Raw genomic sequence first — 57,671 nt, 5'->3', positions numbered from 1 at the left:
GGAGGCCTGGGCGCTGAAAACCGTGTGCCAAGCTGGATGGGCATGCCAATTTGCCGTTGCCGTGCCGGTCTGTGCCGGCTTGACGGCGCCGACCCGGGAAGGAGACTGGATGACTTCAAGCGGCAGCAACCGTACTTCGGCAGCAACGGGCCGTTTCGTGAGCGGGTTGGCGCTGATCAGCGCAGCCTCCGTCGTCCTGATCGGCTGCTCTCCTTCAATGCCTTCGGCTTCGATGCCCACGACGGCGACGACCTCCATGCCCGCGATCCACGACCAGCCCGCCAGCGCCTCGCCGATGGTGGTGAGCGCGCCGGTGGAGGGCGGCACCGGTCCGGACGTCACACCGGTCTACTACCTGGGCGCCAATCCGCGGAATGTCTATCTTTACCGGGAGTTCCGCCGGGACCTGCCGGACATGGGCGACCCGATTTCCACTGCGGTCAAGGCCATGACCAGCACCGGGCCGGACGACCCCGACTACTTTAGCCCCTGGACGCCGGCCTCGAAGATCGGCGCGTCGATTTCCGGCAAGAATGTCATCACGGTGGATATCTCCGCGGATGCCTTCAGAACATCCCTCGACGAAGGGATGGCGCACCGCGCCGTCCAGCAGCTGGTCTACACCGCCACGGCGGCGGCAGCCAGTTCGGGACTGATCACCAGCGGCCGGCCCAGCAGTGTGGTGATCCTGGTCGACGGGCACGCCGGCTACAAGGCCTTCGGCCATGTGGAACTGGGCGGTGAAATGACCCGTGACACGACCGTGGCAGCGCCCATCTGGGTTATCGATCCGCAGGAAGATGCCTCACTCACCGATTCCGTCAGCGTTTTCGGCAGCGGTGTCGCCGCTGACTCCACCCTGCAGTGGACGGTGTCGAGGCTGGAGGACACCGAATCGGAAACCGGCGCGCCGGCTGAGTCCGCCTCTGTTGTCGCTTCCGGCACCGTGCAGCTGGACAGCCATCCGGGTGAAACCGGGAAGTTCCGCTTCTCGCTTCCGCTGCCGCCGGGCAACTACGAGCTGCGTGTCTTCCACCGGGCGCCCGGCAATGCGGCGCCAGGCTCAGGTTCCGCGTCCGGCGGCACCGACGCCGGCACGAAGACGGGCGACGCGGCGGTCACGGAAGCGAACCCGGATTCCAAACGGTTCACCATCGACTGAGGTGCCCCGGGCGGCCTGCGCGGGAACTACCAGCGGTCCAGCAGGTGGCTGAGCAGAGCCAGGGCCGTCGGCCCGGCAGTCGACGAACGCAGGACATGGGGTCCCAGCCTCACAGTGCAGGCCCCGGCCGATTCGAAGGCCTCCAACTCGCGGGGACCGATGCCGCCTTCCGGCCCGACGATCATCAGGATCCGGACCCTGGCGCTGCCCGTGCCCAGCGAGGCGGCACGGGCGGCAACCACATCCGCCAGCCGGTCCGCTGCGTCTTCATGCAGCACCAGCGCCAGGTCGGCCCCGGCGATCAGCCGCCCCAGTTCCTTACCGTCCACCAGCGGTTCCACCCGGGGGACCCTGGACCGCCTGGCCTGTTTTGACGCGGCCGTGACAGTGTTGGTCCACTTCTGCAGGCCCTTGGCCGCCTTGTCGGCGCGCCACCGGACGATGCTGCGTTCGGCCTGCCAAGGCACAACGGCATCCACGCCCAGTTCCGTCGCCGATTCAATGGCCATCTCATCCCGGTCCCCCTTGGCCAGCGCCTGGACCAGGATGAGCTCATGGCGCGGGACGTCGTCGTCGGCTACGGCGCCGATCCGGATGGTCAGGGACGACGGCGCCGCCTCCGTAACCTCGCCGGTTACCCGGCGCCCGTTCCCGTCGACGATGTCCACCGCTTCCCCCGGCGCCAGCCGCTTCACGATAGCAGCATGCCTGGCCTCGGGTCCGGTGAGCGTGAATTCCGCGCCGGGCGACAGCGGGGCCAATGCCTGCGGCTCGGCGAAGAAAATCGGGTTCGTCACGCTTAGAGGTTACCGAGTTTGTCCCGCAGTTTGGCGAAGACCCCGCTGCCGCTGGAGGCCAGCTTTCCCTCAGTGAACTGCTCGCCGCGCAACCGGGCCAGCTGGCGCAGCAGGTCCTCCTGGGCCGCGTCCAGCTTGCTGGGGGTTTCGACCTGCAGATGGACCTTGAGGTCGCCGCGGCCGTAGCCGCGCAGGTGCGTTACGCCGAGGCCGCGCAGGGTGATGATCTCGCCCGACTGGGTGCCCGGCCTGACGTTGATGTCCTGCTCGCCGTCGAAGGTCTCCAGATCGATGTCTGTGCCCAGGGCCGCCGCGGTCATCGGCACGCTCAGCGTGGCATGGAGGTCGTCGCCCTCACGGACAAAGGTGGGATGCGGATTGACCCGGATTTCCACGTAGAGGTCACCCTGGGGACCGCCGGCCGGGCCGGCTTCGCCCTGGCCGCCCAGCTGGATGCGGGTTCCGGTGGCGACGCCGGCAGGCACCTTGATGGTCAGCGACCGGCGGCTGCGGATCCGGCCTTCGCCGGCACATTCATTGCAGGGATCCGCAATGACGGTGCCGAAGCCCTGGCAGGAGCCGCAGGGAGCGTTGGTCATGACCTGGCCCAGGATGGAACGAACCGCCCGCTGGACGGTGCCGGTGCCGTGGCAGATGTCGCAGGTCCGGGGGGAGGTACCCTCGCGGCAGCATGTACCGTCGCAGGTGGGGCAGACTACGGCGGTGTCCACCTCGATCTTCTTGTTGACACCGAACACGGCATCCTTCAGATCGATCCGGACATTGATCAGGGCGTCCTGGCCCCGGCGGGTCCGGGACGCCGGTCCGCCGCCCATGCCGCTGCCGCCGAAGAAGGTCTCGAAGATGTCCTGGAAGGCGAAGCCTGCACCGGAATAACCGCCGCCGAAACCACTGTCAGTGCCGTTCTCGTTGCCGGTGGTGTCATACACGCGGCGCTTCTGCGGGTCGGACAGCACCTCGTAGGCGTGGGTGATCCGCTTGAACTCCTCGGATGCCTCCGCACCGGGGTTCACATCCGGATGGTACTTGCGCGCCAGCTTGCGGTAAGCCTTCTTGAGCTCTTCGCTGCCCGCATCGCGGCCGACACCCAGTACTTCGTAGTGATTACTCACTATTGCACTTCACTTCCTGTGTAGCTTGAAACTTCAGTTCGTCAGAATACGTGACAGATAACGCGCCACTGCCCGTACGGCAGCCATAGTGGAGGGATAGTCCATCCGCGTAGGCCCCAGGATGCCGAGCTTCGCGGAGGAGTCGGGGCCGTAGCCGGTGGCTACCACTGACGCCTCGACCAGTCCGCCGTACCGGTTTTCGTGTCCGATCCGCACGGAGAAACCCCGTGCGTCCTGTTCCATCTCCGAGAGCAGGCGGAGCATGACCACCTGTTCCTCCAGAGCTTCCAGAATGGGACCGATGGACAGCGGGAAGTCCACGGTGGAACGGGCCAGGTTCGCTGTGCCGGCCATGACCATACGGTCTTCACGATTGAGGCCGGCCAACAGTTCCAGCGCATGTGCCAGCGTGGCGGCAGCCGTGCGGTCCTTGGCGGCAACGCCGGTGACGCAGGCGGCCAGGTGCTGCGGCAGGGAAGTCAGCAGTGAATCGGACGCAGCAGCCAGGAACTGCTGCCTCAGGTCCAGCAGCGTCTCCTCGCTGACATCCACCGGCATGGCGATCACCCGCTGCTCCACCTGGCCAGTGGTGGCGATCAGGACCACCAGTACCTGCCGGGGCGCCAGCAGGACGAGTTCAATGTGGCGCACCTTCGCCGTGTCCAGGTGTGGATACTGCACTACGGCCACCTGGTTGGTCAGCTGGGCCAGCAGGCGCACCGTCCGCTCCATCACGTCATCGAGGTCGTCTGCGCCGTCCAGCAGCGTCTGGATGGCGCGCTTTTCGGCGGCCGAGAGGGGCTTGACGTCGGAGATGCGGTCCACGAACAGCCGGTAGCCCTTGTCCGTGGGGATACGTCCCGCGCTGGTGTGCGGTGCCGTGATGAGGCCGTCCTCTTCCAGCGCGGCCATGTCATTGCGGATCGTGGCCGAGGAAACACCCAGATGGTGCCGCTCCACCAGTGCCTTGGAGCCGACGGGCTCGCGGGTATGGACATAGTCTTCGACGATGGCCCGGAGTACTTCCAGGCGGCGGGGTTCGCTCATCGTGGCACCTCCTCGGTTGATTTGCAGCCCGAGTCCTAGCAGATAATGCATTAGCACTCGAAAGGCTTAAGTGCTAAGTCTAATACGTTTCGGGGCGTTGTTAGCATTGAGCTGTTCTCCAGCCGACTACACCGGAAGCGATCCATGACCAACTATCAGTGGGGTCCGCAGAATATTACGGCACCCAAGCGCCAGGCGCTGCCCGAAGTGCCCGCCGACATCGGGCTGGTGCTCGAAGACGTCCAGAGCGGCTGGGTGGGCGCAATCGTCCGGGTGGAGAAGTCCGGCGGCATGCATGTCATGGGGCTGGAGGACCGCCGCGGCAAGGTCAAATCATTCAGGCTGGGGTTCGGCTTCCTGCTGGACGGGGCCCCGGTCAAGGTGGTTCCCGCCGCGGCCGCGCCCAAGCCAGCGGTCCAGCGGACGGCGTCCGGTTCGGTGAAAGTGGCAGGACTGCGCGCCCAGGTTGCCAAGGCCAGCCGGATCTGGGTGGAAGGCAAGCACGACGCCGAACTGGTGGAAAAGGTATGGGGCGATGACCTGCGCGTCGAGGGCATCGTGGTCGAACCGCTGCACGGCATCGACGACCTGAAAGGCGCAGTCCGGGACTTCAGCCCCGGCCCGCAGCGCGGGCTCGGCATCCTGGTCGATCATCTGGTGCCCAATTCCAAGGAATCCCGGATCGCTGCCGAAACCATGGCCATGGCCGGAGCGGCCGGCAATGTCCTGATCGTCGGCCATCCGTACGTGGATGTCTGGCAGGCGATCAAGCCGAAGACCATCGGGCTGGCTTCCTGGCCCGTCGTTGAACGCGGAACGGACTGGAAAACAGGAATTCTGCGGGGCCTCGGCTGGCCGCATGCCGGCCCCGCCGACGTGGCCATGGGCTGGAAACGCCTGCTGTCACAGGTGGGCACCTATGCGGATCTGGAGCCCTCCCTGCTGGGCAGGGTGGAAGAAGTCATCGACTTCCTGACGGTCCCCTGACCGTTGTGCCGGAACAGCGATGTTCCGGAACTGCGATTCCCAGCCAGTACCCTAGTAATACCGACGCTTTGACGGCCCGTGCCAGCTCAAAGGCAATTCAAGGGCAAAAGGAGAAGCCTTGTCCAACACTGCCAGCCACCACCAGCCTCCGCACGACGACCGTGCTGGCTACCAGACTCCGCTGTACGAAGGATCGCCGGCCAACGCCTTGCCGCTGACCGCTTCCGAGGACCGGCAGTGGGCTACTTTGGCCCACTTCGGCGGCATTCTGGGGTGCATCCCCTCACTGGTCATTTTCCTGGTCTTCCGGGAGCGGGGCCCGTTCACTGCCCAGGAGTCCAAGGAAGCGCTGAATTTCACCCTGCCTCCCACGGTGCTGGCGCTGCTGTTCAACCTGCTGGCGCTGCTCCCGCTGGTGGGCGGTGTCTTCGCGGTGCTGGCCGCGCTGACGTGGATCATCCTGACGGTCTGCTCCGTTGTCGCCGGCGTCCAGGTCAACAAAGGCCGGCCGTACCGCTACCCGCTCAACCTGCGCCTCATCCACTGACGCCGGTCAGTCCAGCAGTTTCCGGACCACCGCGTCAGCCAGCAGCCGGCCCTGCAAGGTAAGCCGGAGGGTGCCGTGCAGCGCGGCCGGAGCCTCCACCAGCCCGTCCGCGATCAGGCCCGCCACAGCCATGCGGCCGGCGTCGTTCAGTTCCGCCGTGGGCATTCCCTCGGCAAGGCGCGTGCGGAGCATGACTGCCTCGACATACTGCGTGTCCGCGTCCAGCAGTTCGCGGCCCGCCGCCGGCGACTGGCCTGCCGCCAGCCGGGAGGCATAGGCGGCCGGGTGCTTGACGTTCCACCAGCGGACCCCGCCGACGTGCGAGTGGGCTCCCGGACCGGCGCCCCACCAGTCGTCGCCGCGCCAATAAGCCAGATTGTGTCTGCACCGGTCGGCGGGAGTGCGCGCCCAGTTGCTGACCTCGTACCAGGACAGACCGGCCGCCTGCATCCGGGCGTCGGCCACCAGGTACTTCTCAGCGTGGTCGTCGTCATCCACCGGCGGAACCTCCCCGCGCCGGATCCGGGCAGCCAGTTTGGTACCGTCTTCGATGATCAGCGCGTACGCGGAGATATGGTCCGGTTCGTAGCTGAGCGCCTCCTCGAGCGAACGTTCCCAGTCCGCGGCGCTCTCCCCCGGCGTTCCGTAAATCAGGTCCACGCTCACCTTCAGGCCGGCGTCGCGCGCCCAGCGCACTGCCTGCGGGACCCGGGACGGCGTGTGCGTGCGGTCCAGCACCTTGAGCACATGCGGCACGGCAGACTGCATGCCAAAGGAGACCCGGGTGAAACCGGCATCGGCCAGTTCCTGCAGAGACTGCGGGGTCACCGAATCGGGGTTGGCCTCGGTGGTCACCTCAGCGCCCGGCTCCAGTCCCCAGAGCCCGACGGCGGCACGCAGCACGGCTGCCAGGTCGCCGGAGGGCAGCAGCGTCGGCGTTCCACCGCCGAAGAAAACGGTGCTGATGGGACGGGCCGGTACTCCCGACCGCTCCAGCGCCGCGGCGGCGAATTCCAGTTCCTGCCGCACGGTTCCGGCATATTCGGCCTGGGAGGCGCCGGAACCCAGTTCCTTGGCCGTATAGGTATTGAAATCGCAGTAACCGCAGCGCACGGCGCAGAAGGGAATGTGAACGTAGAGTCCGAATTTGCGGTCCCGGGCCCCGACCGCGGCTCCGCCGGGCAGGATCCCATCCGCGGGAGCCGGATCGCCCAGGGGCAGCACGCTGGGCATCAGCTCACCATCGGCTTCATGGTGCAGGTCACTTCTTGGATTTGTCCTTGCTTTCGTCCGAGGACAGCGCCGCGATGAAGGCCTCCTGGGGCACCTCGACGCGGCCCACCATCTTCATGCGCTTCTTGCCTTCCTTCTGCTTCTCCAGCAGCTTGCGCTTACGCGTGATGTCGCCGCCGTAGCATTTGGCCAGCACGTCCTTGCGGATGGCGCGGATGTTCTCGCGGGCGATGATGCGGGAGCCGATGGCGGCCTGGATGGGCACCTCGAACTGCTGCCTGGGGATCAGCTCGCGCAGCTTGCTGGTCATCATGACGCCGTACGAATATGCCTTCTCCCGGTGGGTAATGGCGCTGAACGCGTCCACCTGTTCGCCCTGGAGCAGGATGTCCACCTTGACCAGGTCCGCCACCTGCTCTCCGTCGGCCTTCCAGTCCAGCGAAGCGTAGCCACGGGTCTTGGACTTGAGCAGGTCGAAGAAGTCGAAGACGATCTCGGCCAGCGGCAGCCAGTAGCGCAGTTCGACGCGGTCCTCGGAAAGGTAATCCATCCCCTTCATCTGGCCGCGACGGGACTGGCACAGCTCCATGATCGCACCGACGAACTCGTTGGGCGCCAGGATGGTGGCCGAAACCATCGGCTCGCGGACCTCGGCGACCTTGCCGTCGGGGTACTCGCTCGGATTGGTCACGGTGATGACCTTCTTGTCCTCCAGCGTGACTTCGTAGACCACGTTGGGAGCCGTGGAAATGAGGTCCAGGTTGAACTCCCGCTCCAGGCGTTCGCGGACGATCTCCAGGTGCAGCAGGCCGAGGAAGCCGACGCGGAAACCGAAGCCCAGGGCGGCGGAGGTCTCCGGTTCGTAGACCAAGGCCGCGTCGTTGAGCTTGAGCTTGTCCAGCGCATCGCGCAGCACCGGGTAGTCAGAACCATCAATCGGATACAGCCCGGAGAAGACCATCGGCTTGGGATCCTGGTAGCCGCCCAGGGATTCCGCCGCCGGCTTGGCCAGGTTGGTCACGGTGTCACCGACCTTGGACTGGCGCACGTCCTTCACACCGGTAATCAGGTAACCCACCTCGCCCACGCCGAGGCCCTTGGTCGGCGTCGGCTCGGGAGCGCTGACGCCGATTTCCAGCAGTTCGTGGCTGGCCTTCGTGGACATCATCTGGATGCGTTCGCGCGGGCTGAGCTTCCCGTCGATCACGCGCACGTATGTGACCACGCCCCGGTAGCTGTCGTAGACCGAGTCGAAGATCATGGCGCGAGCAGGGGCCTGCGGATCGCCGACCGGGGCAGGCAGATCGCGCACGATCTTGTCCAGCAGGCCTTCCACGCCGACCCCGGTTTTGCCGGAGACCAGGAGCACGTCCTCCGGATCGCCGCCGATGAGGTTGGCCAGCTCCGCCGCATACTTCTCCGGCTGCGCGGCCGGCAGGTCGATCTTGTTCAGGACCGGAATGATGGTCAGGTCGTTTTCCATGGCCAGGTACAGGTTCGCCAGCGTCTGGGCCTCGATGCCCTGCGCGGCGTCCACCAGCAGGACGGCTCCTTCGCACGCGGCCAGGGACCGGGAGACCTCGTAGGTGAAGTCCACGTGCCCGGGGGTATCGATCATGTTCAGCGCGTAGCTGACTCCGTCCACTTCCCACGGCATGCGCACGGCCTGGGACTTGATGGTAATGCCGCGCTCACGCTCGATATCCATCCGGTCCAAATACTGGGCGCGCATGTCCCGCTGCTCCACCACACCGGTCAGCTGAAGCATGCGGTCCGCCAAGGTGGATTTCCCGTGGTCGATATGCGCGATGATGCAGAAGTTCCTGATGATCGCCGGATCGGTGGCGGCAGGCACCGGTGCGGTGCGGGCCATGGGTGACACTCGGGTTCCTAACTGTCAAAAATCTGTCTGGTGGTCTGCCAAGAGGTTAACCAAGAGGCTGGCTGCGAGGTTAGCCGTGGACATCCAGATGGAGCGCGGAAAACCGCTAAGTTAACAGTCTCCCACGTTCAGCGCCGGCATTGGACATTTGCCGGTACGGTTGGGGCATGCCTTTTGACGCACGCTCCCTGGGACGCGCCCTGGCAACTGCGGCGCGGGTGGTCAGGGGCGTCCGGCGCCGGCGAACGCCCCGGCCGGAAACGCGCCGCGGTTCATTCCCGGAGGCAGGGCTTTCCGCTCCGTACAGCGGCGACTACCGCGGCCGCCTGAACACCGCCTACTCCCCCGATCCCGATGGCCGGCCCGACCCCGGCGAAGTCGTCTGGACCTGGGTGCCCTATGAAGAGGACCACAGCCGGGGCAAGGACCGCCCCGTACTGCTGATCGGCCATGCCGGCGACCGGCTGCTGGGGCTGATGCTCACCAGCAAGGACCGCAACGCTACCGGTGCCGACGGTCCCCGGCGCGATGACGACTACGTGGACATCGGCTCCGGCTCCTGGGATCCCAGGGGCCGTGCCAGCGACGTCAAGCTCGACCGGATTATCCAGATCGACCCCCGGGACCTGCGCCGCGAAGGTGCGGTGCTGGACAAAAGCCGGTTCGACGCCGTCGCACGCGCCCTGCAGGAGCGCCGGAGCGGATAGTGCGGCTAAAGAAGCAGCGACGCGCGGAGGGCGCGGCATTCAGATCCGGGCAGTACCTCTGGTAACATAATTTGCTGTGTGTCCGCGCAGGTCGACGGGCACTGAAAGTCCGGTCGCCACGGTATCCCCACGCCGCTCAGTCGATGGCCGGCTTGAATGCCCTCACTGACCAGTCCGCAAAACAAGAAAGTTTATAAGTGGCCAATATTAAGTCCCAGAAGAAGCGCATTCTCACCAATGAGAAGGCCCGCCAGCGCAACAACTCGGTCAAGTCCGAACTGAAGACCGCCATCCGCGCGGTCAACACCGCTGTCGGCTCCGCTGACAAGGACGCCGCCGGTACCGCGCTTGCCCATGCCAGCCGCAAGCTGGACAAGGCCGTTAGCAAGGGTGTTATCCACAAGAACAACGCCGCTAACCGCAAGTCCGCGATTTCCAAGAAGGTCAACGCCCTCTAAGGCGTCTTCACGACTCACCAGAGTTTCGGCTGTGGCCGGCACCTCCCTGCGGAGGTGCCGGCCACAGCGGTTTAAGCCTGGGGTTTCAGCCCCCGCTGCGGGCGGAGAGGGCAACGGTCGTCACGGCCCGTTCCACTGCATAGACCGGGTCCTTGGCCTCGCCCTTGACCTGGGCATCGGCTTCCGCGAGTACCTTGATGGCCGTGACCAGGGCGTCCGAGGTCCAGCCGCGCGCATCCCGCCGGGCCTGGTCGATCTGCCAGGGCGCCATCCCCAGTTCCTTGGCCAGGTCAGCCCCGCGCTTGGAACTTCCGGCGACCCGGGCCACGGTCCTGACCTTCATGGCCAAAGCCGCCACCAGGGGGACCGGGTCCACTCCCGTGGAGAGTGCGTGCCGCAGGGTTGAAAGTGCCACAGCACCCTTTCCGGCCAGCGCTGCATCGGCGACCTTGAACGCCGTCGCTTCCACGCGTCCGCCGTAGTAGCGCTCCACCACGTCCGGCGTCACATCGCCGGTGGTGTCCTGGATCAGCTGCGTACAGGCCGCCGCGAGGTCGGCCAACTGTGAGCCCACTGCGGCCACGAGAGCCCTGGCCGCTGCCGCATCCAGCCGGCGCTGGGCAGACCTGAATTCCCGGTTGACGAAGTCAAGCTTGTCGCTGTCCTTCTTGAGCGGCTGGCATTCGATCACCGGGGCGCCGGAGGCCTTGACGGCGTCGAGCAGTTTCTTGCCGCGGTTTCCGCCGCCGTGGTGCATCACCAGGACAACATCCTCTGCTGCCTGGCCCAGGTAGGCGAGGGCATCGGCCAGGAAATCGTCGGTCATCTGCGCCAGGGCGGAGACCTCGATCAGCTTGGCTTCTCCGAACAGCGAGGGGCTGGCGAGCATGGTCAGCTCGCCGGCGGTGTACGTGGAGGCATCAAGGCGGGTCAGTTCGGCATCCGGCTGGCTTTCCCGGACCTGGCGGCGGATGCGGTCCATCGCCCGGGCAGCCAGGTATTCCTCCGGTCCGGTGACCAGTACGACGCCGGCCGGTGCCGCCTCCCGCCAATCCACCAGGTGCGCGGCGCTTTTCGCGCCGGAGGTTCGTTTGCCGGTTGCTGCTGGCGGGTTCACAGTGCTGGGTCTCCTGGAAGTACGGATGCCGGCCGATGGGCGGCCGGCTCACTGATCAACATTGCCACGATCGGTGGTGATCACCAAGCTGCCGTCCGCGGCGTCGACGGTGACCTGACCGTTGCTGTCCGTGCGGACCACAGCGGTGCCGGTGCCGGACAACACCTCAAGGGTTTCGGCGTGCGGATGCCCGTAGTCATTGCCGCGGCCCGCAGAGATCAGGGCGAGCCGCGGGCGCAGTTCGCGGATGATCTGCGCTCCGCCGTTCCGGGCGCCATGGTGGGCCACCTTCAGGATGGCAATGCGTCCCGGGGACAGTTCCGGATGGCGGCGCAGCAACTGCGCCGCTGCTTCCTGCTCCAGGTCCCCGGTGAACAGTGCCGTGAATGCGGTTCCGGCATCCTGGCCCAGCGTGGCTTCAAGCACTGCGCTTGAATCGTTCTCGCTGTGCGCGCCGGATCCACCCTCCGGCCACAGGAACCGCCATTGCACCGGTCCGGTCCTGCCAGCCAATCCGGCGGCGGCCCGTTCCGCGCTGATCCCGTTGGCCCGGGCTGTGCCGGCGATTTCCGCTGGCAGGGTCTCACGGGCACTGGAATAGAGGATTCGGCCGATGCTCCTGCCTTCCGCGATACCGGCCACGCCGCCGGTATGGTCCTGGTGCAGGTGCGTCAGGAGAAGGAGGTCGACGCGGGCGATCCCCAACCGGTCCAGGCAGGTATCGGCGGCTCCCGGATCCGGTCCGGTGTCGATCACGACCCCGGCCTGCTCCCCGCTGCGGATCACGAAAGCATCGCCCTGGCCCACATCGCAGGCAGCAATATCCCAATCAGCCGGTCCTGGCCCCGGGGCGGCGCCGGCCTGCCCGGCCAGCGCCGCAGTCATACCGGCCAGCAGGCCTCCTGCTGCCAGGAGAACCCAGCCTGGAATAGGGGCAAGAGGTCTCAACTCAACGCCGGCTCCCGTTGATTTTTTCGATCCCGCCGGTGCGTTCGATCCCGTTGGTGCTTTCGATGCCGTGGAAGGCTTCAGCCCGTTCGACGGTTCCGGCACGCTGGCCGGTCCGGATGCCGGCGGACGTTGCAGCGCAGTTCGCAGGAGTCCGGGAAAGCGTGGTCCCCACCGTGCCAGGACCCACAGGCCAACGATCGCAGCAGCACCGAAGGCCGCCATCATTGCCATGCCCGCGGCCTTCCGGCCAGGGCAGGACGGCCCCGGGCAGCCCATCGAAGAAACGGGCGACAGCGGCCACCCACTGGGCTCCTGCTCCTGCGACCATGATGGCAGCCGGTGCCGCTGCGGGTAGGACGACCAGTGCCGCAACGCCGGCCATCCCGACGATCGTCACGATCGGCACCACCGGAGCGGCTGCAACGTTCGCCGGAACGGAGTAGGTGACCATGGCGGGTTGGAGGAGGATCAGGACAGGGGCGCAGAAGGCCTGCGCCGCGATGGGCATGGCAAGTGCTGCGGCAGCAGCAGGATGAAGCCACAATCCGAGCCACCGTGCGCACGCGTTTCCCAGGACAACCAGCCCGGAGGTCGCCAGGACCGAGAGCACGAAGGCGAAACTGCCGCTGAGCCAGGGGTCGACGGCCAGCAGAATCACCACAGCCGCTCCCAGCAGGGCGAAGGACGTTCTCCCCCGGCCGGTCAGCACGGCAAGGACACCGATGGCTCCCATCACCGCGGCACGAAGCACGCTCGGATCGGGCCGGACGAGCAGGACGAATCCGGCCAGAGCGGCAACGGCCGCTGCAGCCGCCGGAAAACGTGGGCACCGCAATGAGCGCGCCAGCAGGAACACGAATCCCAGGACATAGGCGCAATTGGCTCCACTGACCGCGGTGAGGTGCGTCAGGCCTGTGTTCTGCATGGCCGTCTCAAGATCGGCCGGAAGCTGGCTCCTGTCGCCCAGCACCATCCCCGGCAACAGGCCCCGGACGTCGGCATTGGCTCCGGGGATCGATTCGCCGAAGCTCTGGCGCAGGTCTCCGGTCAGCCGGTACCAGCCGCCGGCAGGTTCGGTCTTCGGATCGGTTGCGGCGAAGAAGAGTGCTACGGCTTTGTCTCCTGCCTCGGTGGGTGTCAGGGACCCGGCCGCGCTGAGCGCGTCCCCCAGCCTCACCGCTTCCCAGCCGGAGCCGCCGATAACCAGCACAGTTCCCGTGGCCGTGAAGCGTTCGCCGCCGTAGGTTCCGGTCCTGATATTGGCTTCGACCAGATAGTTCTGCTCTCCGGAAAAGCGGTCCGGCTGCTCGCTTTTCCGAGCATCGGTCACCGCGATCAGTTCCGCGGTAATCGTGCCCTCGCGGGCGACGACGTCGGTGAATGGTCCGTTGCTCCGCGCGGCCAGGGACAATGCGGCCGAACAGGTGACCAAGGCAGCTGCTGCCACCGGGATCAGCAGGAATCCGGCGCAGCCCGGAATCCATGATCGGCTGCCTAGGCCGGACGGCCCTTTCCCCTGGCTACGCCGGCGCGAACGCAGGCTCCTGGCGCCCGACCAGCCGTCCTGGCCATTGACCGCTTGCCGTCCTGGATTCCGCGAGGCGATGGCGAGCAGGGCGGCGGCGGCGGCCGCCAGCACACCGGCGAAGAGAAACGCCTGGGCCGGAGCGAGCCTGACTGCGGCCGCGGCTCCAAGCCAGGCGGCCAGAGCCGCGGGCACGAGGCGGAGATCACGAAGGGCGCGGCTGGGGGCAGGCGGCAGTTCATCCCGCCCTGGAGTGCGTCGGGCTGCGCGCTGCTGCCGCCAGGGGAGCCTGGTCCGGGGATGGTCATGGCCTTCCGGCGGATACTGCTGCCCGGGACCGCTGCCTTCCTCGGCGTGAGCCTCAGCCCCTGCGCCAACCGCGGCGTCCACATAGCGCCGCCACCGGGTCCGGTCCATGTCAGACCGTCACGAGGTCCATCAGGGCCTCCATCATGGCCGGTCCAATGCCGGGGACGGCATCAAGATCCTGCACGGTGCCGAAATTCCCGTGGTCCTGGCGCCACTGCACGATGCGTTCGGCCAGTACCGGTCCGACGCGCGGAAGCTCATCCAGTTCCTCAACGGTGGCGGTGTTCAGGTTGATTTTCGTGCCGGAACTTCCGGAACCTGGCTGCGCCGGACCGTCCTGGCCAGCACCGGTTTGGCCGGCACCGGTTTGGCCAGCACCGGTTTGGCCGGCACCGGCACCCCCGGAGCCTGCAGCTGCGGCCGGGGGCATTTCTCCGACAGCGGGAATATGCAACTGCTGCCCGTCAAGCGCTGCAGCCGCAAGGTTGATCGCAGCAAGGTCGGCCGCCGGAATCTGCCCACCGGCGAGGGCAATCACTTCGTAGACCCGGCTCCCCGGCTCGGCCAGCACGATTCCCGGGCGGGCAACGGCCCCGGTGACATGCACAACCAGGTCGGCCTGGCCTTCCTGTGACTCCGAATCGTCCGGTTCCGCCGTGTCTGGCTCGGCAGCGCCGGCCTCGGACTCTGCTTCGGTTGCCTCCGCCTGGGACCGCTCCCCGCTTCCTGCACCGTCCAGGGGAACAGCATCCACACCCGCAACGTCCACGGTGGAAACCTGCGCAGGGCTCCAGTCATGGTTCAGCAGGATGACGGCGGCTCAGCCCAGCAGGACCGCGCCGCAGACCACCGCGGCTCCCCGCGCAACCCGCCAGCGCCGAGGCGGACCGGCCTGTTCCGGGACCGCCACCGAGGCGTCATCGTCCGGCCAGGAAGCATTCCCGACCGGACCGAGTTGGTCGGCCGTCTGGTCTCCGGCTCGAGCGGGAGGATCAGTTCCGTCATCGCTCTGGCTCCAGTTGTCCGCCGCGCTCCAGCCCGCACCATCAGGGTCGGCAGCCGGACCGCCGTCCGGATCCAGCAGGCTGCGAAGCCGGCGCCCGGACGGCGCCGGCCGCCTTGTCCCGGTTGCCCATCTGTGCCGTGCCATGCCTCAACGCTAGGCGGGGACGGACAGCCGGTCAGGCCGCCGGTACCGGATGTGCACAGGCGGCGGCCTGCCCTCCGCTGTGGAGGAGCAGTCGCCGGTAGGGCTGAACCGGTCGGGCAGCCCGGACCTGTCAGGCCGGACCGGCATCGACAATGGCGACGGCCAGGACGCCAAGGCCGGTGTGGGCCGCGAGGACCGCCGGCAGTGGGCTGATCACGATCTCGGCGTCAGGGTGCCGCGCGATCAGGCTCGCGGCCAGTGTGTCCGCCTGCCCCGGATTGCCGAAGCAGTGCACGGCCAGGCGGACGGTTCCCGTCCGCGCCGCGATGTCCAGATCCGTGAGTTCCTCCAGGCGTGCGATGGCCTTGGCGGACGAACGGACCTTTTCGAGCGGCACGATGGCGCCTGCCCGGACGGCCAGCAGGGGCTTGACGGCCAGCAGCGTGCCGACGATGCTGGCCGCGGTTCCGATCCGGCCGCCGCGGCGAAGCTGCTCCAGGGTGGGAACGAAGAAGTACAGGGAGGAGTCGCGCATGACCGCTTCCGCCTTGGCCGCGGTTACGGCCGCGTCCGCGCCGCCTAGGGACGCCAGTGCGGCGGCCACGACGCCGAAGCCCTGTGCCATCGCGCCGGTCCGGCTGTCCAGCACCGTCACGGGAATGTCCACCTTTGCGGCGGCGAGCCGGGCGGCGTCGACGGTACCGGACAGTTCCGCGGACAGGTGGATGGAAACGACGGCGGTGAATCCGGCGGCGGCCAGCTCGCGGTACGCCGCCTCGAACAGTCCCGGGGACGGCCGGGACGTCCGGACCGGCTTGCCCTCCGCCAGCGCGATAGCCAGCAACGACCCCAGATCATCCATGCCCTCGCCGAAGATCTGCTCGGCCACCATGACCGGCATCGGGACGATCCGGACCAGATCCGCGACACCGGCCTGCTCCGTCCATCCGGCGGGCAGTGCGGCCGCGGAGTCCGTGACCACGGCAACCTGCGGGCGCCGTACGGCCTCCTTGTCCGCGGCCCGGAGCCTGGCACGCGCGCTCAGGGCGCGCTGTGCCAGCTTGTCCAGCCAGTCCTTCACGGACGGCCCCGTTCCGGGCATCGGGTCAGGCGGGGACGACGTTGACCAGCTTGGGCGCCCGCACGATCACCGTGCGGATGCCGCGCCCATCCAGCGTCCGCGCCACCTGCACGGACCCCAGTGCCAGCTCGCGCAGCGCGTCCTCGGTGATATCCGCCGGAACCTGCAGGCGGTCACGCACCTTGCCCTGGACCTGGACGACGGCGGTGACGGTCTCCTCGACCAGCAGCGATTCATCGACGGCGGGCCAGCCGGCGTTGGCAACGGAGGCCGGCCGCCCCAGCGCGTTCCAGAGATCTTCAGCGGTGTAGGGAGCAAAGAGGCTTAGGATGATAGCCACTGTCTCCGCTGCTTCACGGACCGCCGGATCCGCCCCGCCCGCGCCGCTGTCGATAGCCTTGCGGGCGGCATTGACCAGTTCCATGAGCTTGGCGATGACGACGTTGAACTTATTACCGTCCAGCAGCTCGGCTGCGTCGGCGATCGTCCGGTGCGTCACCGAGCGCAGGGCCCTGTCACCGCCGGCAGGATCGGTCCCGGGCTCGCTGGTGACGTCCTGGCCCAGGCGCCAGGCGCGGGCCAGGAACTTCGCCGAACCCGCAGGGGAAACATCGGCCCAGTCCACATCGTCTTCGGGCGGGGAGGCAAAGATCATGGTCAGGCGCACCGCATCGACGCCGAACTTGTCCAGCTGCTCGCCCAGATCGACGCCGTTGCCCAGGGACTTGCTCATGGCCTTGCCGCCGTTGAGCACCTGGCCCTGGTTCAGCAGCGCCTTGAACGGCTCGTCGAAATCCACCAGCCCAAGGTCCTTCAGGACCTTGGTGAAGAAGCGGCTGTAAAGCAGGTGCAGGATGGCATGCTCCACGCCCCCGACGTACTGACCGACCGGCAGCCAGCGCTTGACCGCTTCCAGCTCGAACGGGCCGTCCGTGTACTGGGGGGAGGCGAACCGAATGTAGTACCAGGACGAATCGACGAAGGTGTCCATGGTGTCGGTGTCCCGCTTCGCGGCGCCGCCGCACCGGGGGCAGTCCACATTGACCCAGTCGGCTGCGGCCGCCAGCGGAGAGGTCCCCTTCGGCGCCAGGGCCTCGCCGCGCAGGCCGGAGGGCAGCGTCACCGGAAGCTGGTCGTCCGGCACCGGGACTTCCCCGCAGTCCGGGCAATGGATGATCGGGATCGGGCAGCCCCAGAAGCGCTGCCGGCTCAGCAGCCAGTCGCGCAGGCGGAAGTTGACGGTCTTCTCGCCGGTGCCGGCCGCCTCGATGATTTCAATCGCCTTGGCGATGCCTTCGGTCTTGGACAGGCCGTTGAGCTCACCCGAATTGATCAGGGTACCTTCACCGGCGGTGGCCACGCCCGTGGCCGCAGGGTCCTCTGCCCCGGTATCCAGCACAGTACGGACCGGCAGGCCGAAGGTCTTGGCAAAGTCCAGGTCACGCTGGTCGTGCGCGGGAACGGCCATGATGGCACCGGTGCCGTACTCGGCCAGGACATAATCCGCTGCCCAGACCGGCAATTTCTCCCCGTTCAGGGGGTTGATGGCATAGCGGCCCAGGAACACGCCTGTCTTCTCGCGTTCGGTGGACTGGCGCTCGATCTCCGAGAGCGCCTTGACCTGCTCGCGGTAGGCTTCCAGGGCTTCCCGGTGCTCTTCGGTCACCAGTTCGACGGCGAGATCCGCGTCGGCGGCGACGACGAAGAACGTGGCCCCGTACAGCGTGTCCGGGCGGGTGGTGAAGACAGTGACTTCGTGGGCGGCAGCAGCGCCGTCGGGCTCGATGACGAAGTTGACGTGGGCGCCCTCGGAACGGCCGATCCAGTTGCGCTGCATCGCCAGCACGCGCTCGGGCCAGTGCCCCTTCAGCGCCTCCATGTCGTCCAGCAGCCGGTCCGCGTAGTCGGTGATCCTGAAGTACCACTGGTTCAGGGACTTCTTCGTAACCGGGGTGCCGCAGCGTTCGCAGGCGCCGCTGATGACCTGCTCATTGGCCAGCACCGTCTGGTCCTTCGGACACCAGTTGACCGGGTGGTCCTTGCGGTACGCCAGGTTCTTCTCGTAGAACCGCAGGAACAGCCACTGGGTCCACTTGTAGTATTCGGGATCCGAGGTGTGCAGCCGGCGGGACCAGTCCGCACTGATCGCATACCGCCTGAACGAGGCCGCCTGCGTCGCGATATTGGCGTAGGTCCACTCGCTCGGGTGGGCGTTGCGCTTGATGGCTGCATTCTCTGCCGGCAGGCCGAACGAGTCCCAGCCGATCGGGTGCAGGACGTCAAAGCCCTGCTGCCGCCAGTAGCGGGCGACGACGTCGCCCATGGCGAAGGCCTCGGCATGGCCCATGTGGAGATCACCGGAGGGGTACGGGAACATGTCCAACACGTAGCGGCGTTCCCTGGAACCGTCGTCGAGGGGCTTGAAGACTTCGAGCTCATCCCACACGGCAGGCCACTTCGCCTCCATGGCCGCAAAGCTGTAGGCCGTTTCCTCCGACTGCTCCGGTGACTGTCCGGTCTCTGACTGCGTGCTCACTATTGCTTCGCCTTCGTCCTCAAAGTTCGACTTACGCCCGCTGGCTCCCCTAGACACACAAAAGCCCCTCATACCAAGGAGGGGCGGCCGCACTTCGTCCGAGTGCGGCTAGCTAAGGAGCAAAGAAGCGGCGTGCATGCACATACTTTAGCGCAGGTTGAAGACAATACTCTTCTTGGTAACCTGCGTCACTACTACCGTAGAAGGATGGGCACTTCCTTCGATTCCACCGCGCCTCTTCCCGCGGAGCTGGCCGACGACACGATCGACCTCGTGCGGCGCTGGCTGAACGCGGCACGCCGGAGGGAGAAGGCCCCGGGATCCGCAGCCCTGCTGGCCGGGGTGCTGAAGGATCCGGACGGGCTCGAATTCACCATCGGCTTTATCGACCGCGTGATCCGCCCGGAGGACGTGCGGACCGCTGCCCGCAGCCTGTCCGGAATCTCCCGCCGGATACCGGCGTTCCTGCCCTGGCACCTGCGGGCCGCCGTCCGGCTCGGCGGCGCCGCGGCGCCGGCCCTTCCCCGGGCCGTGGTGCCGGCGGCACGGCGGATGCTGCGGGCGATGGTTGCCCATTTGGTCGTCGATGCCAGGCCGGAACAGCTGGGCCGTGCCATTGAGCGGCTGCGCAGCGGGGGCGCCCGGCTGAACCTCAACCTGCTGGGCGAAGCCGTGCTGGGCGACGCCGAAGCCGACAACCGCCTGGCCGGCACCCGGGACCTGCTGGCGCGTGCCGACGTCGACTATGTCTCCATCAAGATCTCCTCGGTGGTCAACCGGCTCAATCTCTGGGCTTTCGACGCGACGGTGCGGAAGGTCGCAGACCGGCTGCTGCCCCTGTACCGCCTCGCTGCCGCCTCGTCGGCGCCGAAGTTCATCAACCTGGACATGGAGGAATACCACGACCTCGGCCTGACCGTCGCCGTCTTCAAGGAGCTGCTCGACCGGCCGGAACTGCTGGGGCTTGAGGCCGGCATTGTGCTGCAGGCGTACCTGCCCGATGCTCTGGCGGTCCTGCAGGACCTGACGGCCTGGGCCCAGGACCGGAAGGCGCGGGGCGGCGCCGGCATCAAGGTCCGGCTGGTCAAGGGCGCCAACCTGCCGATGGAACGGGTGGACGCGCGGAGGCACGGCTGGGCGGCTGCGACGTACGGCACGAAACGGGAAACCGACACCAACTACAAGCGGATGCTGGACTGGGCCCTCCGGCCAGAGCACACGGAGGTGGTGCGCCTGGGCGTGGCCGGGCACAATCTGTTCGACATCGCCTTCGCCCGCACGCTCTCGCTGCACCGCGGCGTGGCGGACCGGGTCGAGTACGAAATGCTGCTGGGCATGGCGCCGGAGCAGTCCCGCGCAGTGCTCCGGGAGACCGGCTCGCTGCTGCTCTACACTCCTGTGGTCCGGCCGGAGCAGTTCGACGTGGCCATCAGCTACCTGGTCCGGCGGCTCGAGGAAAACGCCAGCCGGGAGAACTTCATGTCCGCGGTCTTCGACCTGGACAATCCGGAGACTTTCGACCGCGAGAAGAACCGTTTCCTGGCCTCGCTGGCGGCAGTTGACCGGCAGGTTCCGGAGCCGAACCGCTCGCAGCGGCCGGACCGGGCCCCGGAGGCCGGTCCGGGACGGTTTGCCAATGCCGTGGATTCGGACCCGGCCCTGCCGGACATCCGCCGCTGGGGAGCCGAGGTGCTGGCCCGGGTGCCGGAATCTGAGCTGGGACTGGCTGCAGTGGCGGCAGCGAAACTGGACAGCGCCGCGCAGGTCGATGCCGCCGTCGAAGGTGCCCTGGCCGCCCAGCCGGCCTGGGCCGCCCTCGGCGGGGCCGGGCGTGCCGAGGTGCTGCGCCGGGCCGCCGTCGAATTGTCGCGGCGCCGCGGAGACCTCATTGAAGTGGCCGCCGCGGAGACCGGCAAGACCATCGCAGAAGGTGATCCCGAGGTCAGCGAAGCGGTCGACTTCGCCAACTGGTACGCGCTGCTGGCCGAAGAGCTCGACGCCGTCCGCGGCGCGCGCTTCATCCCGCCGCGGCTGACCGTGGTGACCCCGCCCTGGAACTTCCCGGTCGCGATCCCGGCCGGCTGCACCCTCGGCGCCCTGGCCGCGGGCAGCGCCGTCGTCATCAAGCCGGCCCACCAAGCCCGGCGGACGGCCGCGGTTCTGGTGGAGGCCCTGTGGGCCGCCGGTATACCGCGGGAGCTGCTGGTGCTGGCCACCATCGATGAAGGACCGGTGGGCCGGCACCTTGTCTCCCATCCGGCAGTGGAGCGGCTTATCCTGACCGGGTCCTACGACACGGCAGGGCTGTTCCGGTCCTGGCGTGCGGAGCTGCCGCTGCTGGCCGAGACCAGCGGCAAGAACGCCATCGTGGTCACGCCCAGCGCTGACCTGGACCTGGCTGCGGCCGACGTCGTTAAGTCCGCCTTCGGCCACGCCGGGCAGAAGTGTTCGGCGGCGAGCCTGGTCATCCTGGTGGGCTCGGCCGCACGCTCCCGGCGGTTCCGCAACCAGCTGGTCGATGCGGCGGCCTCACTGGCGGTGGGCTGGCCGGCGGACCCGGCCACGGAAATGGGGCCGCTGATCGAGCCGGCCGGCGGGAAGCTGGCGGGCGGGCTGACGGAACTGGACCCCGGCGAATGGTGGGTCCTGCAGCCCCGGTGCCTCGACGGGGACGGCAGGCTGTGGTCGCCGGGGATCAAGGCGGGCGTGCAGCCGGGCAGCCGAACACACCAGGTCGAGTTCTTCGGCCCGGTCCTCGGGGTCATGACCGCGGATACGCTTGAGGAGGCGGTGGCGCTGCAGAACGGCACACCGTTCGGCCTGACCGCGGGGCTGCACACGTTGGATCCAGCGGAGCTGGCTTGCTGGCTGGACCGGGTCCAGGCCGGGAACCTGTACGTGAACCGCGGGATCACCGGGGCGATCGTCCGGCGCCAGCCGTTCGGCGGCTGGAAGCGGTCCGCAGTGGGGCCGGGCGGCAAGGCCGGCGGGCCCAACTACCTCATGCAGCTGGGCTCGTGGGAGCCGGCGCCGCTGGTGCACGACGGCGGTCCGGTTGCCATCACCCCGCCGGTCCGGGAGCTGCTCGAAGCCGCGGAACTCCACGATATGGACCGCAGCCGGCTGTGCCGGGCCGCCGCGGACGACCAGCATCACTTCGATACGGTCTTCGGCGCCGTTCGCGACGAGTCCCGGCTGGAGATCGAACGGAACGTCTTCCGCTACGTCCCCACTCCTGTCACCATCCGGATCAATAGGGCCGGATCCCTGGCGGACGGTCTGCGCGTGATTGCCGCCGGGCTGAGAGCCGGTGCGCCGCTGGCGGTAACCGTAGCCCGGCCGCTCTCCCCTGCCGTGACCGCGGTGCTGTCCGCCAACGGCGCCAGCCACCGCATCGAGGACGACGGCGCATGGCTGGCCCGGGCTGCGAGCGCGGTGGATCCCGAGGGCTGCCTGGCGCGCGGCTCCGGGCTGGGTCGGGTCCGCCTGGTCGGCGGCGGCAATGGGGAACTGGCGCGGGTGACCAGGGGCTGTCTTGACATCGCGGTCTATGCCTGGCCGGTGACGGATTCGGGGCGGGTGGAAATGCTGCCGTTCTTCCTGGAGCAGTCGGTCAGCATTACCGCCCACCGCTTCGGCGCCCCGGACAGCATCGCCGGCACTGTGCTGCGGCAGGTGCGGAAACCATAGGCCCAAGCCATAAGTGCCGAAACCTCAGTTGTTGCTGGTTTCTGCCCCGAAAATCTGCAACAACTGAGGTTTCGGCGATCGATAGGTACAGGTCAGGGGTGCGGGGCAGGGGGTGCACGTCAGGGATGTGGGTCAGCGGACGTCTTCGTCCACCCAGTCGAAGGTGCGGGTCACGGCTTTCCTCCACAGGCGCAGCTGCCGGTCCCGTTCCGCCTCGTCCAGCGCCGGCTCCCAGCGCTTGTCTTCGGACCAGTGCCGGGACAGCTCGCCCAGGTCGTTCCAGAAGCCGACCGCCAGCCCGGCCGCGTAGGCCGCGCCGAGTGCCGTCGTCTCGATGACCTTCGGCCGGATCACCGGGACGCCCAGGATGTCCGCCTGGAACTGCATGAGCGCGTCATTGGCGACCATGCCGCCGTCGACCTTCAGCTCCGTCAGCGGTACCCCGCTGTCCGCGTTGACAGCATCGAGTACCTCCCGGGTCTGGAAAGCGGTGGCCTCCAGCGCGGCCCGGGCGATATGCGCCTTGGTCACGTAGCGGGTCAGCCCTACCAGGGCGCCGCGGGCATCGCCGCGCCAGTAGGGCGCGAACAGGCCGGAGAAGGCCGGCACGAAGTAGGCCCCGCCATTGTCCTTGACGGAGGCGGCCAGCTGCTCCACTTCGGGCGCGCTCCTGATGATGCCCAGGTTGTCCCGCAGCCACTGGATCAGGGAACCGGTGACTGCAATGGAGCCCTCCAGTGCGTAGTGCGGTTTGGCATCCCCCAGCTTGTAGCCCAGTGTGGTCAGCAGTCCGTTCTTCGAATGGATGATCTCCTCGCCGGTGTTGAAGATCAGGAAGTTTCCGGTCCCGTAGGTGTTCTTGGCCTCGCCCGTTTCGAACGCGGCCTGGCCGAAGGTCGCGGCCTGCTGGTCGCCCAGGATCCCGGCGACCGGAACCTGGCGCAGCAGTTGGGAGGTGTGCACCGTCCCGTAGACCTCGGACGAGGATCGGATCTGCGGCATCATGGAGCACGGGACCCCGAAGATGCCCAGGATCTCCTCGTCCCAGGCCAGGGACTGCAGGTCCATGAACAGCGTGCGCGAGGCGTTGGTGACGTCGGTGGCGTGGACGCCGCCGTCGGTGCCGCCGGTCAGGTTCCAGAGCACCCAGGAGTCGGTGTTGCCGAACAGCAGGTCCCCCGCCTCGGCCCGTTCCCGGGCGCCCTCGACATTGTCCAGGATCCATTTGATCTTGGTGCCGGAGAAGTAGGTGGCCAGCGGCAGTCCCACCTTCTCCTTAAACCGGTCCGGGCCGCCGTCGGCCGCGAGCGCGTCGACGATGCCCTGGGTGCGGGTGTCCTGCCACACGATGGCGTTGTAGACCGGCTCCCCGGTGGTCCGGTCCCAGACGACGGTGGTCTCCCGCTGGTTGGTGATGCCGACGGCGGCAATATCGTGCCGTGTCAGGTTCGCCTTGGAGAGCGCGCTGCCGATGACTTCGCGGACGTTGTCCCAGATTTCCTTCGGGTTGTGCTCGACCCAGCCGGCCTGGGGGAAGATCTGTTCGTGTTCCTTCTGCCCGGTGGACACGATGGTGCCGTCGTGGTCGAAGACGATGGCACGGCTGCTGGTGGTTCCCTGGTCGATGGCGATCACATATTGAGGCATTTCTGCTTCCTAAGGTGGTGTGAAGGAGACGGTGGACAGGTGGAGCGGCCCTGGTCAGGCGGACAGGCTGCGGAAGCTACACAATCCCCCATTGTGCCGGGCAGCACAATACGCCGGCGCCCGTCCGCCGGCATTGTTAGCCGCACGGCCCGTGCCGCATGCATCCGTCGGCGTGATGGTCGGTAAAGTCTAGGTATGACCATGGCAGCGAAGATGTCCCTGAACAACGGCGTCCTGATGGACCAGCTCGGCTTCGGAGTGTACAAAGTCCCGCCCGCCACCACCGCCGACCTGTGCACGCTGGCGCTCGAGACCGGTTACCGCCATCTGGACACCGCCGCGCTCTATGGCAACGAGGCCGGCGTCGGAGCCGCTGTGCGTGCCGCCGTCGGCTCGGGCTTCCTCAGCCGTGAGGACATCTTCGTAACCACGAAGGTCTGGAACGACAGTCAGGGCTTCGATGCCACCCTGGCAGCCTATGAAAAGTCCCTGGTCGAGCTGGGCCTGGACTACGCCGATCTTTACCTCATCCACTGGCCGTGCCCGGCGCAGGGACGGTTCATCGAGACCTACAAGGCGCTGGAACGGCTGTACCACGAGGGGCGCGTCCGGGCGATCGGTGTCTCCAATTTCCAGGTCGAGCACCTGCGGCAGCTCATGGATGCCACCGAGGTGGTTCCGGCGGTCAACCAGATCGAACTGCACCCCTGGCTGCAGCAGGAGGAACTGCGGGCCTTCCACTCCCAGTACGGCATCCGCACCGAGGCCTGGAGCCCGCTGGGCCGGGGCGCCGTGCTCACGGACCCGGAACTGCAGCGCCTGGCCTCCGCGCTGGGCAAGTCGCCTGCCCAGGTCGTCATCCGCTGGCACCTGCAGCTGGGCAACATCGTCATTCCGAAGGCCAGCTCCCGGCACCGGATCGAGGAGAATTTCGCGGTCCAGGACTTCAGCCTGGACTCCCGCCACATGCGGACCATCGCGTCGCTGGACCGCAACCACCGCACCGGTTCCCACCCCAACGAGGTGAACTGACGGCAGTGACCAGCACCGAAATGGGAGAAGGCACCGGTACAGAGGCAAGGGCCCGTGCCCGCTCGGCCGGCATTGCCGGCAGCCTGGTCCGTTACTGGGACTTTGCACCTGTGGCCGATGGCCGGCAGACCGCTGCCCGGCAGGCTGATGCCCGGGACGGCGGCGGCGCGACCGACAGCGGCAGCGTCCCGTCCGGTTCACCCGCGGCCCCTGTGACCATACTCATGCTGCATGGTTTCCGCGGCGACCATCACGGGCTGTTGCGGATCGTCGAGGAGCTGCCCGGCTGCCGGATCCTGGTGCCGGACCTGCCGGGCTTCGGGCAGTCGGAGCCGCTGCCGGACCGCGCACACGATGTCGCAGCCTACGTAGAGGTGACACGGGCGCTCATCGAGGAGCTGAGGCTGGGCCCGGAGACGGTGCTGCTGGGCCACTCGTTCGGCTCCATTATCGCCAGCCACTTCGCTGCCCGGCATCCGGAACTGATCGGTTCTTTGGTCCTGGTCAATCCGATCTGCGAACCGGCGCTGAAGGGCCCCAAGGGCATAGCGTCCAAACTGGCGGAGCTGTACTACGTGCTCGGCGCCCGCCTGCCAGAAAGCCTGGGCCTGGCCCTGCTGCGCAGCCGACTGGTCGTCCGGATCACCAGCATCATGATGGCCAAGACCAAGGACCCGGCACTGCGCCGCTGGATCCACGGCCAGCACGACGCCTACTTCAGCGCCTTCGCCAGCCGCGATGTCCTGCTGGAGACCTACCGTGCCTCCACCACCGGCACCGTCCGCGAGGTTGCCCCGTCGCTGACCATGCCAGTGCTGCTGGTCGCGGCCGAAAAGGACGATCTCGGCTCCGTCGCCGGGCAGCGGCGGCTGGCCACCCTGATCCCGGATGCGGAACTGCACTTCATTCCCGACGTCGGCCATCTGATCCACTACGAAACCCCGGGCCAGGCGGCCGGCCTGATCACCGGTTTCCTGCAGGGGCTGCGGGCATGAAGCTTGTCATCGACGCCCGCTTCACGCGCACCGACCAGCACGACGGGATCAGCAGGTACGGCGCCAGCCTCATCGCCGCCGCCGCACGGCACGCCGAGGTGACGATGCTGATCCACGACGAACGCCAGCTGGCCCTGCTGCCGGATGTGCCGTACGTGCGGATCAGCAGTCCGCTCTCCCCCCGGGAACTGTTCGTGGCGCGGAAGATCAACCGGCTCGGCGCCGACGTCGTCGTCTGCCCCATGCAGACCATGGGCAGCTGGGGGCGCCGCTACGGCCTGGTCCTGACGCTGCATGACCTGATCTACTACGAAAATCCCAAGCCGCCGTCGTTCCTGCCCCTGCCGGTCCGCGCCCTGTGGCGCCTGTACCACATGGCCTACTGGCCGCAGCGGCTGCTGCTGAACCGGGCCGACGCCGTAGCCACCATCAGCGCCACCACGCGGACCCTGATCGAGCGCCACCGGCTGACGCGCCGGCCGATCCGGATCGTGGGCAACGCACCGCAGCCGGGGATCGAGCGGCGCAGCAGCACAGCCCCGCCCGACAAGACGCTGCTCTACATGGGATCGTTCATGCCTTACAAGAACGTCGAGACCATCATCGCCGGCATGGCGGACCTGCCCGGCTACACCCTCCACCTGCTCAGCCGCATCACCCCGGAGCGCCGGGCGGAGCTGGAAGCCCTGGTCCCGGCCGGATCCGCGGTCGTCTTCCACAACGGCGTCTCCGACGCGGAATACCAGCAGCTGCTGCGCACGACCACGGCGCTGGTCACCATGTCCCGTGCCGAGGGCTACGGACTGCCGGTCATCGAGGCCATGGCCGCCGGTACACCCGTGGTGGCCAGCGATATCCCCATCTTCCGGGAGGTCGGCGCGGATGCCGCCCTGTACGCGGACCCGGACAGCCCCGCGGACTTTGCCGCAGCCGTACGGCGGCTCGATGATCCGGCGGCCTGGCAGCGCGCGTCCGCGGCCGGCGTCGAACGCGCCGCCACCTACGACTGGGACGATTCGGCACTCCAGCTGGTGGCGGTGGCCAAGGAGGTCATGGAGCAGCGGGCCCGCTGACCGGATGTACCGCGCCGCGGCGCCTTACAGCATGTCCACCGCGTCGAGCCGGATGTTGACCGGATCACCGGTCTTCCGGGCGGACAGGGCCGCCCGCCGGGAGCGCAGCTGGGCAGTCACCTCCGCGGCGGCCCGGTACGGGAAGAAGATCAAAGTGCGGTGATCCCCCCAGCGGCTGCCGCCCTGGCCCTGGTAGGTCTCTTCCACCGGTGTCGGCCCAATCAGCCGCACCTGCCCGGGCAGCTGGAGCCCGCTGACGAAGCCCTCAAGGGCCGCGGCAGAGCCACTGAGGCTGGCATACCGCACTGCGGGGGGCAAATGCAGTTCCTGGCGGAGTCCCAGCTCGCGTTCGGCCGCGCCGGCAGGATCCCAGCGGACCAGCGAACCCACGGTGGCGCCGTCGTCGGCGGTGACGACGACGGTGCCCCCGGAACCTGCCGGACGCACCAGGGCGGCGGCATTGAACCAGCGCCGGAGCGTATCTTCGGCGGTGCGCAGGGACTCACGTCCCAGCATCATCGTTCCGTCCAGCAGCAGGGCCGCGGCGTAGCCGGCCGCCGGCACCGGTTCCGCCCCGGGGGTGGCCACAACCAGTGCCGGCTCGGGACCGACGGTGTCGCGGACATGGTCCCCTGCGGAGGAGATGACAGGAACCGTGGGAAAGGCCCGGCCCAGTTCCTCGGCAGTCCGTGCAGCGCCTACGGCCGTCGCGCGCAGCCGCCGACCACCGCAGTTGATGCACTGCCACGCGCCGGCGAGCTGGCCGCACCAGCGGCAGGCCGGCTGGCCGGCGCGGCTGCCCTGGGCCAGCGGGCCCTGGCAATGGGCGCAGCGGGCCGGTTCGCGGCAGTCCTGGCAGGCAAGGGCCGGCGAGAATCCGGTCCGGGCGACCTGGACCAGCACCGGCCCCCGTTCCAGTGCCTCCCTGGCCGTCCGCCAGGCAACATGCGGCAGCCGGGCCCGGGCCGCCAGTGGATCCCGTTCCTGCTGGTAGCTGTCGGCCGAATTGACGATGCGCGGTGTGCGGTTCCGGACTGTGGGACGGTCCGCCTGGATGGGCAGCGCCCACCCCGCGGCGACCAGGCGCTGCGCCTCGGTGCTACGGGCGAAGCCGCCGATCAGCAGCGCACACTGGGCCTGTTCGGCACGCAGCAACAGGACTTCGCGGGCATGTTGGTAGGGTGCGCGCGGCTCCGCATGCAGTTCGTCGCCGTCGTCCCAGAGGACCACCAGTCCCAGGTTGGAAACCGGCGCGAAAGCGGCCGAACGGGTGCCGATCGCCACGTTCACCTGCCCGTGGACCAGCCTGAGGAAGTTCCGGTACCTGGGCGTGGGACCGTCGTCGGCATTCAGCCGCACGAAGCTGCCGGCGCCGATCCGGGCAGCGAGAGCGTCCTGGAGCCTGGCCAGATCCCGTTGGTCGGGGACCACGATCAGCACGCCCTTTCCCGCCCGGCGGGCGGCCGCCGCGGCTTCGGCCAGTTCATGCGGCCAGGCCTGCGCACCGTACCCGCCAAGGGACGTGAAGACCGCCCGCGGCGTTTCCCCGGCCGCCAGGTGGGCCAGGAACTGGCTCCCGTGGGCGTAGCGGGAGAGCAGGGAGGGTCCATCCGGCGCGGAAGACTCGACGGCGCTGTCCGCATTCGGGCCGAGGTCTCCGTCTGTGTCTCCGTCTGCCTCCCCACCGACGTCTCCGCCGGCGGCGAATTCCTTGTCCACGCGGGCGACCCGCGGAGGCACCGCCGCCCGCAGCACATCGCTGAAGGTTCCGGCATAGCGGTCCGCCACCGCGCGGGCCAGGGCCACCACCTCCGGCGTCAGTACGGGCTCGCCCGAGACCACCTTGGCCAGCGGCACCAGTCGGACTCCCGTTGCCGGCTCAGCGGCGCGCTCGATGATGAAGCCCGGCAGTTCCTGTGCGCCGAACCGGACCTTGACGCGGGCACCGGGCTGCGCCTCGGCGTCGTATTTTTCCGGCACGGTGTAGTCGAACAGCCGGTCCAGATGCGGGACCGGCGATTCCAGCGCCACCCGCGCAATGGGCAGCACGGAGGCGGTAGGGCTGGTGCCTGCGGGCCGCCGGGAGGCACCGAACCCCTGCAGGAGCGAAAGCTGCACCGCCTCCGGTGCGCCGGATGGGTCGGTCATGGAGTCAGGCGGTCAGGCGTTGAAGTAGCTCTTCAGGTCGTCAACGCGGTCGGTGCGCTCCCAGGTGAATGTCTCATCTTCCCGGCCGAAGTGTCCGTGGGCGGCGGTCTTCTGGTAGATCGGCCGCTTCAGGTCCAGGCTGTTAATGATGCCCAGCGGACGCAGGTCGAAGACGTCATGGATGGCGAGGCTGATCTTGTGCGGGTCCACGGTCTCGGTGCCGAACGTCTCCACATAGATTCCCACCGGGTGCGCCATGCCGATCGCATAGGCGACCTGGATCTCGGCCCGGCTGGCCAGGCCGGCGGCCACCACGTTCTTGGCCACCCAGCGCATGGCATAGGCTGCGGAGCGGTCCACCTTCGACGGGTCCTTGCCGCTGAAGGCGCCGCCGCCGTGGCGGGCCATGCCGCCGTAGGTGTCCACGATGATCTTCCGTCCGGTCAGGCCCGCGTCTCCGACGGGGCCGCCGATGACGAAGGGGCCGCCGGGGTTGAGGATATGCCTGACATTGCTGGTGTCCAGGTGCGAGGTGGCCAGCACCGGCGCGATCACGTGGGCCGCCAGGTCCGCGCGCAGCTGCTCCAGCGGCACCGCGGCCTCATGCTGGGAGGAGATCAGGACCGAGTCCACCGAAACCGGCCGGTCGCCGTCGTAACCGATCGTCACCTGGGTCTTGCCGTCGGGACGCAGGTACGGCAGCGTCCCGTCCTTGCGGACCTCGGTGAGGCGTTCGGACAGCCGGTGCGCGAGCCAGATCGGCGTGGGCATCAGCACAGCCGTTTCATCGCTGGCGTAGCCGAACATGATGCCCTGGTCCCCGGCGCCCTGCTTGTCATAGTCGTCTTTGGAGATGCCTTCGCGCTCCTCCAGCGAGTGGAACACGCCTTCGGCGATCTCGGCGGACTGCTGTCCGATCGACACCGAAACGCCGCAGCGCGCGCCGTCGAAACCGTTGGCCGACGAGTCGTAGCCGATGCCGAGGATGGTCTCCCGGACCAGCTGCGGAATCTCCACATAGCTGTTGGTCGTCACCTCACCCGCGACGTGCACCAAGCCCGTGGTCACGAGGGTCTCCACGGCCACCCTGGATTCGGGGTCCTCCCGGAGCAGTGCGTCGAGGATGGCGTCACTGATCTGGTCGCAGATCTTGTCCGGGTGGCCCTCGGTAACAGACTCGGAAGTAAACAGGCGCAGGAGGCTATCAGGTGAAGTCACGAAAATACTCTACTTGGTTGGTCTGACATTCCGGCATTCGGTCAGGGAGGGCATTCAGCCGCCAGAATACCTGCCGGCACAATTGTCCTGCCGGCTAGACTGTTTCGGCGGGGACACGGGCCAGGTCCTGGGCGATACGGGCCACGATCGCCGCGGCGACCTCGTCCTTGCTGCCGGCCTCCGCCTGCGGCGCCGCATTGGTACGGGACAGAATGGTGACGCTGGTGCTGTCCTGGCCGAACACCAGATCCGTGCCGACCTGGTTCAGGACCAGCAGGTCGCAGCCCTTGCGCTGCAGCTTCTGCTGCGCATACTCCAGCACGTTCCCCTGCTCATCGCCGGTTTCCGCCGCAAAGCCGACAATCAGGGCGGGTGCGGCGCTGTCCCCACGGCGCTGTACCAGTTCCTGCAGGATGTCCGGGTTGCGCACCAGCGTGATCACCGGGTCCGCGGCATCGTCCCGCTTCTTGATCTTGGAGCCTGCCGCCTGGGACGGGCGGAAATCGGCGACCGCGGCCGCCATAATAACGACGTCGGAGGCCGCCGCCGCTGCCAGGGTCGCCTCGCGCAGTTCCAGGGCGGTTTCCACCCTGGTCACTTCGGCTTCCGCGGGCGGCGCCACCTCCATATGGGCGGCGATGAAACGGACCGAAGCACCCGCGTCGAGCGCCGCGCGGGCCAGTGCGGCCCCCTGCTTGCCGGAGGACCGGTTGCCCAGGAAGCGCACCGGATCCAGCGGTTCACGGGTGCCGCCGGCGGTGACGGTAACGGTCCGGCCGGCCAGCAGGCCGGCCAATGACCCGGCCTGCCGGCCGGATGCGGTCGCAGCGGCGCCGGCCGGGTGAAGATACGGCGCGAGGGCCGCGTGGATTTCCTCCGGCTCGGGCAGGCGTCCGGGACCCGAATCTGCGCCGGTAAGCCGGCCCACTGCGGGATCCAGGACGACGGCGCCGCGGTCCCGGAGCGTGCGGACATTGCCCCGGGTCGCGGCGTGCTGCCACATCTCGGAGTGCATCGCCGGAACGAAGACGACCGGTCCGCGGGCCATCAGCAGTGTATTGGTCAGCAGGTCGTCGGCCAGGCCGGCGGCGGCGCGGGCCAGCAGGTCCGCGGTGGCCGGAGCCACCACGATCAGGTCCGCCTCATGACCCAGGCGGACATGGTTGACCTTGTCCACGTCGTCGAAAACGCTGTTGGACACGGGATTGCCGGACAGGGCTTCCCAAGTAGCGGTGCCGACGAACTTCGTCGCGGCACCGGTCGGGATGACGGTGACATTGTGGCCCGCTTCGGTCAGCAGCCGCAGCAGTGACGCAACCTTGTAGGCGGCGATTCCGCCGCCTACTCCCAGTACGATGCGCACAGTCCGTCCGTCTCCCTTCGGCCTTGCCGTTACTCGGCGGGCTGTGCGGGCCTGGAGACCAGCATGCCCTCGTTGATCTCGCGCAGCGCGATGGACAGCGGCTTTTCGTTCAGCTTGGTGTCCACCAGCGGTCCGACGTATTCGAAGAGGCCTTCGTGCAGCTGCGAGTAGTAGGCGTTGATCTGGCGGGCGCGCTTGGCACCGTAGATTACCAAGGCGTACTTGGAATCGCTTGCTTCCAGCAGATCGTCGATCGGGGGGTTGATGATGCCTTCGGGTTTGGTAGCCACAAATTCTCCAAAAAATCAGGTGGGAACCCGTACAGCCCCGGGCCGGCGGCCCAGAGCTGGTCCCCGGACCGGTCTTAGCGCCGGTGAGGCGGGATTCCCATGAGTGAAACAAGCTCGTCTGCCGCGCGCTGAACATCGTCATTGACGACCGTGTGATCGAATTCGGATTCGGCAGCAAGCTCCAGTTTAGCGGTTTCCAGCCGCCGCTGCTGTTCGGCCTCGGTTTCGGTGCCGCGGCCGACCAGGCGCCGCACCATTTCCTCCCACGAGGGCGGGGCCAGGAAAACGAAGTTCGCCTCCGGCATCGACTCGCGGACCTGCCGGGCGCCCTGCAGGTCGATTTCCAGCAGGACCGACTTTCCGTCCGCCATCGCCGCTTCGACGGTACGGCGCAGGGTGCCGTAACGGTTCTGTCCGTGGACCACGGCCCATTCGAGCATCTGCCCCTCGGCCACGAGCCGGTCGAAATCGTCGGCCGAGACGAAGAAATAATGCACCCCGTCCACCTCGCCCGGACGCGGGGAACGCGTGGTGGCGGAGACGGAGAGCCAGACTTCCGGATAATGGTCCCGGATGTAGGTGGACACAGTTCCCTTGCCGACGGCGGTAGGACCGGCCAGGACTGTCAGCCGCGGTTGCGACACATGAACCTCACTAACTACTGGCCGGCCCGGGCGGGATGGGCCGACAAATGTTCGATCAGCGCTTTGCGCTGGTGTACTCCCAGGCCACGGATCCGCCGGGTCGGGGCGATCCCGACTTCAGCCATGATTCCCGCAGCGCGCACGTCGCCGACGCCGGGCAGGGCCTTCAGCAGTTCCAGCACCTTCAGGCGCCCGATGGCCTCGTCCCGGTGGCCGTCATTGATGACGTCAGCGACGCTGGTTTCACCGCTCTTCAGCCGGGCCTTCACAGATGCGCGGGCAGCGCGGGCCGCCGTCGCCTTGTGCCGCGCCGCGCTTCGTTCATCATCTGAGAGGGGTTTAAGGGACACCGTGTTCTCCCGCATGAAAGGACCGGCTGCACCAGGGATGTGCGAAGCGGTACGAGTGGACGTAATGAGTGGGTGGAAGAGCTTGCTTCGAACCTATCGGCAAGTTCAGCCCAAAATCAATCTGCAGGTGTGCCCGGCCCAATGACCGGGCCGGGCACCCCTGGCTCCTGCCCAGGACCGGCCTAGGACAAATCGCCCAGGGTCCGCCGGGCCGCCTCGCGGAGCGCGGCCTGGTCCGGGCCGGCCTTGAGGATGTCCCGGCTGGACGTACCGAGAACCAGACCGTAGGCGCTCCCGAAGGTCTTTTTCAGGTCCCGGCCGGTGGCCCCCTGCGCGCCCAGTCCCGGTGCGAGGATCGGACCGTTCACGGCGGACAGGTCGATGCCCAGCTCTGCCAGGGCGCCGCCGACGGTGGCTCCGATGACCAGACCGACGGAGCCCATGTCCGGTCCCGTTCCCGCATTCTCCCGGACAACGGCATCAATGATCCGGCGGGCCACGGAATCCGCGCCGCCGACATGCTGGACGGAGGCACCTTCAGGATTCGAGGTCAGGCCGAGGACGAAGACGCCCCGGCCGTACTGCCGTGCCAGGTCCAGGGCCGGGCGCAGTGATTCATAGCCCAGGTAGGGGCTGAGCGTGACGGAGTCCGCCGCGAGGGCGGAACCGTCCCGCAGCCACGCATCAGCATAGGCGGCCATGGTGGAACCGATGTCGCCGCGCTTGGCATCGGCGATCGTGATCACATCCGCCGCCGCTGCCTCCGCGAGGACCCGCTCCAGCACGGCCAGGCCTGCGGAACCGTGCCGTTCGTACAGCGCAACCTGCGGCTTGACGGCGCAGGCCTGCTCCCCCACGGCCGCCAGGACCGTCAGCGAAAAGCGCTCCAGCCCGCCGGCGTCGTCATTCAGCCCCCAGGACTGCAGCAGCCCCGGATGCGGGTCGATGCCGACGCACAGCTGGCCTTTGGCCCGCATCGCCGCCGCGATTCGGGACCCAAAGGAGCTGCGCTCAGCCACCGGATCAGGCACCGGCTGCCGCCTTGAGGTTCGCGGCGTGCTCCTGCAGACTCGTGACATCCCATTCGTAGGACCGCATGGCCTCGATCGCCTGGATGGCGGCATTGAATTCGGCGACGGTGGTCATCACCGGCGTGCCCACCGAGGTGGCGGCGGCGCGGATCTCGTAGCCGTCGCCGCGGGCCTCGCCGCCCGACGGGGTGTTCACCACCATGTCAATCGTGCCGTCGGTGATCAGGTCGACGACGGTGCCCTCGCCGTCGGCCGCTCCCTCGCCCACCTTGCGCACGGTGGTCGCCTGGATGCCGTTGCGGCGCAGCACATCGGCGGTGCCACCCGTGGAGAGGATCTCGAAGCCGAGGTCCGTCAGCAGCTTCACAGGCATGACGATCGCCCGCTTGTCCCGGTTGGCGACGGAGACGAAAACCTTGCCGGCCGTCGGCAGCGCGTTGTTGGCGGCGGCCTGGCTCTTGGCAAAGGCAGTATCGAAGTACTTGTCGATTCCCATGACCTCGCCGGTGGAGCGCATCTCCGGGCCGAGGAGGGAATCGACGACCGTGCCTTCGGGTGTGCGGAACCGCGCGAACGGCAGCACTGCTTCCTTCACGGCCACCGGGGCATTGAGCGGCAGCGTGGAACCGTCGCCGGTTTCCGGCAGCATCCCGGAGGTGCGCAGCTGTCCGATGGTCATGCCGGTGCCGATGAGTGCGGCCGCCTTCGCCAGCTGCACACCTGTGGCCTTGGAGACGAACGGAACGGTGCGGGACGCGCGCGGATTGGCCTCGATGACATACAGCACATCCGATGCCAGCGCGAACTGGATATTGATCAGGCCGCGCACGCCCACACCTTCGGCAATGGCCAAAGTAGCCTCGCGCACCAGGTCGATGACATCCGCGCCGAGCGTAATCGGCGGGAGCACGCACGCGGAGTCGCCGGAGTGGATTCCGGCCTCCTCGATGTGCTCCATGATGCCGCCCAGGTACATCTGGCTGCCGTCGTACAGGGCGTCGACGTCGATTTCGATGGCGTCCTCGAGGAAGCGGTCGACCAGCACCGGGTGGTCCGGGGTGATTTCCGTGGCGTTGGCGATGTAGCGGGAGAGATTGGCCTCATCGTAGACAATCTCCATGCCTCGGCCACCCAGCACATAGGAGGGGCGCACCAGCACGGGGTAGCCGATCTCGTCGGCGATCTTCTTGGCCTCCTCGAAGGAAACGGCCGTGCCGTTCTTGGGTGAGACCAGCCCCGCATGGTCCAGCACCCGGCTGAAGGCGCCTCGGTGCTCGGCGAGATCGATCGCTTCGGGCGAGGTGCCCAGGATCGGGACGCCGGCATCGGCCAGCGCCTGGGCCAGCTTCAGCGGAGTCTGGCCGCCCAGCTGCACGTACACGCCCAGGACACCGCCGGTGCGCTGCTCGGCCGCGATCACCTCCAGCACGTCCTCCAGCGTCAGCGGTTCGAAGTACAGGCGGGTCGAGACGTCGTAGTCCGTGGAAACCGTCTCCGGGTTGCAGTTGACCATGACCGTCTCGTGCCCGGCTTCGCGCAGCGCCATGGTGGCATGGACGCAGGAGTAGTCGAATTCGATGCCCTGGCCGATGCGGTTGGGACCGGAACCAAGGATGATGATGGACGGCTTCTCATGCTGCTCCACCTCGTCCTCTTCGTCATAGGAGGAGTAGTGGTACGGCGTGTAGGCTGCGAACTCCGCTGCGCAGGTATCCACGGTCTTGAAGACCGGACGAATACCCAGCGCATGGCGCACCCCGCGGACCACGGCTTCGGGGGTGTGGGTGAGCCGGCCGATCTGGCCGTCGGAGAAGCCGTGGCGCTTGGCCAGGCGCAGTACGTCCTCGCTGAGCGCAGGGGCCGTGCGGATTTCCTCGGCGACCTCGTTCAGCAGGACCAGCTGGTCCAGGAACCACGGATCGATGCCGGTCGCCGCATAGAGCTGCTCCACGGTGGCACCGCCCAGCAGGGCACGCTGGACCTGGGACAGGCGGTCCGTCGTCGCGCGCCGGGCTGCTTCGATCAAGGCCGGCACCTCGTCGGCGTTGACCGGTTCGAAGGACAGTTCCGATCCCTTTTGCTCGAGCGACCGCAGCGCCTTCTGCAGAGCTTCGGTGAAGTTGCGGCCAAGGGCCATGGCCTCGCCGACGGACTTCATGGTGGTGGTCAGGGTCGGGTCGGCGGCCGGGAACTTCTCGAACGCGAACCGGGGCACCTTGACGACGACATAGTCCAGCGTCGGCTCGAAGGATGCCGGCGTCTTCTGGGTGATGTCGTTGGGGATTTCGTCCAGTGTGTAGCCCAGCGACAGCTTGGTGGCGATCTTCGCGATGGCGAAGCCGGTGGCCTTGGACGCCAGCGCCGAGGACCGGGACACACGGGGGTTCATTTCAATGACGACGACGCGTCCCGTGTCCGGCTCGACGGCGAACTGGATGTTGCAGCCGCCGGTATCGACGCCGACTTCCCGGATCACGGCGATGGAGATATCGCGCAGCTTCTGGTATTCGCGGTCCGTCAGGGTCAGGGCAGGAGCCACCGTGATGGAGTCGCCGGTGTGGACGCCCACCGGATCGAAGTTTTCGATGGAACAGACGACCACCACATTGTCGTTCTTGTCCCGCATCATCTCAAGCTCGTATTCTTTCCAGCCCAGGATGCTTTCTTCAAGCAGGACCTCGCTGGTGGGGCTGTACTGGATACCGGCTCCGGCAATGCGGCGCAGGTCCTCCGCGTTGTATGCCATGCCGGATCCCAGCCCGCCCATGGTGAACGAGGGTCGGACCACCATTGGGTAACCGAGTTCCTCGGCGGCCTGGAAAGCCTCGTCCATGGAGTGCACGATGATGGACTTGGCGGATTCGGCTCCGCAGCGTTCGACGACGCCCTTGAACTTTTCGCGGTCCTCGCCGAGCTCGATCGCGGCGATGTTCGCGCCGATCAATTCGACGTTGTACTTGGCCAGCACGCCGTTCTTGTCCAGGGCAATCGCCGTGTTCAGCGCGGTCTGGCCGCCCAGCGTGGGCAGCACGGCATCGGGGCGCTCCTTGGCGATGATCTTCTCGACTATCTCAGGGGTAATCGGCTCGACGTAGGTGGCGTCCGCCAGCTCGGGGTCCGTCATGATCGTGGCCGGGTTGGAGTTGACCAGGATGACCCGCAGGCCTTCTTCCTTGAGCACCCGCAGCGCCTGCGTGCCCGAATAGTCGAACTCGGCGGCCTGGCCGATCACGATGGGACCGGAACCGATTACCAGGACGCTCTTCAGGTCAGTTCTCTTGGGCATTACTTTTCTTCCTTCTCGGCACCTGCTGCGGCGGACTTGGTCTGCGCCATCAGGTCAATAAAGCGGTCGAACAGATAGGCCGAATCGTGCGGTCCGGCGGCGGCCTCCGGATGGTACTGGACCGAGAATGCCGGGATGTCCAGGCAGGCCAGGCCCTCAACCACCTGGTCGTTCAGGCTCACGTGACTCACTTCGACCCGGCCGAAGCGTTCCTCGGGCGCTTGGGAGGGCCCGTCCAGCGGTGCGTCTACGGCGAAACCGTGGTTCTGCGAGGTGATCTCCACCTTGCCCGTACGGCGGTCCATGACCGGCTGGTTGATGCCGCGGTGTCCATACCGCAGCTTGTAGGTTCCGAAGCCCAGGGCCCGGCCGAGGATCTGGTTGCCGAAGCAGATGCCGAAGAACGGCACCCGCCGGTCCAGGACCTCGCGCAGAGTGGCGACCTGGGAATCGGCCGTGGCCGGGTCCCCCGGTCCGTTGGACATGAAGACACCGTCCGGATTCACCGCGTCGATGTCGGCCAGCGTGGCGCCCGCGGGCAGCACGTGGACGCGCACGCCGCGCTCGGCGAACCGGTGCGGGGTCATCGATTTGATCCCCAGGTCGAGGGCGGCGATGGTGAACCGCGGCTCGCCTTCCCAGCCGTGGTCCCTGGGTTCGACGACATATGCAGCGTCGATGCTGACTTCCTCGGCCAGGCGGGAGCCCGCCATCGGGGCCTGCGCGTTGACTTCGGCCAGCAGTTCCGGCTCCGGCCGGGCCGCGGCCTCGCCGGAGAAGATGCCGGCCTTCATGGCGCCGCGTTCGCGCAGGTGGCGGGTGATCGCGCGGGTATCGACGCCCTGGATGCCCACGATCCCCTGGGCCACGAGTTCCTCGTCGAGGCTGCGTTCGGAGCGCCAGTTCGACGGGCGCCGGGCTGCCTCGCGGACGATGTAGCCGGCCACCCAGATGCGGCGGGATTCGGCGTCGTCGTCATTGACTCCGGTGTTGCCGATATGCGGTGCTGTCTGGACCACCAGCTGGCGGGCGTAGGACGGATCCGTAATGGTTTCCTGGTAGCCGGTCATTCCGGTGGCGAAGACGGCCTCGCCCAGGGCGGTGCCCTGCGCGCCGTAGCTGCGGCCGCGGAAGGTCCGTCCGTCTTCGAGAACCAGGACGGCCGCTGCTGTGGTCCGGGTGGTGGGCTGTGTCGCTGTCGTCACTGTCGTTCCTCGTCTTGCTTGTTGTCCGCATGGTCGGCGGCGTCCGTCAGTAGTTCTGTGATGGCGTTGAATAGGTCCCGCTTGTCTGCGGCGCGGCGGGTGCGGAAACCGGTGTCCACGGCGGTCCCGCCGAGCCGCCAGGTCAGCACCACCAGGCCTTCCTTCTCCACGTACTTGCCCGCCATGCCCCGTTCCAGCCGGACGTCGTCCAGCTTGTCCCGCCCGATGTAGACATCGGCGGAGCCGGTCCGTTCGATGAGCACACCGTCCGCGAAGACATGGAGCGTGGCGTTGGCCTTGACGCCGAGACTGTGGACCGCGATCCGGTCCAGCCAGTCCCCCGCCGTCGTCGTGACAACGTACTGGCCGTCGAAGCTGCGGGCCGTCTCCGGCAGTTCCTCGGGGATGGCCGGCAGCGGCGCGATGTCCGCCTGCCGGGCGAGCCGGTTGCGCCAGCCCCAGGCGACAAGGCCGATCAGGATGACGATCAGGCCAAGGGTCAGCAGTCCGGGCCCTAGACGCTCCACGAAGACTCCTTCGAAGCAGGATGCGGTTCATTCAGTTCGCCGCCGAGCACAGTGGCATGCCCGGCGTAGAAGGTGGCGACCACCGCGCCGGGAAGCTCGCGGCCGGCGAACGGACTGTTGCGCCCCATGGTCGCCATGACGCCGGGATCCACCGTCCAGCGCGCAGCGGGATCCACCAGTGTCAGGTTCGCGGGTTCACCGGCGGCCAGCGGCCGGCCCTGGTCCGCCAGCCTGCCGATGGCGGCAGGAGTGAAGGAGGTGATCCTGGCGAAATCCTCCCAGCCGATCAGGCCGGTCTCGATCATGGTGTGCTGGACCACGGACAAGGCCGTTTCCAGTCCTGTCATGCCCATGGCTGCCTGCGCCCATTCGCAGTCCTTCGCTTCGGCAGGATGCGGCGCATGGTCGGTGCCGATGACATCGATGGTGCCGTCGGCCAGTCCGGCGCGCAGGGCCTGCACGTCCTCGTCGGTGCGCAGCGGAGGATTGACCTTGTACACCGGGTCGTAGCTGCGGACCAGCTCATCGGTCAGCCACAGGTGGTGCGGCGTCACCTCGGCGGTGACCTTGATGCCACGCTGCTTGGCCCAGCGGATGATCTCCACCGAACCGGCCGTGGACACGTGGCACACATGCAGCCGCGAATCCACATGCTGGGCCAGCAGGACGTCGCGGGCAATGATGCTTTCCTCGGCAACCGCGGGCCAGCCCGTCATGCCGAGCACGGCGGACACGTCGCCCTCGTTCATCTGCGCACCCTCGGTCAGGCGCGGTTCCTGCGCATGCTGGGCGATGACGCCGTCGAACGCTTTCACGTACTCCAGGGCGCGGCGCATCAGCACCGGGTCGTGGACGCACATGCCGTCGTCGGAGAACACCCTGACCCGGGCCCGGGAATCCGCCATGGCGCCAAGCTCCGCCAGCCGCTCCCCCGCGAGGCCGACCGTGACAGCGCCCACCGGCCGCACGTCCGCCCAGCCGGCCCGGCGGCCCAGGCTGAACACCTGCTCCACGACGCCTGCCGTGTCCGCGACGGGCAGGCTATTGGCCATGGCGTGGACTGCGGTGAAACCGCCCAGCGCGGCGGCCCGGGTGCCCGTTTCCACCGTTTCGGCGTCTTCGCGGCCCGGTTCCCGCAGGTGGGTGTGCAGGTCAACCATGCCCGGCAGGGCAATCAGGCCCTCGGCATCGACGACGACCGCACCGGCACCCGAGAGGCCCGTGCCCGTTTCGGCGATGATGCCGTCGGCGATCAGCAGGTCGGTGCGTTCACCGCCCAGCAGGGACGCCCCGCGGACCAGATAGCGCCCGGCTCCGGTCCGCCCCTGCGTGCTGGCTTGGCCCGGCGTGCCGGACTGGTTCTGCGCGCCCGCGGCATTGTCTGCTGAAGTCACCGGGTGGCCTCCTTGAGGATGGATGGATTTTCTGGGGCGGCGTCCGCCTCCCGCGCTGCGGGCGCCGCGGCGGCCCGGCCCTCGCCGGACAACAGCAGATACAGCACCGCCATGCGGATCGACACGCCGTTGCGGACCTGGGCCAGGATCGTCGACCTGGCGGAGTCGGCGGCAGCGGAGGAGATTTCCAGGCCGCGGTTCATCGGGCCCGGATGCATGATGATCGTATGCTCCGGGCCCCGGGCCTCCAGCGCGGCCAGCCGTGAATCGTCGAAGCCCCAGCGCCGGGAGTATTCGCGCGCGGTCGGGAAGAAAGCGGCGTGCATCCGTTCGGCCTGGATCCGCAGCATCATGACGGCATCCGGCCCCTGGGCGAGTGTCGCGTCCAGATCGTAGCTGATCTCGCAGGGCCAGGCAGCGGCGCCCACCGGCAGCAGCGTGGGCGGGGCCACCAGCGTGACCTTCGCGCCCAGGGTGCGCAGCAGCCACAGGTTGGATCGGGCCACCCGGGAATGCAGGACATCGCCGACGATGGCAACGTGCATGCCGGACAGATCCCTCCCTGCCGAGCCCGTACCCGCCACCCGGGCCCACATCCGGCGCATGGTGAAAGCGTCCAGCAGGGCCTGGGTCGGGTGCTCATGGGTTCCATCACCGGCATTGACCACCGCAGCGTTGATCCAATCCGACGTCGCGAGCCTGGCCGGAGCACCGGAGGCCCAGTGCCGCACGACCACCGCATCCGCGCTCATCGCCTCCAGGGTCTGCGCCGTGTCCTTGAGGGATTCACCCTTGGAAACCGAGGAGCCCTTGGCCGCGAAGTTGATCACATCCGCGGACAGCCGCTTGGCAGCAGCCTCGAAGGAGGTCCGCGTCCGGGTGGAATCCTCGAAGAAGAGGTTGACGACCGTGCGGCCGCGCAGCGCGGGAAGCTTCTTGATCTCGCGCTCGCCGACGGCGGACATTTCCTCCGCCACATCGAGGATGCGGATGGCGTCCGCACGGTCCAGGTCCAGGGTCGATAGCAAATGCTTCATGTTCAGCCCTCGATGACGACTTCGTTGACGGGCCTGCCATCAATCACATCGATCTCGGACAACCGGACCCGGACCTTCTCCGCCGACGATGTCGGCAGGTTCTTGCCGACGTGGTCGGCGCGGATTGGCAGCTCGCGGTGGCCGCGGTCGACCAGCACGGCCAGGCGGACGATCCGCGGCCGGCCCAGATCCACGAGGGCATCCAGGGCGGCTCGGATGGTGCGGCCCGAGTAGAGGACATCGTCGACCAGGACGACGACCTTGTTGTCGATGCCGCCGGCCGGCAGCTGGGTGGGCAGCGGAGGACGGGTGGGCTGGCGGGCCAGGTCGTCACGGAACATCGTGACATCGAGCTGGCCGACGATGGAACCGGGGTCGACGGCGGTATCCGCGGCCGCGATCTTGGCCGCCAGCCGCTTAGCCAGAGGAAAGCCCCTGCGGGGAATACCCAGCAGGACCAGGTCCTGCGATCCCTTGTTGGCTTCGAGGATTTCATGCGCGATGCGCGTCAGGGCGCGGTCGATATCCGCTTCGGCAAGAACGACGCGCGGCGCAGCAGAGGGCTTGGAAGGCACGCTCAAGTTCTGCTTCCTCCTTCCCCGCCTCACGGGACGGAACTTAAAGGGTGGTTAGCAAACTCAAAACTATCACACCCCCGGCTCCCCGCCTCCGGATCCGGCCCGGGACCTGGCCTGGCAGCCGGCGGTTCCTGCCGGGCATATTCTGGAGGCATGTCGATGACCGAACCCGGGCAACCGCAGTGGAGGCCGGACGACCCACAGTGGATGCGCACCGTCACCGGACCCCATGAGGCGCCGGTCCCTGCGCGCCACCAGCCGCAGCCCGTCCAGCCGGTCTGGGCCCGGCCGGCCCGCAGGCGGCGGCACGGCTGGCTGTCAGCCGTCCTGATCACCCTGTGCGCCGCAGCCTTCCTGCTGCTGGCCCTGGTCCTGACCCTGAGCATGGGGTCAGCGGCCTTCCTGGCCTGCGGAATCCTGGCGCTCATTCCGCTGGGCATCTGCCTGCTGGGCATCGGCTGGATCGACCGCTGGGAGCCGGAACCGCGGCTGGCCCTGTTCGGGGCCTTCCTCTGGGGCGCCGGGATGTCCACTGGGCTGGCCCTGCTGCTGGGCCCGGGTGTGACCGAACTGCTGGTCGCCGCGACCTCCGCCTCGGCCGACTTCGTCGGTCCGGTGCTGCAGGCACCGTTGCTGGAGGAATTCACCAAGGGCCTGGGCGTGCTCATCCTGCTGTTCATCCGCCGCAGCCACTTCGACGGTCCCATCGACGGCATCGTCTACGCCGGCACAGTGGCTGCCGGCTTCGCCTTCACGGAGAACATCGTGTACTTCGGATCGGCCTACCTGGAAGCCGGCGCCATGGGCGTGGAGGTCGTGGTCGTGTTCGTCCTGCGCGGCCTGCTCTCCCCCTTTGCCCATGTCCTGTTCACCGCATGCCTGGGCGTCGCCCTCGGCCTGGCTGCCCGGCGTGGCGGCGCGGGCACCGCGCTGGCGGCGTTCGCCGTTGGACTGGTGCCGGCCGTGGGCGGGCACATGCTCTGGAACGGCGGCCCGCTGCTGTTCTTCGACAATTTCCTGGTCTTCTATGTGCTGCTCCAGGTGCCGCTGTTCGCGGCGGCCATCGGCGCGGTCTGGTTCCTGCGCCGCGCCGAACGCCGCCTGACGGAGCGGCGGCTGGCCGACTATGCGGCGGCGGGCTGGTTCACCAGGGAGGAAGTAGCCATGCTGGCCACCTCCGAAGGCCGGTCGCAGGCAGCCGCCTGGGCCGGGCGCTTTGGCGCCAAGGCAGTGATGAAGGATTTCGAGCGCGCCGCGACCCGCCTCGCCTTTACCCGGCAGCGCATCATTGCCGGGTACGACGTCGGCACCCACCGGCAGGAGGAACGCCGGCTGCTGGAGGAAGCCGGCAGACACCGCGGCCGGCTGTTCCTGCAGGCCCAGGCGGCGCAGGCCGGTGCCCTGCGCCGCAGCTGAGCTGCGGGCCGGGCACCGGCCTGTTGGTATTCCTCGGCGCCGCCAGGACCGGCGCGCTACGCCAGCAGCGTCGGCTTCAGTTGCTGGAGCCGGCCGAGCAGGCCGTTGATGAACGACGGCGACTCGTCGGTGGACAGGGTTTTGGCCAGCTCCACCGCTTCGCTGACCGCGACACCGTCCGGGACGTCGTCGTTATAGAGCAGTTCCCAGGTGCCGATGCGCAGGATGATCCGGTCCACTGCGGGCATGCGCTCCAGCGGCCAGCCCTGCGAGTAGGTCTGCAGGAACTCGTCGATGCGTTCCTGCATCGCGACGACGCCCTCGACGATGTCCGCCGTATAGGGATTGATGGTCTGGTCGGTCTTTTCCCTGCGGTCCTTGAGCACTTCGAAGGCCGGAGCCGACCGCTGTTCGGCTTCGAAGAGGACATCGAGGGCCCGGTTGCGGGCCTTGGAACGGGCGCTCACTCGTTGACGCGGCCCAGGTAATCGCCGGTGCGGGTGTCAATCTTGACCTTGGTTCCGGTTTCCAGGAACAGCGGCACCTGGATCTCGTAGCCGGTCTCCACGGTGGCCGGCTTGGTGCCGCCGGTGGAGCGGTCGCCCTGCAGGCCCGGTTCGGTGTAGGTGATCTCCAGGACGACCGACGGCGGCATCTCGATGTACAGCGGTGAGCCCTCGTACATGGCGATGTTGACGTTCTGGTTTTCCAGCATGAAGTGTTCGGCGTCTCCCACGGTCTCGCTGGGGACGGTGATCTGGTCGTAGTCCTGGGTATCCATGAAGACGAAGTCCGCGCCGTCCTTGTACAGGTACTGGTAGTCGCGGCGGTCCACCGTGGCGGTCTCGATCTTCATTCCGGCGTTGAAGGTCTTGTCAACGACCTTGCCGGAGCGCACGTTCCGCAGCTTGGTGCGGACAAAAGCGCCACCCTTACCCGGCTTGACGTGCTGGAATTCGAGGACGTTCCAAAGGTTGCCCTCAAGCTTCAGGACGGTGCCGTTTTTGATGTCGTTGGTTGTCGCCACAGGATCTCTTTCGTGAGTTGTGTAAAGTTCAGGGGCTATTTTACCGCCTGCAAAAACCGGTCCGGAAAACTACTCCGCGATCTCCTGGTACGCAGCGAACAGCAGCGAGGTGTCCGGAACCTCCAGGATCCCGGGTTTGGCCAGGCCGTCGAGCACCACGAAGCGCAGCAGGTCGCCGCGGGACTTCTTGTCCCGGCGCATGCCGTCCAGCAGTGCCGCCCAGCGGTCCCCTCGGTAGGCCACCGGCAGGCCCAGTGATTCCAGGATGGCCTTGTGGCGGTCCGCGGTCGCGTCATCCAGCCGGCCCACCATCCGGGACAGCTCGGCCGCAAAGACCAGCCCGACGGATACCGCGGCACCATGGCGCCACTGGTAGCGTTCCGCCAGTTCGATGGCATGGCCCAGCGTGTGCCCGTAGTTCAGGTACTCCCGCTCTCCCGATTCCTTCAGGTCCGCCGACACCACCTTGGCCTTGACCGCGATGGCCCGCTCCACCAGTTCGCGCACGACGGCGGAATCCGCCTCGGTGACAGCCTCCGGGTTGGCCTCGATCAGGTCGAGGATCGCCGGGTCGGCGATGAAACCGCACTTGACGACTTCCGCCATGCCGGTGACCAGTTCATTCTTCGGCAGGGTGGCGAGGGCGTCCAGATCCGCCAGTACTGCGGCGGGCGGATGGAAGGCGCCGACCAGGTTTTTGCCTTCGGCGGTGTTAATGCCCGTCTTGCCGCCCACAGCGGCGTCGACCATGCCCAGCAGGCTGGTGGGCAGGTGCACCACCTTGACCCCGCGCAGCCAGGTCGCGGCCACGAATCCGGCCAGGTCCGTGACGGCTCCGCCGCCCACGGACACCACGGCATCAGAGCGGGTGAAATCGTTCTGGCCCAGCACCTGCCAGCAGAACGCGGCGACCTGGATGTGCTTGCCTTCTTCGGCATCGGGAATCTCCGCGGTGACCGCGGTGAAGCCGGCCGAAGCGAGCTCTTCGCGGACGGCGTCCCCGGTGGCCCGCAGCGCGCGGGGGTGGATCACGAGCACCCGCCGCACCCGCTCACCCAGGATGGCTGGGAGGCGGTCCAGCAGCCCGCGGCCAACGACGACGTCGTAATTGTCCGCAGCGGCAGTTCCGGTGACTTTGATAACGCTGGCTTCGGTTTGCACCTAGCAGTTCCTTTCCACAAGCTTCTGGTCGAGCTGGTCGACCAGCTCCTGGACGGTATGGCGGCCGCGGGCATCGAGTACCACGTCGGCGAGGCGTTCGTAGATGGGGCGGCGCACCGTGGCCAGTTCGGTCCACCGCTGCGCGGCGCCGCCGGCCAGCAGCGGCCGCCCGGTATTGCGCGAAATCCGCGGCAGCACCGTTTCCAGGTCCGTGTCGATGAAGACCACGGTGCTGTCCGCCAGCAGCTGCTGGGTCCCGGAGTCCAGCACGGCGCCGCCGCCGAGGGAAACCACGATCCCTCCGCTGCTGCCGTCCAGGATCCCGGCGATGGTCCGGGCCTCGATCTCGCGGAACGCGCGTTCGCCCCGGTTCGCGAAGATGTCGGCGATCACTCCGTGGCGTTCAACGATCAGATGGTCCGTATCAACGAACTGCAGCTTGTGCCGGTTGGCGTATTCCTGCCCGATGGCCGTCTTGCCTGCGGCCATGAAACCTATCATCACGATAGGCCGGGTGAAGCGTTCAGGCATCAGTTCCCGACCGAATCGAGGGGCCCGGGAATGTTCTCCAGGTAGCTCTTCAGGTTCCGGGCCGTCTCCGCGACTGAATCCCCGCCGAACTTTTCCGTCACGGCCTGCGCCAGCACAAGGGCCACCATGGCCTCCGCAACGACCCCGGCGGCCGGGACAGCGCAGACGTCCGAGCGCTGATGGTGCGCCTTGGCCGCGTCTCCGGTGCTGATGTCGATGGTCCGCAGGGCCCGCGGGACGGTGGCGATCGGCTTCATGGCGGCGCGCACGCGCAGCACGTCGCCGATGCTCATGCCACCTTCGATGCCCCCGGCCCGGTTCGTGGCGCGCACAATGACGCCGTTCTCGTCCCGGACGATCTCGTCGTGGGCCGCGGAACCGCGGCGGGTGGCGGTCTGGAAGCCGTCGCCGACCTCCACTCCCTTGATGGCCTGGATTCCCATCAGGGCAGCGGCCAGGCGGGCATCGAGCCGGCGGTCCCAGTGCACGTAGCTGCCCAGTCCCGGCGGCAGTCCGTAGGCGAGCACTTCGACGACCCCGCCAAGGGTTTCGCCTTCCTTGTGGGCTGCGTCGACCTCCGCCACCATCGCGTCGGAGGTTTCACGGTCGAAGCAGCGCAGCGGATCCTCGTCCAGGGCCAGAACATCCGAGGGCAGCGGCGGACGGGTGCCTTCAGGTACCGCGACGGTGGAGATGGCTACCGTGTGGCTGACCAGTTCAATGCCCAGGGCCCGCAGGAACTGGGCAGCGACGGTCCCCAGGGCGACGCGCGCGGCGGTCTCCCGGGCCGAGGCGCGTTCCAGCACCGGACGGGCCTCATCGAAGCCGTATTTCTGCATGCCGGTGAAGTCCGCATGGCCCGGACGCGGCCGGGTCAGCGGCGCATTGCGGGCCAGCTCCGCCAGTTCGGCGGGGTCCACCGGATCGGAGGCCATGATCTTTTCCCACTTGGGCCATTCCGTGTTGCCCACCTGGATGGCCACCGGGCCGCCCTGGGTGATGCCGTGCCGGACGCCGCCAAGGATGGCGACCTCGTCCTGTTCGAACTTCATGCGCGCACCGCGGCCGTAGCCCAGGCGGCGCCGCGCCAGGGCCTCCTGGATCTGCACGCTGGTCAGTTCCACACCGGCGGGGACGCCTTCAATAATTCCAACAAGAGCGGGGCCGTGGGATTCACCGGCCGTCAACCAACGCAACATATTCATCATCCTGCCATCTCGTCCGGGCGCCGTTAGCGCCGGGGTACGTCCACTGCGTCGCACATCACATTTATGACGTCCTGCTCATTATGGAAGGCCGGACCGGTGAAGATCCGGACTTGTTCAACTGCTTGGTAGAGAAGCATTTCCAGGCCGTGCACCGCTGTGCCGCCCCGGGCGGTCCAGGCGGCGGACAGCCGGCTGGGCCACGGATCGTAGGCGGCATCCAGCAGGACGGCACCTTCCTTGCCCACTTCGGCGGCCTCCAGCGCGCCCGCCGCATCGTCGGCCGCGCCGGGGGGCAGCGTGGAGATTACGACGTCGTTCGCCGCCAGCCCGTCCTGCACGCCATCCCAGGGCACCAGTTCGCACCGGACGCCGAGCTGGTCGGCCAGTTCGGCGATCGCGCCCGCGCGGGCCACGCTGCGCACATAGACGCGCACTTCCGAGGCGCCGAGTTGGGTCAGCGCGGCGATGGCGGCCGTGGCCGTGCCGCCGCCGCCGAGGATCGCGGCAGCGGGGGTTTCCTTCACCTTCGCATGCCGCAGCGCCTCCACTATGCCGGCCACATCGGTGTTGTGCCCGGTGAGCCTGGCCGGGCCCGCCGCCGGATACTCGAAGGACACGGTGTTCACGACGCCCAGCTTCCGCGCCAGCGGCGTCAGCTGGTCCATCTCCTGGGCCATGGCACTCTTTAACGGCATGGTGACCGACAGGCCGCGCCAGGAGTCATCCGCACGCACCGACGCCATGAAGGCAGGCAGCTGGTCCTCCGTCAGGTCGAAGGAACCGTAGCGGAAATCGACGCCGAGATAGTTGTAGGCAGCCCGGTGCAGCCGGGGCGACTTGGAATGCCCAATCGGATGACCCAGGACGGCCGCCTGTCCGCCGCGGCCGGCAGCGTCCGTCAACGCATCGGTCACGGCTAGACGCACCTGCCTGCATTCCGGCCGCACCACTGCTGGTATTCAGCCACGTAGCTATTGTGCTCGGCCAGGGTCTCGGAGAACTTCGTCTCTCCGCTGTCCAGGTTCACCGTGACCCAGTAGAAATACGGGACATCGGCCGGATTGACCGCAGCCTCGATCGCCGGCTGGCTGGGCGAACCGATCGGGCCGACGGGCAGGCCCGCATGCGCGTACGTATTGTACGGATTGGACGTGTCCGCTTTCTCCTCCGGTGTCAGCTCGTAGCTCTTGCGGTCGAGCCCGTAGGTCACCGTGGCGTCGGACTGGATAAGTCCGGACGTTTCCGTGTTGGAGGGGTCCAGGCGGTTCCGGATGGCGCCGGCCACGGTGGCATAGTCGGCTTCGCCGGCCTCTGCCTCGATGATGCTCGCAATAGTCAGGATCCGGTACTGCTCGGCAGGGTCGGTGACGCCGGCTCCCTCGAGTTCCTGGAAGGTCTTGTCCACGAGCTGCTTGAGGATCTCCTCGGCCGTCATTTCGACCGGGAACCGGTACTCGCCGGGGGCCAGGTAGCCCTCCATGCTGACTGCCTGGGCGGGCAGGCCGAAATGCTGCGGCGTGCTCGCCAGCTGCTGGAAGTCCGCCAACGGAATGCGGGTCGCCTGCGCCAGTACGTCCAGCGCCTCGTTCAGGCGCAGGTTCTGGTTAAGCGCGGCGTAATGGACGCGGCTGGCGTCTTCATCCAGCAGCACCAAGGCGGCGTCCTTGGACGACATCCGGTGCTTCAGGACGTAGTCGCCGGGCTGCACTTCGCGCCCCTGGGCTTCGGACTGCAGGACGGCGGCAAAGACTTCGCCCGTGGCGACGACATCCCGTTCCTCCAGGATGGTGCCGATGACAATCGGCCCGGCCCCCTGGGGAACGGTGACGGTCACCTCTCCCTCGCCCGGTCCGGCGTAGTCTTCGACCTCATCCGCGCCCAGCCATGCACGCAGCGTCATCGTGATGCCGACGATGACTGCCACGAAGAGCGCAACGGCCACCAGCATCACGATGGTGCGCCGCCGCTGGCGGCGCTGCCGGTCCCTGGCGGGCTGCCGGGTCCGGGGCGACACTGTCGAATCCTCGAACAGGTGGTCTGCGGGATGCTGGCTGGAGTTTTCCGGGGCCGATTCGGCGGCCGGGTAATCCGGGTAGGGATGGTTCACCGCACCATGTCCTTCCCGCTGAAGCTGTGCATGGAAATTACAGGCTCCTCAGTTCCTCGTCGCTGCCGGGCTCATTCCGGCCGGAAGGCACGGACACCGGGACCCCCACGTCCCGCCCCAGCGATCGTTGCATATCGATGGCCTGCTGCAGAATCTCCACAGCTGCCACCTGATCCACAACCTTACGATGTTCGCGGGTGCTCAAGCCAGCTTGCCGCAGGGAGCGGTGGGCCGAGACTGTTGTCAGTCGCTCGTCAATCATATGTACCGGAACCCCGGCGCCGCGCGCGGCCAGGCCGGCAGCCAGCAGGGCCGCATAGTCGCGCGCCATCCGTGCCGAAGCAGTTTCCTCGCCCTTCAGCGTGCGCGGCAGCCCCACGAAAACCTGGACCGCGCCGCGCTCGAGGACCTCGCGCACCAGCAGCTGGATGTCTGAGTTCTTCTTCGCATCGCGGCGCAAGGTACGCACCGGCGTCGCCAGCACTCCATGATGATCGCAGCTGGCGACGCCCACACGGGCCATTCCGACGTCGACGCCGATCTTGACGCCGACAGGGTACTCCGGTTCGGTCAAGGAAGCCCCTAAGCGCGGTTGGCGACCGCGGCGCGCACGGCCGCCAGCGCCTCGTCGACCTTCGAGGCGTCGGTTCCGCCGCCCTGGGCGACATCGTCCTTTCCGCCGCCGCCGCCGCCGAGGATGCCCGCGGCACGCTTGACCAGGGCCCCGGCCTTGACGCCGGCCTCACGCGCGGCCTCGTTGGTTGCCACCAGGATCACCGGACGGCCGTTGGCCACCCCGCTCAGGGCAACCGTGGCCGCGCCCGCACCAAGCCGGGACCGCAGGTCCATCGCCAGCGCGCGCAGATCGTCCGCACCGCTGATGGAACCGGCGTTGTGGGCGATCAGGCGCACACCGGCAGTGTCCACCGCGCTGTCCACCAGCGCGGCGGCAGACACTGCCAGCTGTTCCTTGCGCAGCCGGTCCAGTTCCTTTTCGGCGGCCTTCAGCTTCTGCAAAGTGGCCGCGACACGGTCCGCCAGCTGCGCGGACGGCACCTTGAGCATGTCGGACAGCTCAGTCACCAGTGCCCGCTCGGCGGCCAGATGCCGGAAGGCATCCAGGCCCACCAGCGCCTCGACGCGGCGGTTGCCGGAACCTACCGACTGCTCGCCGAGCAGCGTCAGGCTGCCGATCTGGGCAGTGGCATCCACGTGAGTGCCGCCGCACAGTTCTCGCGACCAGGCGCCGTCAATCTCCACGACGCGGACGGTGTTGCCGTACGCTTCGCCGAACAGCGCCATGGCGCCCAGAGCCTTCGCCTCCGCCAGCGGCATGACCTTGGTTTCCACCTTGAAGTCGTTGCGGATCGCGATGTTGGAAACCTCTTCGATCTCCGAACGGGCCGCGGCGCTGATGCCCTCGCCCCACGCAAAGTCGAACCGCAGGTAGCCGGCCTTGTTGAAGGAACCGCGCTGCAGGGCTTCCGGACCGAGGATCTGGTGCAGTGCGGCGTGCACGATGTGGGTGCCGGAGTGCGCCTGCTCCCCCGCCCGGCGGCGCTGCTGGTCGACGGCGGCGACCACCTGGGCGCCGGCGGCGATCTCGCCCTCCCGGACGATGGCCTTGTGGACGCTCAGCCCCTTGACCGGCCGCTGGACATCGAGCACCTCGACGATGAAACCGTCACCGGTGATGAGGCCGACGTCGGCGGCCTGGCCGCCGGCTTCCGCGTAGAAGGGCGTTTCGCCCAGGACCAGTTCGACCGTTTCGCCCTGGCTGGCCAGCCCGACGGCGGTACCGCCTCTGACGATGCCGCGGACACGGGATTCAGTGGTCAGCTCGCCGTAGCCGGTGAAGACCGTCTCGCCTTCGGCGAGCATTTCCTTGAACACACGCACGTCGGCGTGGCCCAGCTTCTTTTCCCGGGCATCCGCCTGGGCGCGCTGGCGCTGTTCGGCCATCAGCTTGCGGAAGCCCTGCTCATCGACCTTCAGGCCGGCCTCTTCGGCCATTTCGAGGGTCAGGTCGATGGGGAAGCCGTAGGTGTCATGCAGCGTGAACGCGTCCTCGCCGGAGAGCGGCTTGTTGGCGGCCTTGGATTCCTTGACGGCATCCTCCAGCCGGGCAGTGCCGGAGGCAATGGTGCGCAGGAAGGCACGCTCCTCGGCGTACGCAATGCGGCTGATCCGTTCGAAATCGGACTCCACCACCGGGTAGGTGTTCTTCATGGCGTCGCGGGAGGCGGTCAGAAGTTCGGGCAGGCAGGCCTTCTCGACGCCGAGCAGGCGCATGGCGCGCACCGCCCGGCGGATCAGCCGGCGCAGCACATAGCCGCGGCCTTCGTTGGACGGAGTCACGCCGTCGGCGATGAGCATCAGGGAGGACCTGATGTGGTCAGCGACCACGCGCATCCGGACGTCGTCCGCGTGGTGCGGGTCGTCATCGGTCTCGGCGGAGGTATATTCCCTGCCGGAAAGCTCGGCCGCCTTGTCCAGGACCGGGCGGACCTGGTCCGTCTCGTACATGTTCTCGACGCCCTGCAGGATCATCGCCAGACGTTCCAGGCCCAGGCCGGTGTCGATGTTCTTCTTGGGCAGTTCGCCGAGGATCTCGAAGTCATCCTTGCCGGTGCCTTCGCCGCGCTGGTACTGCATGAACACCAGGTTCCAGATCTCGACGTAGCGGTTGTCATCCGCGGCCGGTCCGCCCTCAGCGCCGTAGGCGGGTCCGCGGTCATAGAAGATCTCGGAGCAGGGCCCTGCCGGACCCGGCTGGCCGGTGGACCAATAGTTGTCCTTCTTGCCGAACTTCTGGATGCGATTGGCCGGCACGCCGATCTTGTCGCGCCAGATTTCCAGCGCCTCGTCATCGTCCTGGTAGACCGTGATCCAGAGCCGGTCCGCGGGCAGTCCATAGCCGCCGTCGGCCACCGGCTTGGTCAGCAGCGTCCAGGCCAGGGAGATGGCGCGTTCCTTGAAATAGTCGCCGAAGGAAAAGTTGCCGCACATCTGGAAGAAGGTGCCGTGGCGGGCGGTCTTGCCCACTTCTTCGATGTCGCCGGTACGGATGCATTTCTGCACGCTGGTCGCCCGCGGGTAAGGCGGCTCCTCCCGCGCGGTCAGGTATGGAATGAAGGGCACCATGCCGGCCACGGTGAACAGCAGCGACGGGTCGCTGGAAACGAGGGAGGCCGAGGGCACGACCGTATGGCCATTCTGGCTGAAATATTCAACCCAACGGCGTGCAATCTCATGGGACTTCATGGAGTTTCTAACCCTTCCGGTGTTTCAGGCAGGCGCAGGACGGGCTGCGCCGTGTTCCGGCCGGCCGCTCGCGGCCGGCATTGTCTGCTTAGCGGGTGGGGCCTGCCTCGGCCGGATCGACGCCCAGTGCCGCACGCAGGTCCGTTTCCCGCTCGTTCATGCCGGTCCGGACAGCATCGGCAAAGTTCTGCATGCTGTCCGCCAGAGTGCCCAGCGTACGGTTGAGGCCTTCCGGGCCCAGCGCGGACTTGGTTTCGGACAGCTTGCGGACGGCCAGGACACCCACGGCTACGCCGATGCCCACCCAGAAAATGCGCTTCATCATGACTTCCCTCTGCTGTTCGGGTGTGGGCTAGCGGCTGCGGCGGCCGCGGGCCGGCTGGTTCTTGCGGCCCGCGAAGGCCGAGCGGACGCCGTAGGAAAAGGCTGCGACCTTGATCAGCGGGGAGCCGACCGTGGCAGCGACCAGCGACGACAGCGCCGAAATGTTGGCTGATGCGTCAGAGACATTCGAGGCGATGCCGTCGACTTTCCGCAGCTGCTGATTGGTCGTGGACACGGTGGTAGTGACCTCGTCAATGAGCGGTGTGGTGCCGTCGCTGATGGACCGGATGGTTGCCCGGATTTCGTCGAACACCTTGCCGAGCTTCCACACGGGAACGGCAAGCAGTGCGACCAGAACGGCAAACACCCCGGCAGCGATGAGACCGGCGATATCTCCACCTGACATTGATGGTCGCTCCTTCTAAAGCGTAGTAGCTGATGAGGGCCGCGGCTGTGCGGCCGGCCGCGCGGTTCCCGCGGACCCTCTATGTACCTTACCGAATGGCCGCCGGATGTAACCAAGCAGCCCGCGGCAACTGCCGCGGGCTGCTTGGTTTTGGGAACAACGTGCCGTTGCGCCGAGCGGATCGGCTTAGCGGGCGTAGTATTCGACCACGAGCTGCTCTTCGCAGGTCACGGGGACCTCGGAGCGCTTCGGGCGGCGGACCAGCTTGGCCTGGAGCTTCTCCAGCTGCACGTCCAGGTAGGCCGGGACGTTGGGCAGGACATCGCGGTGCGCGCCTGCTGCTGCGACCTGGAACGGAGCCATGGTCTCGCTGCGGGAGTGCACGTGGATGAGCTGACCCTCGGAGACGCGGAAGGACGGGCGGTCCACGCGGGCGCCGTCAACCATGATGTGGCGATGTACCACCAGCTGGCGGGCCTGGGCAATGGTGCGGGCGAAGCCGGCACGCAGCACCAGGGCATCCAGCCGCATCTCGAGCAGCTCGATGAGGTTCTCACCGGTCAGGCCGGCGGTGCGGCGTGCTTCCTCGAACACCCGGGTCATCTGGGCTTCACGGATGCCGTACTGGGCACGCAGGCGCTGCTTCTCACGCAGACGGACCGCGTAGTCGCTGTCCTGCTTGCGGCGGGCACGGCCGTGCTCACCGGGGGGGTACGGACGGCGCTCGAAGTACTTGGCTGCCTTCGGGGTCAGAGCAATGCCGAGGGCACGCGAAGCGCGTGCCTGACGGCGTGCACGTGTGTTGTTAGCCACGTTTGCCTTTCACATATTTCTGCGGCCAAGGACGCACACCGGCCTGCGCCGGAGGGTCCTCTTTAAGGTGTTGCTGGCCTCCATGCTGGAGAGTTAGGGCTAGCCGCTGCCCATTGCTACAGTCCACGGTGCACACCACGTCCCGGGAAAACCGGAGGATTCCCGGAGGGATTCTCTGAGTAATGCTCTGAGGGATTCAAGGGAGGCGGCGCGGCATGCCATGGCTTGCCAGTCAACGGACAATCTTAGCAGAAGTCCGGCCGGCCGCCGGGGCTGCCCGGCTATTGGCCGCGGATGATCCGGCGGAGCCGGCCCAGGCGGGCTGCGATGTCCCGCTCGGCACCGTGCTCCGTTGGTTCGTAGTAGTTGCGGCCCACCAGATCGTCCGGCGGGTACTGCTGCTGCGCTACCCCGTGGGGTTCATCGTGGGAATAGACATAGCCCTTGCCGTGGCCCAGCTGCTTCGCGCCGGGATAGTGGGCGTCCCGCAGATGGGAGGGGATGCCTTGGCCCCGGCCTGCCCGGACATCGGCAATCGCAGCGTTGATCCCGTTGTAGGCCGCGTTGGACTTCGGTGCCGTAGCCAGGTGGACCACTGCCTCCGCCAGCACGATGCGCGCTTCCGGCATGCCGATCAGCTGCACGGCCTGCGCGGCGGCCACAGCGGTCTGCAGAGCTGTCGGATCCGCCATGCCCACATCTTCGGCTGCTGCGATCACTATCCGGCGGGCGACGAACCGCGGGTCCTCCCCCGCTTCGAGCATGCGTGCCAGATAGTGCAGCGCCGCATCCACATCAGAGCCGCGCATGGATTTGATGAAGGCGCTGGCGACGTCGTAATGCTGGTCGCCCTGCCGGTCGTAGCGGACCGCCGCCACGTCCAAGGCCTTCTCCGCATGGCGGAGTTCGACCGTTACCGGTGTGCCGCCGTCGTCCGCCGGCTCCGCCTCCGCTTCCGAAAAGGCGACGCCGGCAGCGGCTTCCAGGGCGGTGAGGCCGCGGCGGGCGTCGCCGGCTGCCAAACGCACCAAGTGCTCCAGGGCCTCGTCGCTGAGCCGCACCTTCTCCCCCAGCCCCCGTGGATCGGCTACGGCCCGCAGCAGCAGGCCTTCGATATCCGCCGCCGTTAGCGGCTTGAGTGTCAGCAGCAGCGAACGGGACAGCAGCGGCGAGACCACCGAAAAGGACGGATTCTCCGTGGTGGCCGCCACCAGCACCACCCAGCGGTTCTCGACGCCGGGCAGCAGAGCATCCTGCTGCGCCTTGTTGAAACGGTGGATCTCGTCGAGGAAAAGCACGGTGGTGGTCCGGTGCAGGTCCCGGGCGGTCAGCGCCTCGTCCATGACCCTCCGGACGTCCTTGACCCCGGCGGTGATCGCGGAGAGTTCGACGAACTTCCGCCCCGGACCGCGGGCGATCACATGCGCCAGCGTGGTCTTGCCGGTCCCGGGCGGGCCCCACAGGATGACCGACGCCGGTCCGGCAGGACCAGCGGCTTCCGCCCCCGCGGCGAGCGTTCGCAGCGGCGAACCGGGCCCCAGCAGATGCTGCTGGCCGACGACTTCGTCCAGGGTCCGGGGCCGCATGCGGACCGCCAGCGGGCTGCGGGGACGGCGGCCGGCGCTCTCACCGGTGCCGTCGGAGTAGGATTCGTCGTCGCCGGAATCCGGTCCCGGGCCGGTGCCGGCATCGAATGCGGCGCTGAACAGATCACTCACCCCTTCAGGCTACCGGCCCGGCCGGGGACCGGCCTCCGCCAGGGCGTGACGCACTGCAGTACCGTGGTTCCGTGGGTGAGACGCGCAGGACCAAGGTGTCGGGTGAACGGCTGGCGGGGTGGGTGCAGCGCTTTGCTGCCGCCCACGGCGGCCTGGTTCAGGATCCCTTGATGACAGGCTTGGCCGGCATTGCGGGCGGGCGGCCGGGCCTGCGGCTTCAGGCCGCCGACGGTGCGGTTGCCGACTTGTCCGCGCCCTGGCCGGTGGATGGGCGGCCGGGGCGCGGATCCGACGACGTCGAACGGCTGGCGTCGCTGGCATCCCAGCCACGGCCGGTCGGAATCATCCTGCTGCGCCGCAGCGGCTACGCCGCCGGCGTGGCACAGGCCGGACGGCTGGAGGCCTCCAAGACGGGAACGCGGTACGTCCAGCCCCGCACCGCGGCGGGCGGCTCGTCCCAGCAGCGGTATGCACGACGCCGTGCCAACCAGGCAGACGCCCTGGTTGAAGCCGCAGCCGGCGCCGCCTCGCCACTCCTGACCGGCGCCCCCGCGGTGCAGTACCTGGTTCCGGGCGGGGACCGGCAACTGATTGATGACCTGCTGAAGCGAAAGGCCATGGAGCGGGCTGCGGCATTACCCAGGCTCGATTTTCTTGCCGTCGGCGACCCGAACCGGAAAGTGCTGGAACAGGCGGCCCGGGACAGCTGCGCCGTTTCCATTACGGTCACCGACCCCTAAGCTGGTTGGTTTGCCCGCCCCTAAACTTAGGGGTCTTGTTCCAAACCTATTTACTCCCTTCGCGGCCCGATGCCATGCTGAAGCATCGGCGACGACTCGGGGGGTCGGATCATGATCCGCAGCAGCGCTTTGGACCGGAATGGATTGCGGCAGAACCGCATCCAGGCACCGGCCGTTTCACACTTCTTCAGGCTCAGGACGGCATGCATCGTCAGCGCCGCGGCCCTTGTCCTGGCGGCTTCGCCGGCGGCCGCTGCGGAAGCTGCCGCGCTGGGTTCCGGCGCAGCCGATCCGGATGCAGTCACGGGCTCGGTTTCCTTCGCTGTCTTCGATGCCCAGAGCGGACTCCCTGTGTCCGGCGCGTCTTTTCAACTGAGTTCTGACAATCCCGCTGCCGGACCCGTCCACGTCACAGACGGCGGTGCCGGAGACGCAGATCCGGCAGTCGGCAGTGTACTGGTTGGCGGACTCTCCGGAGGAAATTGGGTGGTCATTCCCACCCTGGCCCCTGCCGGATACCAGCTGGCGGAACCACAATCCACCACTATCACGGCGGCAGCGCCCGTAGTCGCACTGGTGCCCTTCCAAGCGCTGCCCAATGCGCCCGCCACACCAACGCCTGAACCGGAGCCCACAGAGCCCACACCAACCCCGGAACCGGAGCCCACAGAGCCCACACCAACCCCGGAACCGGAACCCACAGAGCCCACACCAACCCCGGAACCGGTACCCACAGAGCCCACACCAACCCCGGAACCGGTACCCACAGAGCCCACACCAACCCCGGAACCGGTACCCACAGAGCCCACACCAACCCCGGAACCGG

Annotated in this window: 49 protein-coding genes; 11 read left to right on the top strand and 38 right to left on the bottom strand. The window is 67.7% G+C overall.

Annotation, left to right across the window (positions count from 1 at the left end; translation table 11 throughout):
- The first annotated feature begins 109 nt into the window (after nt 1-109).
- On the top strand, nt 110-1,162 hold the full coding sequence (locus AC5RWU_RS14440) for a GerMN domain-containing protein (protein ID WP_494031458.1): 1,053 nt from the start codon (nt 110-112) through the stop codon (nt 1,160-1,162).
- 26 nt (nt 1,163-1,188) lie between these two features.
- On the opposite strand, the gene AC5RWU_RS14435 is transcribed toward AC5RWU_RS14440, so the two are convergent.
- From AC5RWU_RS14435 to hrcA, 3 genes are read right to left on the bottom strand one after another with little or no spacing between them, the layout of a single operon-like run.
- Complete coding sequence (locus AC5RWU_RS14435) at nt 1,189-1,959, bottom strand: 16S rRNA (uracil(1498)-N(3))-methyltransferase (protein WP_494031457.1); 771 nt, start codon at nt 1,957-1,959, stop codon at nt 1,189-1,191.
- A gap of 2 nt (nt 1,960-1,961) precedes the next feature.
- Nucleotides 1,962-3,092 carry a molecular chaperone DnaJ gene (gene dnaJ, locus AC5RWU_RS14430; protein ID WP_494031456.1) on the bottom strand — a complete coding sequence of 377 codons (1,131 nt, stop codon included), beginning with the start codon at nt 3,090-3,092 and terminating at the stop codon, nt 1,962-1,964.
- Nucleotides 3,093-3,125: 33 nt separating this feature from the next.
- Nucleotides 3,126-4,139, bottom strand: coding sequence for a heat-inducible transcriptional repressor HrcA (gene hrcA, locus AC5RWU_RS14425; RefSeq protein ID WP_494031455.1), 1,014 nt, complete (start codon nt 4,137-4,139; stop codon nt 3,126-3,128).
- 144 nt (nt 4,140-4,283) lie between these two features.
- On the opposite strand from hrcA, the gene AC5RWU_RS14420 reads away from it, so the two are divergent.
- Both AC5RWU_RS14420 and AC5RWU_RS14415 read left to right on the top strand, forming a co-directional pair.
- Nucleotides 4,284-5,126: a DUF3097 family protein gene (locus AC5RWU_RS14420; RefSeq protein WP_494031454.1), complete on the top strand. Its 843-nt coding sequence runs from the start codon at nt 4,284-4,286 to the stop codon at nt 5,124-5,126.
- 118 nt (nt 5,127-5,244) lie between these two features.
- Nucleotides 5,245-5,673, top strand: coding sequence for a DUF4870 domain-containing protein (locus tag AC5RWU_RS14415; protein ID WP_494031453.1), 429 nt, complete (start codon nt 5,245-5,247; stop codon nt 5,671-5,673).
- Nucleotides 5,674-5,679: 6 nt separating this feature from the next.
- On the opposite strand, the gene hemW is transcribed toward AC5RWU_RS14415, so the two are convergent.
- Both hemW and lepA read right to left on the bottom strand, forming a co-directional pair.
- A complete protein-coding gene (gene hemW, locus AC5RWU_RS14410) occupies nt 5,680-6,906 on the bottom strand; it encodes a radical SAM family heme chaperone HemW (RefSeq protein WP_494031452.1) in 1,227 nt (408 codons plus the stop codon).
- 28 nt (nt 6,907-6,934) lie between these two features.
- On the bottom strand, nt 6,935-8,788 hold the full coding sequence (lepA, locus tag AC5RWU_RS14405; RefSeq protein WP_494031451.1) for a translation elongation factor 4: 1,854 nt from the start codon (nt 8,786-8,788) through the stop codon (nt 6,935-6,937).
- Between the two features lie 167 nt (nt 8,789-8,955).
- On the opposite strand from lepA, the gene AC5RWU_RS14400 reads away from it, so the two are divergent.
- Both AC5RWU_RS14400 and rpsT read left to right on the top strand, forming a co-directional pair.
- Nucleotides 8,956-9,495 carry a type II toxin-antitoxin system PemK/MazF family toxin gene (locus AC5RWU_RS14400; protein WP_494031450.1) on the top strand — a complete coding sequence of 180 codons (540 nt, stop codon included), beginning with the start codon at nt 8,956-8,958 and terminating at the stop codon, nt 9,493-9,495.
- A gap of 197 nt (nt 9,496-9,692) precedes the next feature.
- Nucleotides 9,693-9,953: a 30S ribosomal protein S20 gene (rpsT, locus tag AC5RWU_RS14395; RefSeq protein ID WP_494031449.1), complete on the top strand. Its 261-nt coding sequence runs from the start codon at nt 9,693-9,695 to the stop codon at nt 9,951-9,953.
- Between the two features lie 85 nt (nt 9,954-10,038).
- Here rpsT and holA read toward each other — a convergent pair whose 3' ends face one another.
- The 6 genes from holA to leuS all read right to left on the bottom strand — a co-directional run bounded on the left by holA (nt 10,039) and on the right by leuS (nt 18,625).
- The gene (gene holA, locus AC5RWU_RS14390) at nt 10,039-11,070 is read right to left on the bottom strand and encodes a DNA polymerase III subunit delta (protein ID WP_494031448.1); all 1,032 of its coding nucleotides are present in this window, start codon (nt 11,068-11,070) and stop codon (nt 10,039-10,041) included.
- A 48-nt stretch (nt 11,071-11,118) separates the two neighbouring features.
- On the bottom strand, nt 11,119-11,955 hold the full coding sequence (locus AC5RWU_RS14385; RefSeq protein WP_494031447.1) for a ComEC/Rec2 family competence protein: 837 nt from the start codon (nt 11,953-11,955) through the stop codon (nt 11,119-11,121).
- Between the two features lie 64 nt (nt 11,956-12,019).
- Nucleotides 12,020-13,963, bottom strand: coding sequence for a ComEC/Rec2 family competence protein (locus AC5RWU_RS14380; RefSeq protein ID WP_494031446.1), 1,944 nt, complete (start codon nt 13,961-13,963; stop codon nt 12,020-12,022).
- Between the two features lies 1 nt (nt 13,964).
- Nucleotides 13,965-14,624, bottom strand: a complete 660-nt coding sequence (locus AC5RWU_RS14375) for a ComEA family DNA-binding protein (protein WP_494031445.1) — start codon at nt 14,622-14,624, stop codon at nt 13,965-13,967.
- A 511-nt stretch (nt 14,625-15,135) separates the two neighbouring features.
- Nucleotides 15,136-16,086: a DegV family protein gene (locus AC5RWU_RS14370; protein ID WP_494037039.1), complete on the bottom strand. Its 951-nt coding sequence runs from the start codon at nt 16,084-16,086 to the stop codon at nt 15,136-15,138.
- Between the two features lie 25 nt (nt 16,087-16,111).
- Nucleotides 16,112-18,625, bottom strand: a complete 2,514-nt coding sequence (gene leuS / locus AC5RWU_RS14365) for a leucine--tRNA ligase (protein WP_494031478.1) — start codon at nt 18,623-18,625, stop codon at nt 16,112-16,114.
- Between the two features lie 204 nt (nt 18,626-18,829).
- On the opposite strand from leuS, the gene AC5RWU_RS14360 reads away from it, so the two are divergent.
- The gene (locus AC5RWU_RS14360) at nt 18,830-22,312 is read left to right on the top strand and encodes a bifunctional proline dehydrogenase/L-glutamate gamma-semialdehyde dehydrogenase (protein WP_494031442.1); all 3,483 of its coding nucleotides are present in this window, start codon (nt 18,830-18,832) and stop codon (nt 22,310-22,312) included.
- A 132-nt stretch (nt 22,313-22,444) separates the two neighbouring features.
- On the opposite strand, the gene glpK is transcribed toward AC5RWU_RS14360, so the two are convergent.
- Entirely contained in the window at nt 22,445-23,959 is a 1,515-nt protein-coding gene (glpK, locus tag AC5RWU_RS14355; protein ID WP_494031441.1) for a glycerol kinase GlpK, read from the bottom strand.
- A 195-nt stretch (nt 23,960-24,154) separates the two neighbouring features.
- Here glpK and AC5RWU_RS14350 point away from each other — a divergent pair, with 195 nt between their 5' ends.
- Genes AC5RWU_RS14350 through AC5RWU_RS14340 form a run of 3 tightly spaced genes read left to right on the top strand, consistent with a single transcriptional unit; the run spans nt 24,155 to nt 27,059 of the window.
- Nucleotides 24,155-24,991 carry an aldo/keto reductase gene (locus tag AC5RWU_RS14350; protein WP_494031440.1) on the top strand — a complete coding sequence of 279 codons (837 nt, stop codon included), beginning with the start codon at nt 24,155-24,157 and terminating at the stop codon, nt 24,989-24,991.
- A 5-nt stretch (nt 24,992-24,996) separates the two neighbouring features.
- Entirely contained in the window at nt 24,997-25,986 is a 990-nt protein-coding gene (locus AC5RWU_RS14345; protein WP_494031439.1) for an alpha/beta fold hydrolase, read from the top strand.
- Nucleotides 25,983-27,059 carry a glycosyltransferase family 4 protein gene (locus tag AC5RWU_RS14340; RefSeq protein WP_494031438.1) on the top strand — a complete coding sequence of 359 codons (1,077 nt, stop codon included), beginning with the start codon at nt 25,983-25,985 and terminating at the stop codon, nt 27,057-27,059. Before AC5RWU_RS14345 ends, AC5RWU_RS14340 begins: the two co-directional genes overlap by 4 nt.
- Before the next feature lie 24 nt (nt 27,060-27,083).
- On the opposite strand, the gene AC5RWU_RS14335 is transcribed toward AC5RWU_RS14340, so the two are convergent.
- The 13 genes from AC5RWU_RS14335 to pyrR form a co-directional block, all read right to left on the bottom strand.
- Complete coding sequence (locus tag AC5RWU_RS14335; protein ID WP_494031437.1) at nt 27,084-29,207, bottom strand: primosomal protein N'; 2,124 nt, start codon at nt 29,205-29,207, stop codon at nt 27,084-27,086.
- A 12-nt stretch (nt 29,208-29,219) separates the two neighbouring features.
- Nucleotides 29,220-30,425: a methionine adenosyltransferase gene (metK, locus tag AC5RWU_RS14330; protein WP_494031436.1), complete on the bottom strand. Its 1,206-nt coding sequence runs from the start codon at nt 30,423-30,425 to the stop codon at nt 29,220-29,222.
- Nucleotides 30,426-30,519: 94 nt separating this feature from the next.
- Nucleotides 30,520-31,788: a bifunctional phosphopantothenoylcysteine decarboxylase/phosphopantothenate--cysteine ligase CoaBC gene (coaBC, locus tag AC5RWU_RS14325; protein ID WP_494031435.1), complete on the bottom strand. Its 1,269-nt coding sequence runs from the start codon at nt 31,786-31,788 to the stop codon at nt 30,520-30,522.
- Between the two features lie 29 nt (nt 31,789-31,817).
- Entirely contained in the window at nt 31,818-32,078 is a 261-nt protein-coding gene (gene rpoZ, locus AC5RWU_RS14320; protein ID WP_494031434.1) for a DNA-directed RNA polymerase subunit omega, read from the bottom strand.
- Nucleotides 32,079-32,152: 74 nt separating this feature from the next.
- Entirely contained in the window at nt 32,153-32,722 is a 570-nt protein-coding gene (gene gmk / locus AC5RWU_RS14315; RefSeq protein ID WP_494031433.1) for a guanylate kinase, read from the bottom strand.
- Between the two features lie 14 nt (nt 32,723-32,736).
- Nucleotides 32,737-33,072 carry an integration host factor, actinobacterial type gene (gene mihF / locus AC5RWU_RS14310; protein WP_494031432.1) on the bottom strand — a complete coding sequence of 112 codons (336 nt, stop codon included), beginning with the start codon at nt 33,070-33,072 and terminating at the stop codon, nt 32,737-32,739.
- Nucleotides 33,073-33,254: 182 nt separating this feature from the next.
- The gene (gene pyrF, locus AC5RWU_RS14305) at nt 33,255-34,151 is read right to left on the bottom strand and encodes an orotidine-5'-phosphate decarboxylase (protein ID WP_494031431.1); all 897 of its coding nucleotides are present in this window, start codon (nt 34,149-34,151) and stop codon (nt 33,255-33,257) included.
- A complete protein-coding gene (gene carB / locus AC5RWU_RS14300; protein WP_494031430.1) occupies nt 34,096-37,389 on the bottom strand; it encodes a carbamoyl-phosphate synthase large subunit in 3,294 nt (1,097 codons plus the stop codon). The genes pyrF and carB overlap by 56 nt, the downstream gene beginning before the upstream one ends.
- Nucleotides 37,389-38,594, bottom strand: coding sequence for a glutamine-hydrolyzing carbamoyl-phosphate synthase small subunit (gene carA / locus AC5RWU_RS14295; RefSeq protein WP_494031429.1), 1,206 nt, complete (start codon nt 38,592-38,594; stop codon nt 37,389-37,391). The genes carB and carA overlap by 1 nt, the downstream gene beginning before the upstream one ends.
- The gene (locus tag AC5RWU_RS14290; RefSeq protein ID WP_494031428.1) at nt 38,591-39,121 is read right to left on the bottom strand and encodes a PH-like domain-containing protein; all 531 of its coding nucleotides are present in this window, start codon (nt 39,119-39,121) and stop codon (nt 38,591-38,593) included. The genes carA and AC5RWU_RS14290 overlap by 4 nt, the downstream gene beginning before the upstream one ends.
- Entirely contained in the window at nt 39,109-40,422 is a 1,314-nt protein-coding gene (locus AC5RWU_RS14285; protein WP_494031477.1) for a dihydroorotase, read from the bottom strand. The genes AC5RWU_RS14290 and AC5RWU_RS14285 overlap by 13 nt, the downstream gene beginning before the upstream one ends.
- A gap of 89 nt (nt 40,423-40,511) precedes the next feature.
- Nucleotides 40,512-41,552, bottom strand: a complete 1,041-nt coding sequence (locus AC5RWU_RS14280) for an aspartate carbamoyltransferase catalytic subunit (protein WP_494031427.1) — start codon at nt 41,550-41,552, stop codon at nt 40,512-40,514.
- Between the two features lie 2 nt (nt 41,553-41,554).
- A complete protein-coding gene (gene pyrR / locus AC5RWU_RS14275) occupies nt 41,555-42,133 on the bottom strand; it encodes a bifunctional pyr operon transcriptional regulator/uracil phosphoribosyltransferase PyrR (RefSeq protein ID WP_494031426.1) in 579 nt (192 codons plus the stop codon).
- A 150-nt stretch (nt 42,134-42,283) separates the two neighbouring features.
- Here pyrR and AC5RWU_RS14270 point away from each other — a divergent pair, with 150 nt between their 5' ends.
- Nucleotides 42,284-43,546, top strand: a complete 1,263-nt coding sequence (locus AC5RWU_RS14270; RefSeq protein ID WP_494031425.1) for a PrsW family intramembrane metalloprotease — start codon at nt 42,284-42,286, stop codon at nt 43,544-43,546.
- 56 nt (nt 43,547-43,602) lie between these two features.
- Here AC5RWU_RS14270 and nusB read toward each other — a convergent pair whose 3' ends face one another.
- The 13 genes from nusB to AC5RWU_RS14205 form a co-directional block, all read right to left on the bottom strand.
- Complete coding sequence (gene nusB, locus AC5RWU_RS14265; protein ID WP_494031424.1) at nt 43,603-44,013, bottom strand: transcription antitermination factor NusB; 411 nt, start codon at nt 44,011-44,013, stop codon at nt 43,603-43,605.
- Nucleotides 44,010-44,573, bottom strand: coding sequence for an elongation factor P (efp, locus tag AC5RWU_RS14260; protein WP_494031423.1), 564 nt, complete (start codon nt 44,571-44,573; stop codon nt 44,010-44,012). Before efp ends, nusB begins: the two co-directional genes overlap by 4 nt.
- Nucleotides 44,574-44,642: 69 nt before the next feature.
- Nucleotides 44,643-45,734, bottom strand: a complete 1,092-nt coding sequence (gene aroB, locus AC5RWU_RS14255) for a 3-dehydroquinate synthase (protein ID WP_494031422.1) — start codon at nt 45,732-45,734, stop codon at nt 44,643-44,645.
- Nucleotides 45,735-46,223 carry a shikimate kinase gene (locus AC5RWU_RS14250; RefSeq protein ID WP_494031421.1) on the bottom strand — a complete coding sequence of 163 codons (489 nt, stop codon included), beginning with the start codon at nt 46,221-46,223 and terminating at the stop codon, nt 45,735-45,737.
- A 41-nt stretch (nt 46,224-46,264) separates the two neighbouring features.
- Nucleotides 46,265-47,464: a chorismate synthase gene (gene aroC / locus AC5RWU_RS14245; RefSeq protein ID WP_494031420.1), complete on the bottom strand. Its 1,200-nt coding sequence runs from the start codon at nt 47,462-47,464 to the stop codon at nt 46,265-46,267.
- Between the two features lie 32 nt (nt 47,465-47,496).
- Nucleotides 47,497-48,387 (bottom strand): shikimate dehydrogenase, encoded by an 891-nt coding sequence (locus AC5RWU_RS14240; RefSeq protein WP_494031419.1) that lies wholly within the window; start codon nt 48,385-48,387, stop codon nt 47,497-47,499.
- 2 nt (nt 48,388-48,389) lie between these two features.
- Nucleotides 48,390-49,580 (bottom strand): endolytic transglycosylase MltG, encoded by a 1,191-nt coding sequence (mltG, locus tag AC5RWU_RS14235; protein ID WP_494031418.1) that lies wholly within the window; start codon nt 49,578-49,580, stop codon nt 48,390-48,392.
- A gap of 37 nt (nt 49,581-49,617) precedes the next feature.
- Nucleotides 49,618-50,154, bottom strand: a complete 537-nt coding sequence (gene ruvX / locus AC5RWU_RS14230) for a Holliday junction resolvase RuvX (protein WP_494031417.1) — start codon at nt 50,152-50,154, stop codon at nt 49,618-49,620.
- 8 nt (nt 50,155-50,162) lie between these two features.
- Complete coding sequence (alaS, locus tag AC5RWU_RS14225) at nt 50,163-52,844, bottom strand: alanine--tRNA ligase (RefSeq protein ID WP_494031416.1); 2,682 nt, start codon at nt 52,842-52,844, stop codon at nt 50,163-50,165.
- Between the two features lie 88 nt (nt 52,845-52,932).
- Nucleotides 52,933-53,166: a DUF6167 family protein gene (locus tag AC5RWU_RS14220; protein ID WP_494031476.1), complete on the bottom strand. Its 234-nt coding sequence runs from the start codon at nt 53,164-53,166 to the stop codon at nt 52,933-52,935.
- A gap of 30 nt (nt 53,167-53,196) precedes the next feature.
- Nucleotides 53,197-53,574, bottom strand: a complete 378-nt coding sequence (locus AC5RWU_RS14215; RefSeq protein WP_494031415.1) for a DUF948 domain-containing protein — start codon at nt 53,572-53,574, stop codon at nt 53,197-53,199.
- Between the two features lie 186 nt (nt 53,575-53,760).
- Complete coding sequence (rpsD, locus tag AC5RWU_RS14210; protein WP_494031414.1) at nt 53,761-54,387, bottom strand: 30S ribosomal protein S4; 627 nt, start codon at nt 54,385-54,387, stop codon at nt 53,761-53,763.
- A gap of 281 nt (nt 54,388-54,668) precedes the next feature.
- The gene (locus AC5RWU_RS14205) at nt 54,669-55,973 is read right to left on the bottom strand and encodes a replication-associated recombination protein A (RefSeq protein WP_494031475.1); all 1,305 of its coding nucleotides are present in this window, start codon (nt 55,971-55,973) and stop codon (nt 54,669-54,671) included.
- A 203-nt stretch (nt 55,974-56,176) separates the two neighbouring features.
- On the opposite strand from AC5RWU_RS14205, the gene AC5RWU_RS14200 reads away from it, so the two are divergent.
- Complete coding sequence (locus tag AC5RWU_RS14200) at nt 56,177-56,845, top strand: acVLRF1 family peptidyl-tRNA hydrolase (RefSeq protein WP_494031413.1); 669 nt, start codon at nt 56,177-56,179, stop codon at nt 56,843-56,845.
- The last annotated feature ends 826 nt before the right edge of the window (nt 56,846-57,671 follow it).

It is taken from the genome of Arthrobacter sp. B0427-1-12 (assembly GCF_059092905.1).
This window is presented reverse-complemented; position numbering and strand designations above follow the sequence as displayed.

Coding starts and splice junctions, on each gene's coding strand:
- AC5RWU_RS14440 (WP_494031458.1), top strand. CDS start 110: ATGACTTCAAGCGGCAGCAACCGTACTTCGGCAGCAACGGGCCGTTTC.
- hrcA (WP_494031455.1), bottom strand. CDS start 4,139: ATGAGCGAACCCCGCCGCCTGGAAGTACTCCGGGCCATCGTCGAAGAC.
- AC5RWU_RS14420 (WP_494031454.1), top strand. CDS start 4,284: ATGACCAACTATCAGTGGGGTCCGCAGAATATTACGGCACCCAAGCGC.
- hemW (WP_494031452.1), bottom strand. CDS start 6,906: ATGCCCAGCGTGCTGCCCCTGGGCGATCCGGCTCCCGCGGATGGGATC.
- AC5RWU_RS14400 (WP_494031450.1), top strand. CDS start 8,956: ATGCCTTTTGACGCACGCTCCCTGGGACGCGCCCTGGCAACTGCGGCG.
- AC5RWU_RS14385 (WP_494031447.1), bottom strand. CDS start 11,955: ATGACTGCGGCGCTGGCCGGGCAGGCCGGCGCCGCCCCGGGGCCAGGA.
- AC5RWU_RS14380 (WP_494031446.1), bottom strand. CDS start 13,963: ATGGACCGGACCCGGTGGCGGCGCTATGTGGACGCCGCGGTTGGCGCA.
- AC5RWU_RS14360 (WP_494031442.1), top strand. CDS start 18,830: ATGGGCACTTCCTTCGATTCCACCGCGCCTCTTCCCGCGGAGCTGGCC.
- glpK (WP_494031441.1), bottom strand. CDS start 23,959: ATGCCTCAATATGTGATCGCCATCGACCAGGGAACCACCAGCAGCCGT.
- AC5RWU_RS14350 (WP_494031440.1), top strand. CDS start 24,155: ATGACCATGGCAGCGAAGATGTCCCTGAACAACGGCGTCCTGATGGAC.
- AC5RWU_RS14340 (WP_494031438.1), top strand. CDS start 25,983: ATGAAGCTTGTCATCGACGCCCGCTTCACGCGCACCGACCAGCACGAC.
- AC5RWU_RS14335 (WP_494031437.1), bottom strand. CDS start 29,207: ATGACCGACCCATCCGGCGCACCGGAGGCGGTGCAGCTTTCGCTCCTG.
- pyrF (WP_494031431.1), bottom strand. CDS start 34,151: ATGTCACGAGTCTGCAGGAGCACGCCGCGAACCTCAAGGCGGCAGCCG.
- carB (WP_494031430.1), bottom strand. CDS start 37,389: ATGCCCAAGAGAACTGACCTGAAGAGCGTCCTGGTAATCGGTTCCGGT.
- AC5RWU_RS14280 (WP_494031427.1), bottom strand. CDS start 41,552: ATGAAGCATTTGCTATCGACCCTGGACCTGGACCGTGCGGACGCCATC.
- AC5RWU_RS14270 (WP_494031425.1), top strand. CDS start 42,284: ATGTCGATGACCGAACCCGGGCAACCGCAGTGGAGGCCGGACGACCCA.
- AC5RWU_RS14250 (WP_494031421.1), bottom strand. CDS start 46,223: ATGGCCGCAGGCAAGACGGCCATCGGGCAGGAATACGCCAACCGGCAC.
- aroC (WP_494031420.1), bottom strand. CDS start 47,464: ATGTTGCGTTGGTTGACGGCCGGTGAATCCCACGGCCCCGCTCTTGTT.
- alaS (WP_494031416.1), bottom strand. CDS start 52,844: ATGAAGTCCCATGAGATTGCACGCCGTTGGGTTGAATATTTCAGCCAG.
- AC5RWU_RS14220 (WP_494031476.1), bottom strand. CDS start 53,166: ATGAAGCGCATTTTCTGGGTGGGCATCGGCGTAGCCGTGGGTGTCCTG.
- AC5RWU_RS14215 (WP_494031415.1), bottom strand. CDS start 53,574: ATGTCAGGTGGAGATATCGCCGGTCTCATCGCTGCCGGGGTGTTTGCC.
- AC5RWU_RS14205 (WP_494031475.1), bottom strand. CDS start 55,973: ATGCGGCCCCGGACCCTGGACGAAGTCGTCGGCCAGCAGCATCTGCTG.